Here is a 56,551-nt window from a genome sequence, read left to right as displayed (position 1 = left end):
CGGCGGCCATCCAGCCACCGAACGCGACCCACGTGGCGACCGGCAGGCTGTACATCATGTAGGCGCAGGCGATGAAGCCGAGGATCGGCGTGACCGGGAACAGCGCCACCTTGAAGGTGCGCGGCATGTCGGGCTTGGTGCGGCGCAGGATGACGACGGCGACGTTGACCAGGGCGAAGGCGAAGAGGGTGCCGATGCTGGTCGCGTTGGCGAGCTCACCCAGGGGGATGAACGCCGCCAGGGCGCCGCAGAAGAGGGAGACGATCAGCACGTTGGCGCGGGGGGCGCCGCTCTTCTCGTCGACCTTGGCGAAGACCTTGGGCACGAGGCCGTCGCGGGACATCGCGAAGAGGATGCGGGTCTGGCCGTAGAGGACGGCGAAGACGACGGAGGCGATGGCGACGACGGCGCCGGCGGCGAGGACGACGCCCCAGACGCTGTGGCCCGTGACGTCGGTCATGATCTGGGCGAGCGCAGCCTCGGTGCCCTCGAAGTCCTGCCACGGCATGGCGCCGACGGCGACGAAGGCGACGAGGACGTAGAGGACGGTGACGATGCCGAGCGACAGCATGATCGCGCGGGGCAGGTCCTTCTTCGGGTTCTTGGCTTCCTCACCGGCGGTGGAGGCGGCGTCGAAGCCGATGTACGAGAAGAACAGCGTGGAGGCGGCGGCGCTGATGCCGGTGACGCCGAGCGGGGCCAGCGGGGCGTAGTTGCCGGACTTGATGCCCATGACGCCGATGCCGATGAAGAGCACCAGGGTGACGATCTTCACGACGACCATGATCGTGTTGATGCGGGCGCTCTCCTTGGCACCGCGCATCAGGAAGACCATGGCGAGCAGGACGACGACCAGCGACGGCAGGTTGATGAAGCCGCCGTCGCCCAGCGGGGCGGCGGAGAGCTTCTCCGGGAGGGTGATGCCTATGGTCCCGTCGAGGAGCTCGTTGAGGTACTGGCCCCAGCCGACGGCGACCGCGGAGACCGAGACGGCGTACTCCAGGACCAGGCACCAGCCGCAGACCCAGGCGATGAACTCGCCCATGGTGACGTACGAGTACGAGTAAGAGGAGCCGGAGACCGGCACCGATCCGGCCAGCTCCGCGTAGGAGAGGGCCGAGAAGAGCGCGGTCAGGCCCGCGATGATGAAGGAGATCGTCACGGCCGGGCCGGCCTTGGGGGCCGCCTCGCCGAGGACGACGAAGATGCCGGTGCCCAGGGTGGCTCCGATGCTGATCATGGTCAGCTGCCACATGGTGAGCGAGCGGCGCAGCGTGCCGCCCTCGCCCTGGCCTCCCTCGGCGACCATCTGCTCGACCGGCTTGCGGCGCAGCAGCGGGTTCACAGGCTTGCGGGGCTCGGAGGCGAGCGGTGGCGCCTGGCCGGTTTCGAGCACGAGGGGACTCCTTAGACACTGCGGATGGGGACTGAGGCATCGACCGCAGCGGTCCGGAGCAGGACACAGACAAGAGCCTGGGCATGGGGAGGACCGCCGAGCAGGCGGTCCACGCCACTCCACGTACAGCGAGTGAGCCTACGAGCTGATTGATACCGCCCGTAATGCACCATCCTTGCACATTGCCGCACGATCGTTGCGCGGATCTGTCCCGGATGGTCCTTTGTTGCGCACGGATGATCGATCGGTGCGCCCGGCATCCTCATCCCCCTTTATTGACACCTCGTCAGATCTGCCGCAGCATGCCGCCCTGGCCGGCCCGATCTCACGGTTGCGCTCCGCGGCGGTGAACCGGGCCCGTCCGGGGTACGGGTGAACGCGGTGGCACCGAGGGGCGCGGACCCCCTCCGGATCCGAGACCCACCGACGACCGGAGGCGCGCAGTGAACGCCGAGAGCACCGCCACGCACTGGCTGGACCCGGGGCCGTTCCTGCGCGGAGTCGCCTGGCTGGACAAGGGGCGTCCCGTACGGGCCGACCCGGCGGACAGCATGCGGCTGCCCTGGGACACCGGCGAGCGGGCCACTCTGCCGATAGGGGTGCGTCTGGAGTTCACGGCGCAGGCGGCCCGTGCGGTGGAGATCCGCTACCGGGCGACCGTGCCCGGCCCCACCGACGCGCTGCGCGACCTCGCGCACGGCTTCGCCCTGTGGGACCGCCACGGGGTGGTCCGGGAGGTGTGGACCGAACCGGCCGTGGAGGCCGTCGTACGCATCGAACTCCCGGGCGGGCCAGGCCCGTTCACCCTGCACCCGCCCGAGGGGCAGTCCCCGCTGATCCTCGGCCTGCGCGGGATCGGCGGCTCCGTGGCCCCGGCGCCGCCCGCACCGCGCTGGGTGGTGCACGGCGACTCGATCACCGAGGGCTGGTGGTCCACCCGGCCCGCCCACGGCTGGCCCGCCGTCGCCGGCCGGGCGCTCGGGTGGGACACCGTCAACCTCGGGTACGCGGGTGCCGCGCGCGGGGAGCTCGCCACCGCCGAGCAGATCGCCGGTCTCCCCGCCGACGCCCTCACCCTCGCCTTCGGCACCAACTGCTGGTCCCGCGTGCCGTTTTCGGCGCCACTGCTGTACGAGACCACCCGCGCGTTCCTCGACCTGGTCCGCCAGGGGCACCCCCGGACGCCGCTGCTGCTGGTCTCCCCCGTGCTGCGGCCCGACGCCGAACGCACCCCGAACCGGCTCGGCGCCACCCTGGGCGCCCTGCGCGATGCGATGGAGCGGGCCACCCGCGACCGGATCACCGCCGGGGACGACCGCCTGGCCCTGCTGCAGGGCCGTGACCTGCTCGGTCCTGAGCACCTGGCGGACGGGCTGCACCCCAACGACACCGGACACCAGGTCCTCGGCCTCGCTGTGGTCACGGCTCTGCGGCGGGCCGGGTTCGATGCCGGGTGAGTGAAACAGCCCACAGGAATCCGCTTGAACAGATCGACCCCGACAGGGCGTGTCCTTCGCAGAGTTGCCGACGCACCGGAAACGGGCGGCGGACACGGAGACACCACACGTGGGAGAGATCAAGATGGGCATCAAGCGCGGAACCACCCTGGCGGCCGTGGCAGTTGTCGTCGCCCTGACGGCGACGGCCTGCGGCGGGGACGACACCAAGGCCGGCGCCGCGAAGCCGGCCGGCGCCGCATCCCAGGCTCCCGCTTCCGGAGCCGGCGACTACGGCTCCGACTACGGCGCGGGATCCGCCGCAGGTGCGGGGACCGCCTCCGAATCGGGCGCCAAGGCCGCGGGCCAGCTGGCGATCGCCCAGAACGAGCAGCTCGGCCCGGTCCTCGCCGACAGCGCCGGCTTCACCCTCTACCGCTTCGACAAGGACACCGCCAAGCCGCCGAAGTCCAACTGCGAAGGGGACTGCGCGAAGACCTGGCCGGTGGTCGCGGCCGGCGACGCCACCGCCGCCGCGGGCATGGACCCGGCGCTGCTCGGCGAGGTCGTCCGCGCGGACGGCAGCAAGCAGCTGACGGTGGCCGGCTGGCCCGTGTACCGCTACAGCAAGGACACCAAGGCGGGTGAGACCAACGGGCAGGGCGTCGGCGGGACCTGGTTCGCCTTCGCCCCCGACGGCAAGAAGGCCGCGAAGGCCGCCGCCGCCCCCGCCGCCCCCGCCGGTGCGGGCCAGGCCTCGGGCGCACTGACCGTGGCCAAGGACCCCAAGCTCGGCGACCACATCGTCGACGGCAACGGGATGACGGTCTACCGCTTCAAGAAGGACACCGCCTGGCCGATGGCCTCCAACTGCACGGGCGACTGCGTGGCCAAGTGGCCGGTGGTGGCCCCGGTGGACAAGGCGAACGCCAAGGGCATCGTGGAGAAGGGCTACTCCGTCCTGGACCGCCCCGACGGCATGAAGCAGCAGGCGATCGACTGCTGGCCCGTCTACACCTTCACGGGTGACAAGAAGCCCGGTGACATCAACGGCCAGGGCGTCGGCGGCACCTGGTACGCGGTCTCCCCCGACGGCAAGCTGATCACCACGTCCTGATCCGCTCCTCCTCCCCCCCACTCCCGAACCGCGCGGCCCCCTGCCCCCTCCCCCCGGCAGGCGGGCCGCGCACCGTTCCGCCCTGGCGCACTCGTCCATAGACTCCACCGCATGCTGCGCGTACTGGCCGTCGACGACGAGAAACCACTCCTCGAGGAACTGCTCTACCTGCTGCGCTCCGACCCCCGGGTGCTGAGCGCCGAGGGCGCCTCGGACGCCACCGAGGCCCTGCGGCGGATCACCCGGGCCCTGGAGACCGGCCCGGACGGGCCCGACGGCATCGACGTGGTCTTCCTCGACATCCACATGGCGGGGCTGACCGGCCTCGACATCGCCCGGCTGCTGGCCGGGTTCGCCCAGCCGCCGCTGATCGTGTTCGTCACCGCCCACGAGGGGTTCGCCGTACAGGCCTTCGACCTCAAGGCCGTGGACTACGTACTCAAGCCCGTCCGCCCGGAGCGGCTCGCCGAGGCCGTCCGGCGGGCCTGCGCCCAGCTCGGCCGGGCCGCCGCGCTGCTGCCCGAGCCAACGGAACCGGCCGGTCCGGTCGTGCCCGTCCAGCGCCGCCCCACCCCCGAGGTCACCGTCGCCGACCGCACCGCGGACCAGATCGCCGTCGAACTGGGCGGCGTCACCCGGTTCGTGGCGATCGCCGACATCGCGTACGTCGAAGCCCAGGGCGACTACGCCCGGCTGCACACCGACGAGGGCAGCCACCTGGTCCGCATCCCCCTCTCCACGCTGGAGGAGCGCTGGGCGGCCCGCGGGTTCGTCCGCATCCACCGCCGCCACCTGGTGGCGCTGGGCCGGATCGACGAGCTCCGGCTCGACGCCGGCACCACCAGCGTCCGCGTCGGATCGGCCGAGCTCCAGGTCAGCCGCCGCCACGCCCGGCAGCTGCGGGACCTGCTCATGCGCCAGGCGACCGGATAGCCGCGCGACCGGACAGCCGCACGGCCACGCGGCCAGGCGGCCAGGCGGCCGTCCGGCGGGCGCGCCGACCGTCCGGCGTGCCGGGGCGCCGTTCGTCGCACCGCAAGGGACGTACGGCGCCCCGCTGCCGCCGTCGGTCGCAGGGCGGGCTCCGGCGCCCGCGGCCGGCCCCGCCCGCACCTATCGTGGAGCCGCCGGTCCGGAAGGAACAGGCCGGAACGAGCGGGGGGTGCGGATGGCCGAGATCCAGGCGCTGCTCGACGCGCTGGCCGTACTGCCCAGGACCCCGCCCGCCGGCCCCGCCGAGGCCGAGGTGCTGATCGCCCGGCTGCGCAGCGCCGCCGCGCGCTGGGCCGACGTACTGTACGAGGCCAACGAGGGGGTCCGGCAGCAGCTGCCGCCCCGTGCGGAGGCGGCCCTGACCCTCGCGTTCCGGCGCGCCGAGGATTCGTACGTGGAACTGGAGATCGCCCTGCGGGACTGCGCGGAGCACCGCGACCCCGCCCGCTGACGCCGACGCCCCTTTTCGGCCGGTGGGAACGGGCGGGATCGGCCGGGATCACGCCTGTTGCCCGGTCGGCGGGCGTGCGTAGACTCCGGTACCCCCTTGCATCCCCGCGGCGAAGGACCGGCCGGTGAACCAGACGTACGCGCTGACCGCGGTCACCGTCGTCGTCCTGGTCACGGTGCTGGTCGGCGCGCTGGGCCTGCGGATATCGCGGACCACCTCCGACTTCTACGTCGCCTCGCGGACGGTGGGGCCCCGGCTCAACGCGGCCGCGATCAGCGGGGAGTACCTCTCCGCGGCCTCCTTCCTGGGAGTGGCCGGGCTGGTGCTGCTCCAGGGGCCCGAGATGCTCTGGTACCCGGTCGGCTACACCGCCGGATACCTGGTGCTGCTCGCGCTGGTGGCGGCCCCGCTGCGGCGCTCTGGGGCGTACACGCTGCCCGACTTCGCCGAGGCCCGGCTGGAGTCGCAGGCGGTGCGCCGCGTCGCGGTGCTGTTCGTGGTCGGGGTGGGCTGGCTGTACCTGCTGCCGCAGCTGCAGGGCGCCGGGCTGACCCTGGAGATCCTGACCGGCGCCCCGCACTGGGTGGGCGGGGTGGTCGTCGCGTTCGTGGTGACCGCGGCCGTCGCGGCCGGCGGGATGCGGAGCATCACCTTCGTGCAGGCCTTCCAGTACTGGCTCAAGCTCACCGCGCTGCTGGTGCCCGCCTTCTTCCTGCTCGCCGCCTGGGCCGGGGACGGCGCGCCCCGGGCCTCGTTCGACGCCCCGGCGGTCTTCCGCGAGCACACCGCCGTCACGCTCGCCGAGGACGTCCGGCTGTCCCTGGACGCGCCGCTGACGCTGAAGGTCACCGGGCAGGTGGACGGGCGGACGTACGCGGCGGCCCCGCTGACGCTGCAACCCGGGGAGCACTCCGTACGGGCCCGCGCGCGGCTCGAGTTCGCCCCGGACACCCGGGTCCCGCAGACCCGGGCGACGTCCGGGCCGGACGCCTCCCGCTGGTCCCAGCCGCTGGACGGGGACCGGCCGGCACTCGGCCTGTACGCGACGTACGGGCTGGTGCTGGCCACCTTCCTCGGCACCATGGGCCTGCCCCACGTCGCCGTGCGCTTCTACACGAGCCCCAACGGCCGCGACGCGCGGCGCACCACGCTCGTGGTGCTCGGGCTGCTCGGCTGCTTCTACCTGCTGCCGCCGGTGTACGGGGTGCTCGGCCGCACGTACGCGCCGGAGCTCGCCCTCACCGGGGACGCGGACGCGGCGGTGCTGGTGCTGCCGGAGCGGATGCTGGGCGGGGTGCTCGGCGACCTGCTGGGGGCGCTGCTGGCCGGGGGCGCGTTCGCGGCGTTCCTGTCGACGGCTTCGGGGCTGACCATGGCGGTGGCCGGGGTGCTGCACCAGGACGTGCTGCCGGCCCGCGGGGTGCGGACGTTCCGGTTCGCGGTGCTGGTGGCGATGCTCGTACCGCTGGCCGGGAGCGTGGCGCTGACCGACGTGCCGGTGGCGGACGCGGTGGGGCTGGCCTTCGCGGTGTCGGCCTCGTCGTTCTGTCCGCTGCTGGTGCTGGGCATCTGGTGGCGCGGGCTGACCCCGCCTGGTGCGGTGGCGGGGCTGGTCACGGGCGGTGGGGCGGCGCTGGGCGCGGTGCTGGCGACGCGGGCGGGGCTGCCCCCGGCGGGCTGGGTGCACACGCTGCTGGCGTGGCCGGCGGCGTGGTCGGTACCGCTGGGGTTCCTGACGATGGTGCTCGTGTCGCTGGTCACCCGGTCGCGGGTACCGGCGGGAACGGCGGCGACCCTGGCCCGGCTGCACCTGCCGGAAAGCGTGACCGGGGCCGGTGCCGGATCCGGCACCCGCGTGGGCGGTGCTCCGTGACCGGAGCGGTGCTCGCGGTTCTGGCGGCAGCGGGTGCGGCCCTGCTGCTCGGCCTGGGCTGGGCCGCCGGCCGGTGGCACGCCCGGCGCGGCGAACGGGCGACCGGCCTGGACCTCGGGACCCCGGTGGAGCGGGCCACCTTCCACACCCTGCACACCGCCTCGCTCGCCGCTCCCCCGCTGCGCGCGGGGCTCACCGAGGACGCCGCCCGCAAGGCCGCCAGACGGCTGCGCTCCCTGCTGGGCACCGAGGCCCTGTGCCTCACGGACCGGGATGCGGTCCTGGCCTGGGACGGCCCGGGCGCCGACCACCACCAGCGGCGGGCGATGGCCCGGGTCACCGTGATGCTGAACTCGGGGCGCAGCCAGAGCGTACGGACCGAGTGCACCCGCCCCGACTGCCCGCTCAAGTGGGCGGTGGTCGCCCCGCTCACCGGCGAGGACGGGATGCTGGGCGCGCTCGTCGCGTACGGTTCGCGCGAGTCGGCGGTGCTGGTGCGGGCCGCGACGGAGGTCGCCCGCTGGGTCTCCGTCCAGCTGGAGCTGTCCGAGCTGGACCGCTCGCGGACGCGACTGATGGAGGCGGAGATCAAGGCGCTGCGGGCGCAGATCTCCCCGCACTTCATCTTCAACTCCCTCGCCGCGATAGCCTCGTTCGTGCGCACCGATCCGGAGCGGGCCCGGGACCTGCTGCTGGAGTTCGCCGACTTCACGCGCTACTCCTTCCGGCGGCACGGCGAGTTCACCACCCTCGCCGAGGAGCTGCGCTCCATCGAGCAGTACCTGGCCCTGGCCGGGGCCCGGTTCGGGGACCGGCTGAAGGTGACCCTCCAGGTGGCGCCCGAGGTGCTGCCGGTGGCGCTGCCGTTCCTGTGCCTGCAGCCGCTGGTGGAGAACGCCGTCAAGCACGGGCTGGAGGACACCACCGGGGAGTGCCTGATCACGATCGCCGCCCGGGACGCGGGTGCGGAGGCCGTGATCACCATCGAGGACAACGGGGTCGGGATGGATCCGGCCCTGCTGCGCCGGATCCTGGCCGGGGAGCGCAGTGGCTCCTCGTCGGGCATCGGGCTGACGAACGTGGACGAGCGGATCCGGCAGGTGTACGGGGACGCGTACGGCCCGGTGATCGAGACGGGGGTCGGCGCGGGCATGAAGATCACCCTCCGGGTCCCCAAGTACCGTGCGGGCGTGCACAGTTCACCGCCGGGTGAGCAGCTCCCCCGCTACTGATCGCCCCGCCGGCATGCCATCCTGGCGGAGGCGCGGACCGGCCGGCGGGGATACCCCGCCGGCAGCCGGGAGACGTCTGGGGAGGACGCCGACGTGCGGGTCGGGCGTGAACGACTGCGGGAAGAGTTACGGGACTGGGTGCGCGGCGGTGCGCGCGGCAGCGGGGGGCACCTGATCGTGGAGGGCGAGCCCGGCGCGGGCCGGACCGCCCTGGTGCGCGAGGCGCTGGCCGAGGCGGCCGCGCTGGGCAGCCGGGTGCGCTACGGGGCCGCCGACGCCTTCACGGCGGAGCTGCCGCTGCGGGCCGCTCTGGACTGCCTGCATCCCGAGGGCCCCGGCCGGGCGGCCGTGGTCGCGCTGCTCCGCGAGGCCCGGGAGGCGGCGCAGCCCGGCGGGGCGTGGCTTGCGGCCATGGACCTGCTGGTGTCCGGGGTCGAGGAGTGGTGCGCGCGGGGCCCGCTGCTGCTGGTGCTGGACGACCTGCACTGGGCGGACCCGGCCAGCCTGCTGCTGTGGCAGCGCCTGGCCCGGGCGGTGGACCGGCTGCCGCTGCTGCTGGCGGCGACCCGAAGACCGCTGCCCCGGCGGCCCGAGGTGGAGCAGCTGTGCGCCGAGATGGGCGCGGGCCCACGCGGGCGGGCCGTCCGGCTGGAGCCGCTGACCGGGGCGGAGTCGGCCGAGCTGCTCCGCGCCGTGCTGGGGGCGGCGCCCGGGCCGCGGTTGCGGGAGGCCGCCGGGCAGGCGGGCGGCAATCCCCGGCTGCTGCGGGACCTGATCGCGCAGTGGTCCCGGTCCATCGAGATCACCGGCGGGTCCCGGGCCGACGGCAGCGGCGACGGCGGGATCGACACCGCGGAGGCCCACGCCGTCGCCGTCGCGGAACTGACCCTGACCGAGGCGGAGTTGCCTGATCCGCCCGCCTCCCTCCCGCGGGGCATCGGCTACCTCTCCCGCCCCGCGTACACCACCCTGCGGCATGCGGCGCTGCTCGGCCCGGCCTTCACCCCGCGCGAACTGGCCCTCGTACAGGCCAGACCTGCGCGCGAGGTACTGGCCGAGCTGGAGGAGCCGCTCCTCGCCGGGCTGCTGGAGGACACCGGCGAGCGACTGCGCTTCCGCCAGCCCGCGCTGCGCCGGGCCCTGTACGCGGAGCTCCCCCGGGCCGCCCGGTCCGCCCTGCACCAGGACGCGGCCCGGGCCCTGGCCGAGGCGGGGCACGATCCGGAGCGGACCGCCGAACAGCTGCTGGCCGGCGGGGCGTTGGACCGCTGGGCGGTGCACTGGCTGGCCGACTCGGCGCAGTCCCTGATCGCGGCGGCGCCCGGAGCGGCCGCCGAACTGCTGGAGCGGGCCGTCGCGCAGGCCGACTGCGGGGACCGGGACGCCCTGGAGGGGAGCCTCGCGGACGCCGCCCTGATGCTGCGCCGCCCCGAATCGGTGGAGCTCCTGGCCACCCTGCACGGGCGGGCCACGGACCCCGGACACCGGGCGGCCCTGGCCTTCAAGCTGGTGTCGGCGCTGATGATCCAGGGGGACATGGCCCGTTCGCTGGCCGTCACCGAGGACGCGCTGGCGGAGCAGGTCGCCTCCCCCACGCTCCGGCTGCGGCTGGAGGCCTGCCGGGTGCTGGCCCTGGCCGATCTGCACTGCCCGGCGCAGGCCCACACGCTGGCCGTGCCGGTGGTGGCGGAGGCGGCCCGGCTGGGCGATCCGCTGTGCGGGGCGGAGGCCCACCACGCGATGGCCTTCGCCCTGTTCCACCTGGGCCGCGGCCGGGAGTCGCTGCGGCACGTCGCCGAGGGGATCGCCTGCGCCCGGCGCAGCCCGGAGGCCAACGACATGCGGCTGCTGCTGCTCGCCAACCAGGCGGAGGCGCACCTGCGGTTCGACGAGCCGGAGACCGTCGCGGCGGCGCTGCGGGAGGCCCGGGAGCTGGCGCTCGCCACCCGCTCGGCGGGACGGCTGGTGGTCACCGAGGCGCGGCTCGCGGAGTTCCACTACCGGCTCGGGGACTGGGACGCGGCGCTCGCCGGGGTGGCCCGCGCGGACGGGCTGCCGGTCTCGGACGGCTGGCTGCCGGTGGTGGTGCACGGGCTGCGGGCCCTCGTACTCGGCCACCGGGACGAGCGCGAGGCGGCGCAGGCCGAGCTCGCGCTGCTCGCGCCGGACGCGTTCGCGGCCCCGGCGGCCCGCCGCTACAGCGGGCACGTGCTCCTGGCCCGGGCCCTGCTGGCGGAGCGGGCGGGCCGCCCGGCGGACGCGGTGCGCGAGCTGCTGCCGGCGCTGGCGGACAGCCCGGACGAGGCGGGGGCGTACGAGCGCCCCTGGGTGCTGTCGGAGATCGTCCGCGTGGCCCTGGACAGCGGGGACACCGCGACGGCCCGGGCGGCGGTGGCGGCCTGCGGGCGGGCGGCGGCGGCGCTGGCGGAGTACCCGGGCCCGGCGCTGGCGCTGCTGCGCTGCCGGGGGCTGTTCGCGCAGGACCCGCAGCTGCTGGCGCAGGCTCTGGAGCGGGCGGAGCGCGCCGGCTGGCCGCTGGTGCTGGGCCATGCGTGGGAGGACCTCGCGGTGGCCCGGGCCTGGCACGGCGACCTGGCGGCGGCCCGGTCGGCACTGACGCGCGCGGCGGCCGCGTACGAGGACCTGGGCGCCCGGTGGGACACCGCCCGGGCCGACGCCCGGCTGCGGAGCCTGGGTGTCCGGCGCGGCAGCCGCTCGGCGCGGCGGCGGCCGTCCAACGGGTGGGAGGCGCTGACACCCGCGGAACTGAAGGTGGCCCTGCTCGTCGCACAGGGCCGGTCGAACCCGGAGATCGCGGGCGCCCTCTTCCTGTCCACGCGGACGGTCCAGACGCACGTGTCGCACATCCTGGCGAAGCTGCAGGTCCGCTCACGGGCGGGGGTGGCCGCTCAGGCGGCGGCGCGGCGCACGGGCCCGGAGCCGGTACGGGGGCCGGGACCGTAGCCGGGCATGGCCTCCCGGAGGGCGCGCAGGGCGTAGTAGGTACGCGACTTGACGGTCCCGGCGGGAACCCCGAGCGCCTCGGCGGCCTCGCACACCGACTGCCCGCGGAAGTAGATCTGCACGAGCACCGCGCGGTGCTCGGGGCTGAGTGATCTCAGCGCGTCGCGGACGTCGAGGACGGCGACGGCCTGCTCGGTGCGGTCGTCGGCTACCGGCATGTGGGTGTCCAGGGCGTCCGGCCCGACCTCGGCGGGCCGGACCTGGCGGGCCCGCCGGGCGTCGATGGCGAGGCGCCGGCCGACGGTGTAGAGCCAGGGCCGCATGGACGCGTGGTCGCTCTCCAGCGCCTCGGGGTGCTTCCAGGCGCGGAAGAGGGTCTCCTGGAGGAGGTCCTCGGCGCGGTGCCGGTCGCCGAAGGTGAGACCGAGGAGGAAGCCGTAGAGGGCTTTGCCGTGCTCGCTGTGCAGTCGCGCGAGGGCGTGCGCGTCGGTGCGGCGGCGGAGGGTACTGGCCACGGGGTGCCCCTTCCAGGTCGGATGACCTGAGCGTGACGGACCCGGCGCCCGGAGTTATCCGCCGCTTGGCGTATCCGCCCGCCACCTGCGCCGACCGGTCGAACGGCACGCCGAACGGTCCCCCGGGGTCCCTGCGCCCCGAACGCCGGTGGCCCCGGACCCGTCCGCGAGGACGGGCCCGGGGCCACCGGAAAAGCGGAACTAGCTCCAGCTGGCGTGCAGCGGCTTGCCCTCGGCGTAGCCCGCCGCCGACTGGACGCCGACCACGGCCTTCTCCTCGAACTCGGCGAGGGAGCCCGCACCGGCGTAGGTGCAGGAGGAGCGCACACCCGCGATGATCGAGTCGATCAGGTCCTCGACGCCCGGGCGGGCCGGGTCCAGGAACATCCGCGAGGTGGAGATGCCCTCCTCGAACAGGCCCTTGCGCGCCCGGTCGTACGCCGACTCCTCCGACGTGCGGTTCTGCACGGCACGCGCCGACGCCATGCCGAACGACTCCTTGTAGAGCCGGCCGTCGGCGCTCTGCTGCAGGTCGCCCGGGGACTCGTACGTCCCGGCGAACCAGGAGCCGATCATCACGTTCGCGGCGCCGGCGGCCAGCGCCATCGCCACGTCGCGCGGGTGGCGGACTCCGCCGTCGGCCCACACGTGCTTGCCGTACTTCTTCGCCTCCGCCGCGCACTCCAGCACCGCGGAGAACTGCGGGCGGCCCACGCCGGTCATCATGCGGGTGGTGCACATGGCGCCGGGGCCCACACCGACCTTGATGATGTCGGCGCCGGCGTCGATGAGGTCCTTGACGCCCTCGGCGGCCACGATGTTGCCGGCCACGATCGGGACCTGCGGGTCCAGCGCGCGCACGGCCTTGATCGCGTTGATCATCGACTCCTGGTGGCCGTGGGCCGTGTCGATGACGAGCGTGTCCACGCCCGCGTCGAGCAGCTGCTTGGCCTTCTGCACGAAGTCGCCGTTGATGCCGACGGCCGCCGCGATGCGCAGCTTTCCGTTGGCGTCGGTCGCCGGGGTGTACAGGGTCGCGCGCAGCGCGCCCTTGCGGGTCAGCAGGCCGACCAGCTTGCCGTCCTCGTCGACGGCCGGGGCCAGCTTGCGGTGGCCGGCGTCGAGCTTGTTGAACGCCTCGCGGGGGTCGATGTCGGCGTCGATGAGCAGGAGCTCCTTCGACATGACCTCGGAGAGCTGGGTGAAGCGGTCCACGCCGGTCAGGTCGTGGTCGGTGACGACACCGACCGGTCGGCCGTCGGCGTCGACGACGACACCGGCGCCGTGGGCCCGCTTGGGCAGCAGGGACAGCGCGTCGGCGACGGTCTGGGTGGGCGCCAGCGTGATCGGGGTGTCGAGCACGAGGTGGCGGGTCTTCACCCAGGAGATGACGTCGGTGACGACCTCGATCGGGATGTCCTGCGGGATGACCACGATGCCGCCGCGGCGGGCGACCGTCTCGGCCATGCGGCGGCCCGCGATGGCGGTCATGTTCGCGACCACGAGCGGAATGGTGGTGCCGGTGCCGTCGGGCGAGGAGAGGTCCACGCCCTGGCGGGAACCGACCGCGGAGCGGCTCGGCACCATGAATACGTCGTCGTACGTCAGGTCGTACGGCGGCTTCTGGTCATTGAGGAAACGCACGTGCTGAACATCCCAGTCGATCGAAGGATCCGTCTACGGCCTCGACAGGCAGGGCAGCCGAGGAAACGCACGTACTTCATTCTCCCATGGCCCGGCATCAATGCCGCCCGGGCTGATCGTCCAGGACATACCGGGCCCCGTGGTCGTTTCCTACGGGACCTTGGTCCCGGAGGCGAGCCGGGTGCGCCCGTGCACCGGGCCCCGGCGCCGGGCCAGGGGGGCGACGGACCCCCCGTACCGGACCGCCGTGAACTCGGCGGCGATGGACAGGGCCGTCTCCTCGGGGGTGGCTCCGCCCAGGTCCAGCCCGATGGGCGAGCGCAGCCGGGCGAGCGCGGCCTGCGGCACCCCCTCCTCGCGCAGCCGCTGCTCGCGTTCGGCGTGGGTGCGCCGCGAGCCCATGGCCCCCACGTAGCCCAGCGGCAGCCGCAGGGCGAGGGCCAGCAGGGGTACGTCGAACTTGGCGTCGTGGGTCAGGACGCAGACCGCCGTACGGGAGTCCAGCCGGCCCGCCTCCCATTCCGCAGCCAGGTGCCGGTGCGGCCAGTCCACGACCACCTCGTCGGCGCCGGGGAAGCGGGCCGGCGTCGCGAAGACGGGCCGGGCGTCGCAGACGGTGACCCGGTGCCCCAGGAAGGCCCCGATCCGGGCCAGGGCGGCGGCGAAGTCGATGGCCCCGTAGACGATCAGCCGGGGCGGTTCGGCGGCGGATTCGACCAGCAGGGTGAGGGGCTGCCCGCACAGCCCGCCCGCCGTGCCGAGCTCGGCGGTCCCGGTGCGCCCGGCCAGCAGCAGGTCCCGTACGTACCCGGCGGCGGCCCGGTCCAGGGCCGGCTCCCCGCCCAGGCAGCCCTCGTAGGATCCGTCGGGGTGGACGGCGAGGGCCCGGCCGAGCTGCGGCTGCGGGCCGGAGACCACCCGGGCGAGCGCGGCCCGGGCCCCTGCTGCGGCGGCCTCGAGCACGGAGCCGAGGACGGGCCGCACCAGGTCGTGCCCGCGCACCGGGGTGACGAGCACGTCCAGGACTCCCCCGCAGGTCAGGCCGACGGCGAAGGCGTCGTCGTCGCTGTACCCGAAGCGGTGCACGCCGCCTTCGCCGGAGGCGATCGCGTCGAGGCACAGCTCGTGCACGGCGGATTCCACGCAGCCCCCGGAAAGGGAGCCGAGCGCGGTGCCGCCGGCGTCGACGGCCAGCGAGGCGCCCGGGCCGCGCGGCGCGCTCCCGCTGACGGCGACCACGGTGGCCAGGGCGAATTCGCGGTGCGCGGTGCACCACGCGCGGAGTTCCTCGGCGATGTCGAGCATCAGCGGATGTACTCGCGTCTCGCGCTCTGGCCGGGGATCAGCGGCCGCGGCGGCAGCACCGGCGGCGGGCCGGTGCGCGCCACGGGGCTGCTTGTCCCGGTGCGGGACACGGGACCGGGCGTCCCGCCGAGCGGGGGCCGTGCATGCCCCCCGGGGAAGCCGTCGGGGATCCTGCCGCGTGCACCGAGCAGCATCGACGCGTGGGCGACACTCGCGAGCGTGGCGTGGTGGTGCCAGCCACGGAAGGAGCGGCCCTCGAAATCACGGATGCCTACGGGTTCGCAGGTCTCGGTGAAATCGAGGGATACCCGGTCGGTGAGTTTGGCGAGGAGGAAGAGCTGGGCCAGCGGCCTGTCTCCGATGTTGGTGATCCAGAACTCGGAGGGCAGCAGGGCGGCTTCGGTCCAGGCGCCGACGAGCAGGAGCGGGGTGGGCGACAGCGGTGCGGACCGGTCCTCGCCGGGGGTCGCGAGGATGGCGGCCGAGGTCAGCAGGGTCACTGCTCCTTCGCCGCGGCCGTGCCGGGTCCATTCGACGACGCGCCGCTGGGAGCGCAGGGAGTCGATGAGTTCGCGGGCGGGGGCGGTGTGCGGCCCCGGTTTGTGCCGGCCGGCGCCACCGAACGAGACGGGCAGCGAGCCGTCGACCTTGAAGACGAAAGGGATGTCCTGCAGGGCGAAGGACTCGATGCTCTGCGGGATGTCGGTGTTGGCGACCTCCATCACCACGGGCCGGCGCTGGAGTTGCCAGCTGGCGGCCATCCGCTGGACGGCGTGTACGGCGTCCTGGGCGGGGGTGAGCGAGCGTGCGGTGTCGGGGATGCCGGCCCGCCGGCGGCGCAGCAGCTCGCTCGTCCAGGGCCCGGGGAGGGTGAGGGTCCATTCGACGGGGAAGCTGGCCTCGCTGGAGGCGAGCCAGATGCCGCTGGCCTGCTGGCAGTTGGCGGTACGGCCGAGCTGGGGGACGAACTGGCGGCCCACGCCCACCGAGCGGTCGCCGGCCTTCTCTATGACCATGGGCTGGACCACCCAGGCCAGCGGGCGCTGGGCGGTGCGTTCGAGGTACTGGGCGAGGGAGCGGCGTACGGGGGTCCAGTCCCAGGGTGACTTGCTGATGAACTGCTGGAGGCTCTGCTCGACGGAACTGGCGCCTGTTCCGGCGATGTTACGGATTGTTTTCTTCCCACTGGTCCGTACCAGCCCGTTGAGATAAACGCGGGCCCAGTTTCGCTGGTCCCGCCGGGGTAACGACTCGAAGAAAAGAGAGATCAGGACGTCGATCAATTCGGAGATTTCCTTCGTGGAATCCTCCGGAAGGACTACGCGAGCCATCTGGGCCTCCCCCGCGACCACTAGATCCAATACCCTACTTGACCGTGCAGAACGGCCGTAGGCCACGGCGGCTACTTCCTGAGGTCGCTGGCAGATTCGAGCCGCTCTTCCTCTACCACGAGGGGGATGGGGATCTGGTTCGCCGCATAGTAGAGCGCGATCAGGAAGTGTGCGACGAGAGTGAGCGGTGCGGAGAAGAAGGACAGGAGAACCGTCAGGGGGTAGGCCACGGCGCCGAGGCCGAAGCGGACGCGGGTGGCCCGGGCACCGTCCCTGTCCACCCGTTCGTGGAACAAGTGGCCGACGCGGGTGACGTACCACCAGAAGGCCAGGAACGCCAGCGCGTAGACGACGGTGACCGAACTGTAGAGGATCGCGGCGGCGTTGGCGGAGCCGCCTTCCTCGACGAGGTGCTCGGCGAGCACGGTGGTGGTGTACGGAATCACCGACACCACCATCAGCACCATGAGATTCAGGAACAACAGCGGCCTGTCCACCCGCTTGAGGTGACTGAAGATGGTGTGGTGGTTCACCCACATCACGCCGATGATGAGGAAACTCACCACGTATGCGGCGTAGTGCGGCCACTGTTCCCACACGCCGTGCCAGAAGTCAGATCCCGTTTCTTCCGGAACTTTCAGTTCCAGAACGAGAATCGTGATGACGATGGCGAATACCCCGTCACTGAATGCCTCGACACGTCCGGTTTCGCGTTCCATGACCTCCCCTTTGCCATTTCACCAGCGAGGCCCTCGCCGCGGTCTCCGGCGGGGCCTGCACGTACGGGGAGAGCGCTGCCTTCGCTCTCCCCGCACACGCTACCCAGATATCGGTGGTCAGCCGCCGAAACCAGCGGTCTGGCGCCAGATCCGGCCATCGCGGACCACAAGTGTCCCGAACGCGTGCTCCGGTTCACCGTTCAGATTCATGATCGCGCGGTAGAAGATCGTGTCCTCGGTCTCGATGTACTCCTGGAGTTCCACCAGCGTGGGCTTCACCGTCAGGTAGCCCGTGAACGTCTCGCGCACGGCCTCGATCCCGACCGAGACTCCCTCGAAGCGCAGCAGGACGGCGTCGTCGGTGTAGTTCTTCATCACCGCCTCGATGTCCAGGGCGGCCAGGGCCTCCATCTGGCGGACGAACACCGGGTGCAGCTTGGAGATGTCGTACTTGGCCATGTCGACTCCATTCATTCAACTGGTGGTGGAGCGGGTGGAGGTGGGTTGATCAGGTGTTTCGGCGCAGGCGGCGGCCGTGGTGAGCGGCAGCCGTACGACCATCCGGGTCTCGCCGGGACGCGAGCGGGCGGTGATCGACCCGTGGTGGCGCTGGGTCACGATGCGGTAGCTGAGGTGCAGTCCGAGGCCCGTGCCCTTCCCCACGTCCTTGGTCGTGTAGAAGGGTTCGAAGATCCGCGGCAGCGAGTCATCGGGGATTCCCCGCCCGGTGTCGGCGACCTCCACGACGAGGCAGACGCCTTCGGCGCGGACCCGCAGGGTGAGCGTTCCGGCGCCCTCCATGGCCTCGGCCGCGTTGTCGACCAGGTTGGTCCACACCTGGTTCAACTCGCTCGGGTAGCCCGTCAGTTCGGGCAGGCCCGGCTCGTACTCACGCACGATGGTGATGCCGGCGAGCTTGGCACGCAGCACGACCAGCGTGTTCTCGATCCCGTCGGCCACCGCGAAACGCTGCTCGGGCGCCCGGTCGAGATTGGCGTAATCCCGGGTGGCGGCGACCAGTTGGGAGATCCTGGGACCGGCGGCGCGCAGTTCCGCGGCGAGCGAGCGGATCTCCAGCAGGGCCGCCAGGTGGTCCAGGGCCGCGGGCAGGGCCGTCTCCCCGACCCCTTCCAGCCGCTCCAGCAGCCAGCCCAGCTCCAGCCCGAGGTCCGAGATCCCCGAGCCGAGCAGTCCGGGCCGTTCGGTGCCCGCCTCCTCGGCCCAGTCGGCGATCTCCTCCTCGGCGTCTGCCTGGGCGAACGGATCGGTCGTGACCGGCGGCGGCAGCTTGTCGAGCTCCTCGGAGAGCCGGTCGAAGACCGAGCGCTCCGCGCCCGTCGCGGCGGCGCCCCAGGCCTGGGCGGTCCGGGTGAGCCCCTCCAGGGCCGGTGCCAGCTCCTGGGCGGCCCGGGCCACGGCGGCCGCCGGGTTGTTCAGCTCGTGCGCGAGGCCTGCGGCCAGGGTGCCGAGCGCCTCGACGGTGGCCCGCTTGCGGGCCTGCACCTCGGAGGACTTGATCCGCCAGGCCAGCACCGGGATCAGGACGGCCGCCACGCCGTGGCAGCGGGTCAGCATCTCGAAGAACACCGGCTTCGGGTACGCGACGACGGTGGTCGCCGGCCCGCTCGCGGAGGCGGTGGCCACGTACGCGCCGTCCGTCAGCAGCGGCAGCTCGCCGGTGAAGCGGTGCGCGGCGGAGGGCTTTCCGTCGTGCTCCTCGGCGGCGGCGCTCCCCTCCTCGGTGGAGTGCCGGGTGAGCACCTCCTCCCGACCGTCGACGACCTTGGTGACGACCAGCCCGCCCTCGAGCAGGACGTGGAAACCGGTGGCCTCCTCGCCGTCGCGGAAGAGGACCTCCCCGTCGGCGAGCACCCGGGGCTCGGAGACGGAGGCCAGCCAGTCCAGCTGCTCCTCGGTGAGCCCGGCGAAGATCTCCAGGGCGAGCAGGGCCGACCGCAGCTCGGCGGTGCTCATGTCGGCAGCCTTCATGTGGTGCTCCCTTCGGCCCGGGTGCGGGCGGCGAGCCGCAGCGTGACGAACAGGGCCAGCGCGCACACCCCGGCGACGGCGGCCATGAATCCGACCGAGGTGCGGTGCAGTCCGTGGATGTTGGTGAGCATTCCGGCGAGCACGGCCGGCACGCTCATCGCGAGGTACGCGAAAACGTAGACGGCGGCGGTCAGTTCGCCGCGGTGCGCCGGCTCGGCCAGCGCGCTCAGCGCCCGGAACGAGCCGAGGAACGCCGCGCCCCAGCCGCTGCCGAGCACGGCCGTGGCCACGAGGAACACGGGGGCCGAGCCGAGGCCCAGTGCGAGCAGCACGAGGCCGAGCCCGGCCAACAGCCCGCACAGGCCCAGGACGGCGGTGCGCAGGGCCTCGGTACGGCCCAGCAGCAGCTGCGCCGCGGTGGCGGCGCCCGCGAGCAGGGCCACGGTGGCCCCGCCGACGAGGTAGTTGCTGCTCTGCAGCAGGGACAGGGCCAGGTGCGGCCCGAGGGAGAGGTAGAAGCCGCCGACCGACCAGACGGCGACGATGGTCAGGACGAGGATCGCGAACCGGCCCCGTACGGCGGCCGGGACGTGGATCCGGCGTGCGCTGATCCGCATCCGGCCCCCGGAGCGGGTGCCGGGAGCGCTCTCACGCATCCGGACCACCCCCACCAGCGTGACCGCGAAAGCGGCGACCAGCAGCAGGTAGCTGAGCACGGTCGGGGCGGGTGCGTACTGGACGAGCAGCCCGGCCCCGATCCCGCCGAGCCCGATCCCCACCGTCGGCCCCGCGCTGTTGACCTGGGCGCCGAGCGCCGGCCTCGAGCGCGGGGTGAGTTCGAGCAGGGCCGCGCCCATCGCCCCGGTGGCCAGGCCCACCGCGAGGCCCTGCACGGCGCGGGCGGCCAGCAGCAGCCCGAGCCCCCGGGCCCCGGCGAACATCCCCATGGAGACCATCGCCAGGACCAGGCCGACGCCCAGCACGGGGCGCCGGCCCAGGGTGTCCGAGAGGGACCCGAACAGCAGGAGCCCGGCCAGCACGGTGACCGCGTACAGCGCGAAGACCACCGTGATCATGCCGGAGGACAGCCCCCATCTCTCCTGGTAGAGCACGTAGAGGGCGGAGGGTACGGACGAGGAGAGCATCAGCAGGACGAGGACGGCCCCGACCACCCAGAAGCCGGAGCCTCTGGGTGCCGCGGCCGCCGCCTGGGCGGCCGGACCCGCCGGTACCCCCGTGGTCGTCCTGGACAATTCGGCCACTGCGTCAACTCCCCGTGGTGGGCGGTCAGGCGAGGGCCTGGTCTGCCCTCTGCAGCGCGCGGGCGGTGAGCACCCCCGCGAGGTGGCCGAGGTACTCGGCCGAGGTGCCGCGCCCGGGGACGAACAGCTCCCTGGGCTCGGCGCGGAAGGCCGCGAGCACGGCCTCCGTCGTGTACGGGCCCCCGCGCAGCCGGTCCTCGACCCCGCGCAGCCGCAGCGGGCGGGCGGTGGCCCCGGTGACCGCGATGCGCGGCCCGTCGGGGGTGATCCGTACGGCGGTGGCGCAGACCGGGTAGCGCGTGGCCCGGTCGGCGGTCTTCTCGAAGGCGGCGGCCCGACCGGCGGCGGGCACCAGCAGTGCGGTGACCACGGACCCGGCGGGCACCCCGGAGGCGGTGAACTCCTCGGCGGCCACGGTCGACCGCCCGCCGGGTCCGGCCAGCTCGACCCGTGCGTCGGCGGCGATGGCCGCGACCGGCAGGTCGGTGGCGCGCCCGCCGGCGGCGAGGTTCCCGCCGGCGGTGCCGAGATTGCGGACCTGGGGGTCGCCGTTGGCCCGGGCGGCGGCCGCCACCTCCGGGGCCTCGGCGAGGAGGGCCGGATGGGCGGCGAGCTGGGCGAGGGTGGTGAGCGCGCCGATCCGGATGCCGTCGGCGGTCCGCTCGATCCCGCGGAGCTCCTCGAGGTGGCGTACGTCGACGAGGAGCCGGGCGGTGTCCTCCCCGGTGCGCAGCCCGGGCAGCAGGCTCTGGCCGCCGGCCAGCACCCGGGCGCCCCGGGTGCCGGACAGCAGGGTCAGAGCTTCGGCGAGGCCGACGGGCCGTACGTAGTCGAACTCGGTGAGGATCACTCGGCTTCTCCTCGCAGGCGGCGCCAGACCTTCTCGGGGGTGAGCGGCATGTCGATGTGCTGCACGCCCAGGTCGGACAGGGCGTCGACGACCGCGTTGACGACGGCCGCGGCGGGCGGCACGGTAGCGATCTCGCCGGCGCCCTTGGCGCCCAGCGGGTTGTGCGGGCTGGGCGTGGTGGTCTTGTCGAGGGTGAAGAACGGCACGTCGGCGGCGCGCGGCAGGGCGTACGTGGTCAGGTCGGAGCTGACGAGCAGGCCCTGTTCGTCGTAGACGGCGGCCTCCATCAGCGCCTGGCCGAGGCCGTGCGTGATGCTGCCCTCGATCTGCCCGAGGACGATCTTCGGATTGCCGATGTTGCCGGCGTCGTCGACGGCGGTGTACGCCACCACCTCGGTCTCGCCGGTGAGTTCGTCGACCTCCACGACCGCGACGTGCGTGCCGAAGGGGTAGTTGAAGTCCGGCGGGTCGAAGTGGGTGGTCTCGTCGATGGCGGGCTCGATCTCGTGGGGCAGCCCCCAGCCGTACCACATGGCCATCGCCATCTCGGAGAACGTCTTGGCGTTCTCCTCGTTGCCGTCCTCGTAGACCTTGCCGCCCGCGTAGACGACCTTCTCCTCGGGAACGCCCAGGAACACGGCCCCGGCCTTGACCAGCTTGGCCTTGACCTTCCGGGCGGTGAGGGCGATGGCGGGCGCGGCCATGCTGTAGGAGCGCGAGCCGTACGTGCCCTGCCCGTACGGGGCCTTGAGCGTGTCGCCCTCGTACACCTGGACCAGGGCCGGGTCGATCTCGAGCTCGTCGGCGGCGACCTGCGCGAAGACCGTGTGGTGGCTCTGGCCGGTGGAGGCGGAGCCGACGGTGACGGTGACCTCGCCGGTCGGGTGGACGCGGATGTTCGCGCTCTCCCAGGTGCCGCCGAGCATGCCCTCCTTGGACATCCGGGTCGAGGGGCCGACCCCGCAGATGGCCACGTAGGTGGCGATGCCGACGCCGAGCCGCTTGCCGCGGCTGCGGGCCTCGGCCTTGCGGGCAGGCATGTCGGCGTAGCCCGACAGCTCCATCGCCTTGTCGAAGTTCAGCTGGTAGTCCCCGGAGTCGTACGTCCAGCCGAGGCCGTTGTCGTACGGGAACTTCTCCTTCGGCACCAGGTTCTTGCGCCGGACGGCCGCCGGGTCCATGCCGATCTCGGAGGCGTACCGGTCGACGAGGCGCTCCATCAGGAAGGCGGCCTCGGCGCGCCCGCTGCCGCGCTGGGCGCCGAGCGAGACGGTGTTGGTGAACGCGGCGTACACCTCGCAGAAGGAGGCCTGGATGTCGTACATGCCGCTGATGGAGCGTCCCATCAGGGCGGTGGCGACACCGGGGCCGATGGTGGAGGGGTACGCACCCAGGTTGGCGTAGCTGGTGGCGCGCAGGCCGGTGATGCGGCCGTCGCGGGTGCCGGCGAGCACCACGTGCTGGCGGTGGTCGCGGCCCTGGACGGTGGAGTTCATCAGGCCGGTGCGGGTGTCCACCCATTTCACGGGCCGGCCGAGCGCCTTGGAGAGCAGCAGGACCAGCGCCATGTCGGGGTAGAGGTAGCCCTTGGTGCCGAAGCTGCCGCCGACGGTCGGGGCGATCACCCGGAGCTTGTTGAAGGGGATGCCGAGGACCAGGGCGGAGAGCAGGAAGCGGTGGTTGTGCGGGCCCTGCGTGGAGGCGTAGAGCGTGTACTCGTCGGTGGCGGCGTTGTAGTCGCCGACCGCGCCGCGGGGCTCGATGGGGCTGTTGATGGTGCGCTGGTTCACCAGGTCGAGCTCGACGGTGACCTCGGCCTCGGCGATGGCCGCGTCGGTGCGGTCCTTGTCGCCGCAGGTCCAGTACGCGTTCAGGTTGCCCGGTACGGCCTCGTGCAGCTGGGGCGCGCCCTCGGCGAGCGCCTCGTCGGCCCGGGTGACCACGGGCAGCGGCTCGTACTCGACGGCGATGGCGGCGAGCGCCGCGGCGGCCTGGCGCGGGGTCTCGGCGACGACCACGGCGATCGGGTCGCCGACGTGCCGGACGGTGTCGCCGGTCAGGACCGGGCGGGCGCCGGGAAGTCCGTAGGGGTGGGGCGGGAAGTGGCTCTCGACCCCGCCGGGGATCCAGATGCAGGGCAGCGGCATGACGCCGGTGAATTCGGCCGCCGTGGCCACCTTCAGCACGCCGGGCAGCTGCTCGGCTGCCTTGGTCTCGATGGAGAGGATCTTCGCGTGGGCCACCGGGCTGCCGAGGATCGCCATGTGGGCGGTGCCCGGGAGGTCGATGTCGGCCACGTACGTGGCCTCGCCGCGCAGCAGCTGCGGATCCTCGCGGCTGTCCAGCGGCTGTCCGAGCAGGCCCGATCCCTGGAGGGGAACGTCCCCCGTCACTGCGGTCATCTCCCTCACACCTCCTTGCCGGAAGCGGAGGCCGACGCGGACGCGGCGGACCCGGCGGACGCGGAGACGGCGGCGCCCTCGCCGATCTCCTCGGGGAGCTCGGCCCGGGCTGCGGAGCAGGCGCGTTGCACGCCCCGTACGACGCTGTGGTAGCCGGTGCAGCGGCACAGGTTGCCGGTGAGCCACTCGCGGATCTCGGGCTCGGTGGGCGCCTCGCGGTCGGCGGTGTTCTCGACGAGCTCGCCGAGCGCCATCACCATGCCGGGGGTGCAGAACCCGCACTGGGTGCCGTGCTCCTGGCGCAGGGCCTCCTGGAGGCCGGTGAGTTCGCCGCCGCGCTCGGTCACGCCCTCGATGGTGGTCACCCGGGAGCCGGCTGCCGACGCGGTGAGGAGCAGACAGCTCTTGACGGACCGGCCGTCGAGCTGGACGACGCAGGTACCGCACTGGCCGGTGTCGCAGCCGACCTTGGTGCCGGTCAGCCCGAGGCCGTCACGGAGCCGTTCCACCAGCAGTTCGTTCGGCTGCGCCGAGAACTGCTCGGGTCTTCCGTTCACGTTCAGTGAGATATCCATGCCAGCGCCTGCGCTTCCGTGAGCGGCCGGTTGAAAAGGGGCCCGCCGGGCTGCTGGAGAATTCCTCCGGAGTGCAGCGAGCCGGTGTCGACGGGGGCGAATCCCAGATCCGTGATGATTCCCGCGACGATTTCCTTTGCCTTCTCGTCGTCGCCCGCCGTGAAATGGGCCAGGCGTTCGCCCCCCGCGGTGCCGGCGACGGCGAGAGTCTCGAAATGCATGGTGTTCAGGGATTTCACGACGCGGGCGCCGGGATACCACTCGGCGACCAGTTCGCTGGAACTGCGGTCGCCCAGATCCGCGGGTGCGCCCGCGCCGCCGAACGCGTTCGTGGCGTCGACCAGCACCTTGTCCTGGACGGCCGCGGGCGCAAGGAGCCCGCGGATGCTCGCGTACGGCACCATCAGCACCAGCAGTTCGGCCTGGTCGGCGACCTCGGCGGGGTGCGCCGCCGAGGCCGCCGGACCCAGTTCGGCCAGTAACGGGCCGATGGACCGGGGGCCGCGGGAGTTGGCCAATAAGACCTCGTGCCCGGCCGCCACCAGGATCCGCGCGAGGGTGGAACCGATCCGCCCGGTGCCGATGATGCCTGTGCGCATTGCCGCTCCTACTCGGTCGCTCGGTCGTTCAGTCGGTCGGTCTGTTTCGGCCGGTCTGTCGCTCGGTCTGTCGTCAGTCCATGCCGATCCAGACCGACTTGGTCTGGGTGTAGCTCTCGAGGGACTCCGGTCCGCACTCGCGCCCGTATCCGGAGGCCTTGTAGCCGCCGTACGGCACGGAGGGGTCGTACTGGTTGTAGCAATTCACCCAGACCGTGCCGGCCTTGATCTGCGAGGCCACCCGGTGGGCGCGCCGCAGGTCCTTGGTGTGGACGCCGGCGGCGAGCCCGTACGCGCTGTCGTTGGCGATCCGGATCGCGTCGTCCTCGGTGTCGAAGGGGATGATCGACAGGACCGGCCCGAAGATCTCCTCCTGGGCGATGCGCATGCCGTTGTCGACGCCGGTGAAGATCGTCGGCAGGAAGTACAGGCCCTGGCTGGAGGCCCCCTCCGGGGTCCAGCCGGTGCCGCCGGTGCGCAGCAGGGCGCCTTCCTTCTCGCCGACCTCGATGTACGAGCTGACCTTCTCGAACTGGCCGCGGTGGGCCAGCGGCCCGAACAGGGTCTCCGGGTCGCGCGGGTCGCCGGGCTTGAGGGCGGCCGCGCGCCGGACCAGGCGCTCGACCAGCTCGTCGTGGATGGGACGCTGGAGCAGCAGCCGGGAGCCGGCGGTGCAGATCTCGCCCTTGTTGTAGTAGATGCCGAAGAAGGCGAGTTCCTCGGCGGCGTCCAGGTCGGCGTCGGCGAAGACGATGTTGGCGGACTTGCCGCCGAGCTCCATCGTCACCTTCTTCAGGGTGCCCGCCGCCTTGCGGATGATCGTCTGGCCGACCGAGGTGGAGCCGGTGAAGGCGATCTTGTCGATGTCGGGGTGGCCGGTGAGGGTCTCACCCAGTTCCACGCCCGGACCGGTGATGACGTTCAGCACGCCGTCCGGGATCTCCGCCTCCTGGAAGAGCTCGGCGATCTTCAGTGCGGTGAGCGGGGTGGCCGGGGAGGGCTTGTGGACGACCGTGTTGCCCGCCGCCAGCGCCGGTGCGATCTTCGTCATCGACAGCAGCAGCGGGAAGTTGAACGGGGTGATCGCGCAGACCACGCCCAGCGGCTCGCGCAGGGTGTACGCGAGCTGCCCGCCGGCCGGGGCCCGCGAGGAGCCGTCGACGCGGGTCACGGCGCCGGCGTAGTAGTGCATGAGCTGGGCGGCCATCGGGGCGTCGACCGTGCTGGAGAAGGCGAACGGCTTGCCCATGTCCACCGTCTCCAGCAGGGCGATCTCCTCCAGGTCGCGCTCGATGAGCTCACCGACCCGGTTCAGCCGCAGCGCGCGTTCCTGGGCGGACAGTCTGCTCCAGGGACCCTCCTCGTACGCCTGGCGGGCGGCCGCCACGGCGGCGTCCGCGTCGGCGGCGGTGGCCTGGGCCACCGGTACGATCTCCTGTCCGTCCACGGGGCTGATGTCCGGCTCGGTACGGCCGTCCTGGGCCGAAACCCATGTGCCGCCGATGAACAGCTTCCCGGGGTTGGCCAAGGGCTGGTCGCTGAGCGCGCGCTTGGTCATGGCTGCCTTCCGGTGTCGGATGCGGGGGCTGTGCTAGCCCTTCGCGAGCTGTGTCAGGAACGTCTCTGCGAGGGCTTTGGAGGAGTACGGGTTCTGGCCGGTGGTGAGCTTGCGGTCCACGACCACGTGCGAGTCCCAGATCGCCTCGGCCTTCTCGTAACGCGCGCCGAGCCGGGTGAGCTCGGCCTCGAGGATCAGCGGGAGCCGGCCGGCCATGTTGGTGACCATCTCCTCGCTGTGCGAGAAGGCCGTCATCCGGTAGCCCTCGAACGGCCAGTGGCCTTCGCCGTCGCGCAGGGAGAGCAGGGAGGTGTGGCCGTGGCAGACGGTGGCGAGCGGCTTGTCCGCGGCGATGGCCCACCGCAGGATCTGGGCGAGCTCGTCGGACTTGGGCAGGTCCCCGATCGCGCCGTGGCCGCCGCTGACATAGATGCCGTCGTAGTCGGCGATGTCCTTCTCGGTGAGGGATTCCACCGCGAGGGGGTTCTTGAGCTGGGGGGTGTTCTCGATGACTCTGACGTACTCGGCGGCGTTGGCCGCGTCCTCGTCCGGCGAGCCCTGGGGGCGGACCCACTGGAGGAACTGGGGGTCGATGCTGGTCTGGTCGACCGTCGGGGCCTGGCCCCCGATCGTCGCCACGTCCACGGTGTGGCCTGCGGCCTTGAAGAGGGTGAAGGGAACGACGAATTCCTCGGCCCAGAATCCCGAGGGGTGCTGTTCCCCGTCCAACAGATGGAGCGTTGCCTTGGCCGTCATGACGACGAGAATCTTCATGACTTCTCTCCTTGTTCTGGAATCGCTGCCGATTCAACACGCCCCCCGCAGGGGGCGTAAGGGGGGGAGCGTCAGGCGCGCGATACTTCGTGAGGTGCGTCCAACGCGGAGATGATGGTGCGGAATTCACCGACCAGGGGGTGGTCGGGGTGGGCTTCGGCGAATATGCGTTCACCGCACAGGGCGGCCATTTCCGGCACATACGGAAGGATTCCGGCCAGGGGGGCGCCGTACACCTCCTCGCAACGTCGGCGGACCGTTTCTCCGTCAATGCCTTCGGGGGCCATGCTCATGACCAGGGTCCGCCGGCAGGGCAGCCGCCCGGCCAGGGCGATGGTCTCCTCGACTCCGGAGAGGTCGATCCGGTCGGCCCGGGCCATGATCATCAGTACGTCGGCGCTCGCCATGGCGGTCACCGACTCGTTGTTGAGCCCGGCGTGGGTGTCGAGCAGCAGCACGTCGAGCGCGTAGTGGTCGGCCAGCCGGTCGAAGCCCTCCGGCAGCAGCCCCACGTCGTAGCCGCTCGTCATGAGGTCGCGCAGCGCCGCCGTCCCGGTCCGGGCCGGCACGACGTACAGCCCGGGCACGCCGGTCTGCTGGGCCGTGGCCTCGATCTCGCAGCGCCCGAGCAGGTAGTCGGCCAGGGAGGGGCCCGGGCCGAGCCGGAAGAGCAGGTCCAGGGTGGGCGACTGGATGTCCGTGTCGACCACCCCCACCCGGCGTCCCTCGCCCGCGATGAGCAGGGCCAGGTTCGCCAGTACCGAGGACTTCCCGGTGCCGCCGCGGTGCGAGTGCACCACGATGGTCCGGGTCATCAGGCCACCGCCGTACGGGCCGCCGCGGGCCGGTCCCCGTGCGGCCCCCGCGCCGCACGTGGCCGGTGCAGGGCCAGCATGGTGACATCGTCGTGCTGTTCGGCCGTGCCCGTGTGCTCCCGTACGGCGGTGTCCATCCGGTCGACCACCTCCCTGCCGCTCACCGGGGGGCCGGCGAGCAGCTCCAGCATCCGCTCGTCACCGAGGAAGCTGCCGGACGGACAGCGGGCCTCGGGCACTCCGTCCGTGAACACGAACAGGGTGTCGCCGGGGTTCAGCTGGGCGTAGCCGAGGGTGAACACGCAGTCCGGCAGCACCCCGACGGCCGGCCCGGTGACCTCCAGGGCGAGCGGGTCACCGCCTTCGGCGCGCAGCAGCAGCGGCGCGTTGTGGCCCCCGTTGATGTACACGAGGCTGCCGGTCAGCGGGTCGAGCACGCCGAAGAACAGGGTGGCGAAATAGCCCTGTCTCAGGTGGTTGCGGGTCAGGTAGCCGTTGGTGGCGGTGACCGCGTTGAGCAGCGGTGTCGCGCCGACCACCGGGACCCGCCGGCTGCCGCCGGCCCGTCCGGCGGCCACCAGGTGCTGCAGTCCGCTGTTCTCCGCGGTGTGCCGCAGCAGCGAGCGGATGAGCGCCATGAACAGCGCGGCGCCGACGCCCTTGTCGCAGACGTCGGCGACGACGAAGGCGAGGCGGCGGCCGCGGGAGATCTCGAAGACGTCGTAGAAGTCCCCGGCGACCTGCCGGGCGGGCCGGAACCGGACGTCGATCTCCCAGCCTTCGGGGACCGGCAGCGATTCCGGCAGGAAGCCGGCCTGGATCTCCCGGCCGATCTCCAACTCCTTCTCGTATCCCATGAGTTCGGCGCGGGCATCGGCTTCGCGCAGAGTGCGCCCGAGTCCGGCGCGCTCCGAGCAGCTGTGCAGCCGGGCCCCGACGAGGGCGGGCAGGAAGGGCGGTACCAGGTAGTCGTGGCCGAGCCGGACGTGCTCCTCCAGGGCGGCGAACTCCGTCACCGTCCAGACGACCACGATGGGGGCCCCGCCCCAGCGGCGCAGCCGCCGTACGGCGAGGCGTACCGACTCGCCGTCGGCCTCGGCCGGGGCGAGCAACACCTCGGCGGAGGGCAGCTCCTCCAGCGTGCCGGTGTGCAGCTCCGCCAGGGTGCGGGTGACGAGTTCCGCGTCCATCGACCGGAGCGCGTCGAGCAGCTCGGGCGGAGGCGGCGGGTACTCGTCGAGGATGATCACGGTCGTGGAGGGCATGGGTCCGTCCCCTCAGCCTTCACAGTCAGCGTGCTGATGTTGCGGCCGTCCCTGCGTTCGTAGCTGAATTCGTCCACGCTGGTCAGCGCCAGGTGGATGCCGAGTCCGCCGACCCGCCGCCGCTCGGGGGGAGTCCCGGGGGCGGGGGGCAGGCAGCCCTCGACGGGGTCGAAGGCCGGTGCGGAGTCCGTGATGGAGATCTGCACCCGGCCGGGACCGGAGCGGCCACGGACGGTGATCCGCCCGTCGCCGCCCCGGTATCCGTGCATCACGATGTTCGTGGCCAGCTCGTCCACGGCCAGCCGGATCCGGTACGCGGCGCCCTTGTCCAACGCCGCCCGGCCGGCCAGCCGCAGGACGAACGAGGCGATGTCGCCCAGTGCCCCCACGGTGGCGGGCACCTCCAGTTCGGCGGGCGTCCTCGCCAGTTCGACCATGTCACTCATGCGATTCACTCATCGGAGAGCACGATGCTGCGGTCCAGCCCGGCCGTCCGGATGGTCCGGGACACGGGCTCGATCGCGCCGACCACCTTGATGGTCACGTGGTCCGCCACCTTCTGCTGGGCGAAGACCAGGGACCGCAGTCCGGCGCTGGCCATGTAGCCGACACCGGCCATCCTGATCTCGACCGTGCCGGTGCCGTGCCCGGCGGCCTTCTCGATGGTCTGGTGGAACTCCGGCGCGGTCTTGGCGTCCAGCTCGCCCGCCAGCTCGATCACGGTGGTGTCGCCCTCGATGCTCAGGGACACGGAAAGCGGCATGTGAGGTCTCCTTCGGCCGTACGGTGGGAGCGTTGGGTCAGGGCAGGTGCGGCTAGAGCTCGGGATCGGGCGTGCGGCCGACCAGGATCACGACCGAGCGCGGACCGATCAGGTACTTCCCGGCGTTCTCCAGCTCGGGCTCGCCGCCCGGGGTGCGGATGTCGTGCGGAGCCTCGGCCCCGGTGTCCGCGAACAGGTGCCAGCTGCGCCCGTGCGGCAGCGCGGGCAGCTCCAGGTCGTGCGGCTCCCAGTGCGAGTTCATGGCCACGTACACCACGTCGTCGTCCCCGGTGCCGCAGCGGGCCACCGCCAGCAGCCGGCTCTCCGCCGACCAGTCGGGCTGCCAGGCCCGCTCGCCGTGCCAGCTGATGTCCGGCAGTCCGAGGCTCTCGCGGACCTGGCCGGTGGGGTGGGAGGTGGAGCGCAGTTCGCGGTGGTGCCCGCGGAAGGCGATCATCTCCCGGGTGAACCGGAGCAGTTCGGCGTTGTCGTCGACCTGGCTCCAGTCGAACCAGGACAGCTCGTTGTCCTGGCAGTACGTGTTGTTGTTGCCCTGCTGGGTGCGCGCGACCTCGTCGCCGGCCAGCAGCATCGGGATGCCCTGGCTGGTGAAGAGGATGGCCAGGGCGTTCTTCATCTGCCGCAGCCGCAGCCGGTTGACCTCGGGGTCGTCCGTCGGTCCTTCGGCCCCGCAGTTCCAGCTGTTGTTGTCGTTGGCCCCGTCGTTGTTGCCCTCGCCGTTCGCCTCGTTGTGCTTGTCGTTGTACGAGACGAGGTCGGCCAGGGTGAAACCGTCGTGGGCCGTGAGGAAGTTGACCGAGGCGGAGGTGCCGCGGCTCGAGTACAGGTCGGGCGAGCCGGCGATCCGGGTGGCGAGCTCCCCGGTCACCCCGGGGTCGCCCTTGAGGAAGCTGCGCACGGTGTCGCGGTACTTCCCGTTCCACTCCGCCCAGCGGCCGTACGCCGGGAAGTTGCCGACCTCGTAGAGCCCGCCGGCGTCCCAGGCCTCGGCGATGAGCTTGGTGTGCCGCAGGACCGGGTCGTACGCGAGCAGCTCCAGCAGCGGCGGGTTGGGCAGCGGAGTGCCGTCCAGGGCCCGGCCGAGGATGGCCGCGAGGTCGAAGCGGAAGCCGTCGATGTGGTAGTCGGCGACCCAGTGGCGCAGGCAGTCGAGCACGAAGTTGCGCACGACGGGGTGGTTGCAGTTGACCGTGTTGCCCGTGCCGCTGAAGTTGAAGTAGTACCCCTCGGGCGTGAGCATGTAGTACGTGGCGTTGTCGAGCCCCTTGAAGGAGATCGTCGGGCCCTGCTCGTTGCCCTCGGCGGTGTGGTTGAAGACGACGTCGAGGATGACCTCGATGCCGGCCGCGTGCAGGTCCTTGATCAGGGTGCGGAACTCGTCGCCCTGCATCCCGTAGCGTCCGGTGGCCGCGTAGCCGGCCTTGGGCGCGAAGAACGAGACGGTGTTGTAGCCCCAGTAGTCGAAGAGGTGCTCGCCCGTTTCCGGGTTGGAGCGCATGTTGTCGCTCTCGTCGAACTCGAACACCGGGAGCAGCTCGATGCAGTTGATCCCGAGCTCCTTCAGGTACGGGATCTTCTCCCGCAGCCCCGCGAAGGTGCCGGGGGCGGTGACCTGCGAGGACGGGTGCCGGGTGAAGCCGCGCACGTGGGTCTCGTACACGACGAGGTCCTCGGCGGGGAGCCGCAGCGGCGTGTCGTCGCCCCAGTCGAAGTCCTGGAGGCAGACGCGCGAACGGTACTGGTAGCCGCGGCTGCGGTCCGGCTCCACGCCCCACACGTCGCGGCCGGCGATCAGCCGGGCGTACGGGTCGGAGAGGACCTGCCGGGCGTCGAAGCGGTGGCCGGTGACCGGGTCGTACGGGCCGTCGGCCCGGTACCCGTACTCGATGTTCTCGTGGTCGAGGCCGAAGACCGTCATGGCGAAGACGCTGCCGGTGCGGAACTCCTCGGGGAATTCCAGCTCGGCCATCGGCTCGGGCTCTCCGCGCTTGAAGATGACCAGGGTCATGGAGGTCGCCTGGTCGGAGAAGACGGAGAAACTGACCCCGCCGGGGACCACGTTGGCCCCGAAGGGGAACGGCTTGCCCGCGCGGACGCGGTACCCGCCCACCTCGTGGGTCGGGTACGCGTCGACGCGCAGGACCTGCTCGGACTGGGCCTCGCTCATCGTGCGACCACGTCTTGCATGGGAGCGGCTTTCAGTGCCGTCTTGGACTTGGACTCCGCGGCCGCCGCCTCACCGCTCTCGAAGAAGTCGAGGAAGCCGGTGGCCGACATGACGAACCGGACTTCCTCGCTCACCCCGTACAGGGTGACCGCGACCCCGGCGTGCTGGGCCTCGCGGTAGACGACGAGCAGGGTGCGCAGGCCCGCGCTGGACACGTACGTGACGGCCGTGAGGTCGATGCGCAGCGGCCGGCCCTCGCGGACCAGCGGCAGCAGGGCCTGCAGCAGCTGTCCGGAGGTCTCACTGTTGATCTCGCCGGTGGCGACGAGGACGGTACCGCCCTTGTTGCGGCGTTCCTTGACGTTCAGAGACATGGCTTTGCTTCCCCTCTTGTCGGGGCGCCCCCCGTTGAGCGCTATGAAGTCACCGGGCGCAGCCGGACCTTGACCTTGACCCGCCCCTGGACGTCGGGCAGCCGGACGGTGAGACCGTCGGCGTCGAAGTCCCGGTACGGCTTCTCGTCGATCTCGACGGACGCGATCTGTACCGAGCCCGCGGGCAGCAGGTCGGGCGAGACGCGCAGCACGCGGTCGGGCAGGTTGGTCGGGTCGGGCTTGAAGTGGAAGTCCATTTCCCGCCCGTTGATGAGCAGGTTGTTGTAGACGGCGGACAGGTAGCAGAGCTCCGCCGAGTGGTACATGGACATCGAGTGGCTGCCCTTGAGCCGCTCCGTGCCGAGCAGGTACGGCGTACCGCTGGCGAGCACGTTGAAGTAGACGGCTCCCTCGTCGTGGTCGAGGAAGAACGTGTTGTAGAAGGCCTCCGCCTGCCGGGCCTCGCGCAGGAAGGCGTCGCCGCCGACCGTGCCGTTCAGGATGAGGTAGGCGAGGATCGCCTGCTCCTGCTGCCACCAGGCCTTGCGGTCGTGCCAGGCGAAACGATACGCCTCCTGGTCCCCGTCCTTCACACGCTCCACGACGTCGTACCAGCCGCCGCGCTGGACGTCGCTGCCGACCGCCGGCATGATCTCGCCGATCTTCTTGGCGAGCTCCTCGTACGCCGGCTTGGCCTTCAGCGAGTTCATCCGCATCAGGTTCCAGGCGATCTTCAGGTTGTGCCCGACGACCGCGCGGTTCTGCTGCCAGCTGTGCGCGGTGTCGTGCGACCAGTCGCGGAAGAAGCGCTCCTGGACGAACGGGCTGTTCTTGTAGTCCGGGAACTTGTCCGCGATGGTGTCGAAGGTGTACTCGAGGAAGTCGGCGTACTTCTGCTCGCCGGTCGCCAGGTACAGGTTGATCAGGTACGCGGGCGCGTGGTCGCCGACCGAGTTCCAGTTCTTGCGCTCGGCGTTCTCGCCGAGGGACTCGTGGTCCGCGCTGAACAGGATCGGGTCGATGTGCGAGTAGTAGCCGCCCTGCTCGCGGTCCAGGAAGAACTTGTCGAACAGCCGGATGGTGGCGTCCGCGTCGTTCTTGATCCGGATGTCACCGGTGACGCGGTACGTCTGGATCGGGCCCGCCAGCGCGTAGATCTGCTCGTACATCGGGATCGCGTCGTAGTCGTCGGAGAACTCCGAGGTGAACAGCTTGCGCTCGCTGTCCCCGTCGACGCTGATGCCGTGGTACCAGAAGACCACGTCCTCCTCGCTGTCCACGACCCGCATGTGCTTGCGCAGGTACTCGGTGCCGCGCTCGGCGACCTCGAGGTACTCGTCCTTGCCGGTCAGCAGGTAGGCCGAGGCCATGCCGTAGACGAGGCGGGAGATCGTGTCGGTCTCCTGGACGTGACTGGCGGTCTTGTCGCCGCCGAGCCGGATCTCGGTGCGGTACTCGGTGAAGTCCACCGGGCCCTCGCCGAACTGCGCCCGCTTGTAGAAGTCGGCCAGCGACTCGATCTGCTTGACCCACCAGCTGGCCTCCTCGAACCGGTAGTCCTCGGCGCCGCGGCCCAGGAACACCAGGCGCTTCGCCTCGAAGCGGCCCCCGTGCTCCGGGTAGTGGACGCCGTAGACGAAGAGGAACCGGCCCGGCGAGAGCATCTCGTCGATGTGCCCGGAGGCGTCGATGTACGGCTCGTCCAGGTTGCGGACCAGCTCGGCACTCGGGTCCCCCGCGAGGGAGACGTCGAACTCGCGGCCGTCCGAGGTCTTCAGCCGCAGCACGCGGGACTCGGAGTCGAAGCGGCCGACGTAGCCCGCGATGGTGTCGGAGAAGGAGAAGCTCACGGCGTCCGCCATGTCATGCACCGTCCTTGTCGTGTGAGCGGTCGTCCTCGAATCCCTGACTGACCTCGACGATCACCCCGTCGGGATCGCGGACCCACACGGTCCGCCAGCCGCAGATGAAGTCGTCGAAGTCCAGCGGGCCCAGGGTCACTTCGGCCGCGTCGCCCAGCTCCGCCAGGAACGCGTCCACGCTGTCGGTCTGAAAGGCCAGGTGGCGCATCCGGCCCGGGGCCTGCGGCCCGTCGTCGTGCGCCTGGCGGGCCGGTTCGGTGCCGGCCGCGAAGAGCTCCAGGTACGCGTCACCGCGGCGCAGGAACACGATCTGCGCCTCCCCGAGATCGACCACCCTGGCCCGGGTGAAGCCGAAGTACCGGGTGTAGAACTCCTCGGTGGTCTTCTGGTCCGTGCAGTTCAGGCCCACGTGCGACCAGACCATGCCGGCCATCAGGCGGCCCCCCGGCCCCGCCCCGCCGCGATCAGCTCGATGATCCGGCGGGCGAAGAGGTGGTGGTGGGCGCCGGTGCGGCCGGTGACCAGGTCACCGTCGACCACCACGTCCTCGTCGACGTACTCGCCGCCCATGTTGCGGACGTCGCCGATGAGGTTGTTGTGGCAGACCACCTTGCGGCCGCGCACCTTGCCCGGGATCGAGGAGGCCAGCCACATGCCGTGACAGATGATCCCCTTGAGGACCGTCGGCTCCTCGAAGGCCCGGCGCAGCAGCTCGGTCGCCGGCGCGAGGACGTCGACGTCCTCGGTGTAGCGCAGCCGGTCGGCCACCATGCCCGAGGGCACGATGATCGCCGCGTACCGGCGCAGGTCCTCGTCGCTGAGCCCCTCCAGGGACTTGTCGGCGGTGAACGGCGCCCGGTACTCGTGCCCGGAGAAGGTGATGGAGTCGTTGCCCCACAGCCGGGTCAGGAAGTCGACCTCGGCGCCCTCCTCGGCGAACCGGTGCTGGTAGTAGAAGATCTCCGGCTCGTAGAAGTCGCTCTCGACCAGGACCGCGATCCGGGTCCCGCTCAGCGCACCCTCGCGCAGTACGACGTCAGGCACGGGACACCCCCCTCAGGAAGTCCGCCGCGCGCTCGGCGATCATCGCGATGGCGGTGTGGCAGTTGCCCGACGGGACCGCGGGCATCACGCTGGCGTCGACGACGCGCAGGTTGCGTACGCCGTGCACGCGCAGCTCGGGGTCGACGACCGAGAGGTCGTCGATGCCCATGCGGCAGGAGCCGGCCTGGTGGTGGTAGCTCTCGGACTTCTGCTTCGCGAAGGTCCGCAGGTCCTCGTCGGTGCCGTAGCCGGGACCGGGCTGGAGCTCCTGCTTGTACCAGGGCGAGAAGGCCGAGGTCGCGAAGATCTCGCGGGCCAGCTTGATGCCCTGCACCATCCGCTCGAGGTCCCACCGGTCGCCCAGGTAGTTCGGGTTGATCAGCGGGTGGGCCAGCGGATCGGCGCTCGCGAGCCTGATCCAGCCGCGCGAGACGGGCCGTACGACACCGGGCAGGATGCTCACCGTGTTCGGGTGGTCCTTGCCGACGATCACGTCGAACGGCACGTGGACGAAGGCGATCTGCAGGTCGGGCGCGGGCAGACCGGGCTGGGACGAGAGGAACAGAGCGCTCTCCGACAGGTTCTGTGCCGGCGGCGGGAGTTCCTGGGTGACCTCGGCCATCAGCCCGGTCAGGACGTGGTTGTGGAAGTTCTCGCCGACCCCGGGCAGGGCCGCGACCGTCTCGATGCCGTGCTCGCCCAACTGCTCGGGGTTCCCGATGCCGGAGAGCAGCAGAAGCTTCGGGGACTCGATCGCCCCGGCGGCCACGATCACCTCGCGGCGGGCCCGTACGGAGTGCAGTCCGGGCTCTGCGGTGGCGCTGTGGCCGTCGCGCACGGTACGGCCGGGGAATTCGGCGGGCGGTGCGAGCTGCACGTACTCGACGCCCGTGCAGGTGTCGCCGTCGAAGAGCAGCCGGGTGCTCTGGGCGCTGGTGCGCAGGGTCAGGTTGGGCCGTTCCAGCACCGGCTCCAGATAGGCGGCGAGGGTGCCCTGGCGGCGCCCGTCGGCCACGTCGATGTGGTGCCAGCCGGTGCCGAAGAGGCCGCGACGGGGCCCGTCGGTGTTGAAGTCGGCGATCTCCTGGTGGCCGAGTTCGACGGCCGCGTCGATGAAGGCGCGGGAGACCGGGTTGGGGCCGTGCTGCCCGGCGTTGGTGATGCGCTGCGGGCCGCGGGTGCCGGTGGTGGGCGCGGTGGCGTCCTCCTGGCCCTCCAGGAGGGCGAAGTACGGCAGGACGTCCTCGTAGCCCCAGCCGGCGGCGCCCTGGTAGGCCCAGTTGTCGAAGTCCGAGGCGTGGCCCCGGATGTGCATCATGATGTACAGGTTGCTGCTGCCGCCGGGGGCCTTGCCGCGCGGTTCGTACGTACGGCGGCCGTCGAGTCCGGGCTGCGGGACGCTGGTGTAGCCCCAGTCGACGGGCCCGCCGAGCAGCTTGTACCAGGAGGACGGGTCGTCCACCTCGGGCGGGATGCGGTTGCCGCCCGCCTCCAGGACCAGGACGGAGACGTCCGGGTCCTCGGAGAGCCGGTTCGCGAGGACGCTGCCCGCGGTGCCGGATCCCACGATGACGTAGTCGTACTCTTCTCTGTCGGCGATCGCCACGAGTCGGCCTCCCTCAGCCCTGGCTCAGCACCTGGAAGGGGACGGTGTCGTGGTAGTTCGCCATGTAGGCGATCTTTCCGTCCACGATCCGGAAGAAGTTCATGACCTCGGCCTCGATCGCCTCGCCGGAGGCGCTGACGGCGCTGAGGTGGGAGACGGCCGCGGCCTTCTCCCCGTCGACGAGGAAGTGCACGGGCTTGTTCCGGAAGACGCGGTACATCGTCCCCATGCCCTTCATCATCGAGCGCAGGACCTCCAGGCCCTCGATGTGTCCGGCGAGCTGCTCGTCCATGACCTGGTCGTCGGCGAACAGGTCGCACCAGCGGTCCCAGTCCCCGGCGTTGGCGTACTCGTAGTACTTCTCAAGGATCTGTCGTGCGTCCACAGCGCTCATCGCGCTCCTCCCCCTATCGGTCCCGGCGGGTTCCGTCGGGCGCGAACGGCGCCCAGAACTGGCTGAATGCGGTCGCCGAGTCCCCGAAGAGCCCGTCACGGCCCTCGACGATCCGGCCGTCCCGCCACCGCATGAAGTGGAAGACCGGGTAGTCCATCCGCTCGTACGGCGAGCTGCTCCCCTGGTGCGCGCCGTCGCGCAGGGCGACGTTGCGGCAGACGTCGGCGCTGCAGTCCTCGCCGACGAGGACGGACTGGATGTCCATGCGGAAGGTGCCGCCCGTGAGCTTGTGGGTCTGCCCCATCAGCTCCAGGAAGGCGTCCAGGCTCTCGTACCAGCCGGCCAGCGGGTGGTTGCCCGGCACCAGCCAGCGCAGGTCCTCGGAGTAGTACTCGAGGATGCGGGCGCGGTCGCCGGAGCCGAGGGCGGCGTACGCCGCTTCGACCCGCTCCCGTGTCACTTCGGTCATCGTCGCTTCTCCTTCGCCGGCGCCCGTGCTCAGAGCGAGCCGGAACCGGGCATCGGGGCCAGGTCGTTGACGGTGTACTGCTTGATGAGCGGTCCGTCGGGACCGGCCACGACCGTCCAGGTCTGGTCGGCGTCGAAGCCGAGCCACTGACTGCGGGCCGCCGGCGGGTCCCAGATCTTGGCCTGCCAGTTGACGAGGACCCGGACGATCGCCCGGTCGCCCTCGATGACGGGCTCCACCTTGGTGACGGTGTGGACCTCGTCGAAGAAGCGGTTCGTGACCGCCGCGTACCAGCGGCCGAAGCCCTGGTGTCCGAGGAAGGTGTCCTCGGGGACCTTGAACTCCAGGTCCTCGGTGATGAGCGGGAGCACCCGGTCCAGCGGAAGGTGCTGGTCCAGGGCCACGTACCAGTTCTCCGCGAAGGTGCGGATCGCTTCCTCGGTCAGCCGCTCGGCGGGCATGCGGTCTCCTCCTGTCCGTGGTGGTGTGCTGTGCGGTGGGTCTGGTCGCAGCGGTGCGTCAGATCTGTACGTCGACGAGGAACGGACCGGGGTGGTCGAGCATCCGGGCCACGGCGGCGACCGCCTCGTCCGGCTTCTCCACCCGCATCCCCTCGGCGCCGAGCGCCCGCGCCAGAGCGGCGAAGTCGATCTCGGGGTGGGAGAGGTCGAAGGAGCCCGGGAAGCCGTGCTCCGGGATGTCCCGCTCCCGCCAGTACTGGGCGATGTTGTCGTCGAGCAGCCGGTACTTGCGGTTGTTGCAGACCACGAACTTGGCGTCGATGCCGTGCCGGACCGCGGTCCACAGCGCCTGGTACGTGTACATCGACCCGCCGTCGCCCGCGAACCCGACGACGAGGCGGTCCGGACGGGCCAGCTTGGCGCCGACCGCCCCCGGGAAGCCCACGCCGAGCGAACCGCCCCGGGTGAGGTGGTAGTCGCCGGGCCGCTCCGGCGGCAGGTACCGGGTGACCAGCGGCGAGGTGGTCAGCGCCTCGTCGAAGACGATCAGGTCCCCGCCGGTCCGCTCGGCCAGGGTCCGCAGGAAGACGGCCATCGGCGTGCCGTCCTGCTCGGCCTCCCCCGACCGGGCGGACAGCGCCCGCTCACGGGTGCGGGCGTCGAGCCGGGCGGCCGCGGCCGCCCGCCGCTGCGGGGTCAGCAGGCGTTCCAGTACGCCGGCCAGCGCGCGCAGCGCCTGCCGGGGATCGGCGGCCAGGCCGAGGTCGACCGGGTGGTTCTTGGCGATCTCGTACGCGTTCAGGTCGATGTGGACGACCTTCGCGCCGGCCCGGAAGGGGCTCTCCAGCTCGGGGAACACCTCCGGGAAGACGTAGGTGCCGACGATCAGCACCCCGTCCGCGTCGGCGACGAGCTCCTTGCTGTGCGGGCCGAACATGTGGCCCGTCTGGCCGCGGCGCAGCGGGTGCGAGGCCGCGATGTTCACCTCGGACGAGTCCACCTCGTAGACGTCGGCGCCCAGCAGCTCGGCGACGGCGACCAGTTCGCGCTGGGCCCCGGAGAGCGACACCCCGTCACCGACGAGGACCACGGGCCGCTCCGCGGAGGCGAGCAGCTCGGCCGCCCGGCCCACCGAGGCCGGCGAGGGCGCCACGTCCGTGAGGGGCACCGCGGCGGGCAGGACGGGCTCGGAGTTCAGCTCGTCCAGCACGTCCATCGGCAGCGCCACGAACACCGGGCCGCGCGGCGGGGTCAGGGCGATCTTGACCGCCCGGCGGATGGTGCGCAGTACGGAGTGCCGGTCGGTGACCCGCGTCGCGTACTTCGTCACCGGCTTCGCCATGGCCACCAGGTCGGACGCCATCTGCGCGTCCATCGCGTCGTAGCGGACCCCGGCGTCGCCGGCGACCACGACGAGCGGGGTGTGGCCGCGCAGCGACTGGTAGAGCATCCCGATGCCGTTGCCCAGCCCCACTCCGGAGTGCAGCTGGAGCAGGGCCGCGCCGCCGGTGGCCCGGGCGTAGCCGTCGGCGATGCCGGCGGCCACGGTCTCCTGGAGGGCGAGGACGTAACGGAAGTCCTCCGCCGCGTCCACCGCGTCGAGGAATCCCTGTTCCACCGTCCCCGGATTTCCGAACATCACATTCAGGCCGTCGGCCTTGAACTGCTCGATCAGCCTTTCCCGTCCGGGAGTGGCTTCCATGAATTCCCCCTCATTCTCACGGTTTCCGGATCACGGGTTTTCCGGATCATGGATTTCCGGTGGCGGGTTTCCGGATCACCACCCGTAGCGGGTGAGGCCTTCCTCCAGGACTTCCACGATCTTCTGCCCCGTGAGATACGAGTCGGGGGTGGAACGGCCGGTCACGAACGGGAAGTCGACAATCACCGAGAGCGGGTGGCCGAAGTTCCCGTGGTACGCCCCGCGCGGGCCGGTCGCGTCGCGCAGGATGTACTCCAGCGGGTACGGCGGCGGGCCCATGTTGAAGTCGGTACCGAGGAATCCGGTTCCGTCCTTGTAGTCGTACTCCTTGCAGTGGCCGGTGACGTGCTTGCCCCAGATGATGCTCTTGCGGTCGCCCCAGTCCCGGGCGAAGGCCAGGCAGGCCACGCCGTAGCACTCGGCCGCCACGACCTTGCCGGCCTTCTTGAAGGCCAGGATCAGGGCGTGCACGCGCTCGTTGTTGGCGAGGTCGACGATGGGCCCGCTGCCGCCGACGATGAGGACCGCGTCGTAGCCGGCGATGTCGGCCTCGAGCTTGTCCAGATCGCGGTGGTACTGCTCGAGCTTGCGCAGATAGCCCTCGTCGCTCGTGTACGGGCGCTCGGGGACCCACGCCTCGATGTCGAGCGGCGAGTCCAGCCGGCTCGACTGCTCGAACTCCCGGCCCAGCCGGGCGTTCTCCTCGGTGGTGACCGACCGTCCCAGTGGAGGATCGATGAAGTTCGCGTCGAGGCTCGGCGGAAGAGCGTGGGCACGCTTTCCGGTCGGCGTGGCGAATACGACTTCGTAGCCCCGCTCATCGAACTTCGATACGGGGCCTATCAGTTCTTCGGCCCAGTAACCGTGTTCGGAGACAATGACCAGAATCTTTCTGCTCACGGATTCCTCCAGGCGCCGCCTGTTGTCGTTGGCGTGACCCACACTGCTTGTGCCCGGAGCCTGCGTCAAAGCGCCCGTATGCGACTTCGTGAGGTAGGAAGGCAGGTCGCACGGGCACCTCACGTAGTCGCTGCCGGAGGTCATGAAGTAGCCCCGGGACTTCCTGACTTCGGCCGAATCAGTGAACCATTACCGGGGCACCGCCCTATGGTCTGGACGCTCCGTGAATCACGGGTGCGCGAAGGACCGAGGAGAGGGACGGGGACGATGACGACGGACCTGTTGTGCACACACATCGATCAGATACGTCCGGTGAAGCCAGGCACCGAGGGCTGCGAGGAGTGCCTCGCCCTCGGCGACACCTGGGTGCACCTGAGGATGTGCCTCAGCTGCGGGCACGTCGGATGCTGCGACTCCTCAAAGAACCGCCACGCCACCAAGCACTACCGCAGCAGCGAGCACCCCATCGCCGCGTCGCACGAGCCCGGTGAGACCTGGGCCTGGTGCTACGCCGACAAGCTGATGCTGGACGCGGCATGAGTGCGGCCCCGGAGAGCGCCACGGCCCACCCCGCCACCGCGGCCGCCGGGGCCGCGGCGGAGCGCGCGGAGAGCAGGAAGCCCGTCATCCTGGCCGTGGACGACGATCCGCAGGTACTGCGGGCCGTGCGCCGTGACCTGCGCAGCGCCTACGGCGACCGCTACCGGGTGCTCGGCGCCTCCTCCGCCGCCGACGCCCTCAAGATCCTGGACTCCCTCGACGAGCGCGGCCACGACCCGGCGCTGTTCCTCGTGGACCAGCGGATGCCCGACGTGACCGGCGTCGAGTTCCTCCTCGAGGCCGTCAGCCGCTTCCCCGACGCCCGCCGGGTCCTGCTCACGGCGTACGCGGAGACCGACGCGGCGATCACCGCCATCAACCGGGTCCGGCTGGACTACTACCTGCTCAAGCCGTGGGACCCGCCGCACGAACGGCTCTTCCCGGTCCTGGACGACCTGCTCTCCGACTGGCTGGCCACCTACCGCCCCGCGTACGACGGCATCATCGTCGCCGGCCACCTCGTCTCCCCCGGCACCCACGCCGTCCGGGACTTCTTCACCCGCAACGGCCAGCCGTTCCGCTTCCTCAACGTCGAGCGGGACCCGGAGGCCCTGACCCTGATCGCGGCCCAGCCCGACGCGGCGCTCCCCCTCGTCCGCTTCCCGGACGGGACGGTGCTCTCCGCGCCGTCCGACACCGCGCTCGCCCAGCGGCTGGGGCTGGCCACCACCGCCTCCCGCCCGCACTACGAGTGCGTCATCGTCGGCGCGGGCCCCGCGGGCCTGGCGGCCGGCGTGTACGCGGCTTCGGAGGGCCTCTCGACGCTGATGCTGGACTCCCGCGCCCCGGGCGGCCAGGCCGGCACCTCCAGCCTGATCGAGAACTACCTCGGCTTCCCCTCGGGCCTCTCCGGTGGCGACCTGACCCGAAGGGCCACCATCCAGGCCTCCCGCTTCGGCGCCGAGATCCTGCACCCGGTGGAGGTGGTCTCGCTGACCCGGGACGACCCGGCGAAGATCCTGGTCCTGGCCGACGGCACGGAGATCAGCGCCGAGACGGTGCTGCTGGCCACCGGGGTCTCGTACAACCGCCTGGAGGCCCCCGGCGCGGACCGCTTCGAGGGCGCCGGGCTCTACTACGGCGCGGCCACCACCGAGAGCTCGGCGTGCATCTCGCAGCACGTGTTCATCGTGGGCGGGGCGAACTCGGCCGGCCAGGCGGCGGTGCACTTCGCCAAGTACGCCGCCAAGGTGACCATCCTGGTCCGGGCGGAGTCCCTGGACGCGAGCATGTCCCGCTATCTGATCGACGAGATCGACCGCACCCCGAACATCGAGGTCAAGGTCCGTACGACGGTGGTCCGGCTGGACGGCGACGAGCACCTGGAGAAGCTGACCCTCCACGACTCGACGACGGGCGAGGACACGGAGGTCCCGGCCCGCTTCATGTTCACCTTCATCGGCGCCCGCCCGCACACCGACTGGCTGTCGGGCGTGGTCGAACGCGACGAGTACGGCTTCGTGCTCACCGGGTCCGACCTGATCGCGAACGGCGGCGAACTCCCGGCGGAGTGGAGCCTGGAGCGCGCCCCTTACCCGCTGGAGACCAGCGTCCCGGGCGTCTTCGCGGCCGGCGACGTCCGGGCCCACTCGGTCAAGCGCGTGGCGTCGGGCGTGGGCGAGGGCGCGATGGCGGTCTCGCTGATCCACCGCTACCGGTCGATGGGCTGAGGGCGCTGGGCTGAGAGCGAACGCGAATCGCTTGCGATCAAGCGGCTGCCGGATGCAACGTTGATTACATGATTACATCCGAGCAGAGCGAGCAGCTTCGCAAGTGGTTCGCGGACCGCCTTCCGGTGGACGTGTACGAGTCCCTGGTCGACGTGGCGGTCGACCGCGAGGAGATCACGGTCGTCGGAGCCATCCCGGCGACCGAGTCGGTCAAGGAGTTCCGCGAGCGCACCCGCGAGCAGCGCATCGAGGTCGCACGGGAGGCGGAGGAGCTCTACCGCCGCAAGGTCGCCTGGGCCGTCCAGTCCGGCGACGACCGCGTCCTGTTCACGCACCTGGCGGTCCCGGTGATGACGCGCCTGCGCCAGCCGGAGCGCCAGGTCCTCGACACCCTGGTCGCGGGCGGCGTCGCCCGCAGCCGGGCCGACGCCCTCGCCTGGTGCGTCCGCCTCGTCGGCCGCAACACGGACGAGTGGCTGACCGAACTGCGCGACTCGCTGGCGAAGGTCCAGCAGGTCCGCGCGGCCGGCCCCGACGTCCCGGACTCCCAGAAGTCTGAGTCGGAATGACGAAAGTCCTCCCCACCCGGGCATGATCACGCAAGTCTGACAGCGAGCCGGCCGGCAACCGGCATCAGGCACCCGATCACAGGGAGAGGCACGTCCCATGACCACCACCGTCGAATACATCCGCTACCGGATCGCATTGGACGACCAGCAGGCCTTCGAGGACTCGTACCGCCAGGCCGCTGAGGCCCTGGCCGCGTCACCCGAGTGCATCGACTACGAGCTGGCCCGCTGCGAGGAGGAGAACGACCGGGAGCACTACATCCTCCGCATCCGCTGGACGTCGGTCGACGCCCACCTCAACGGATTCCGCAAGGGCGAGCACTTCCCGGCGTTCTTCAGCGCGATCCGCCCGTACGTGAAGGCCATCGAGGAGATGCAGCACTACCGCGTCACCGACGTGGCCGGCCCCGGAAAGGCCGCACCCCAGTCATGAGCACCACACCCGGCACCACTCCCACCATCTACGAGTGGATGGGCGGAGCGGAGGCGATGAACCGCCTCACGGACGCCTTCTACGCGCACGCCCTGCAGGACGAGATCCTGGCCCCCGTCTTCGCGGGCATGGACTCCGAGCACCCCCAGCACGTCGCCGTCTGGCTGTCGGAGGTCTTCGGCGGCCCGGCGCAGTACACGGCCCACCACGGCGGCCACCAGCACATGGCCACCAAGCACCTGGGCCGCGGCATCACCGAGAAGCAGCGCCGCCGCTGGGTGGACCTGCTGATGGACACGGCCGACGAGGTCGGCCTGCCGACGGACCCCGAGTTCCGAGCGGTGTTCGCGTACTACATCGAGTGGGGCACCCGCATGGCCCTGATCTACTCGGGCCTCAACCCCCCACCGGTGGACGCGGCGAAGATCCCGGTCTGGTCCTGGGGCCAGACACCCCCGTGGATCCCGAAGGGTTAGTGCCCCGTGGGGGCGGAGGCCGAGCCTCCGCCCCCACCGTCGTATCCGGTCCTCACCCGGCGGGCGGCGGCTCGGCCAGAAGCACGGCCAACGCCCCGTCCTCCGCGTCGCGCCAGTACTCCACCGCCCCCTCGAGAACCTCCTGCAGCGTCTCCCAGTCCCCCGGCCGCGCCCCCGCGTACGAGGACCACGACGTCACCACCACCAGCCGCCCCGGCACCTGCGGCAGCCACGACAAGTCGATCAGCGCATCGGCCAACGCATCCCAGTTCCCGCCGAACCACGCCGGCACGGCCAACGCCGCTCCCCACCGCCGCATCAGCTCGGCCTTGCTGCGTACGCCGGCCAGGTCCACCCGGAGGGTCGTCCAGCCCGCCTTCTCGGCGGCGGCCACCGCCGGGGCGGGCGGCTGCGGGTCCAGGGTCATCGCAGAACCGCCTTGAACGTGTCGTAGTGGTCGTCCGTGTAGAAGAACTCCCCGCCCTCACCGGTCACGATCCGCCGGGCCCCGCGGTCGCGCTCGCCCGGTGTCTTCACCGTGAACTCGTGGTAGTAGCCGCGCTTCTGCTTCGGCAGGACCTTCTCGAAGTTCCCGAAGACGGTCCCGTCCTGCCGGTACGGATAGGGGCCGCCCTTGTCGATGAGCACGAGCACGTCCCGCGCCTGCGAAGGCAGCGCATCGGCCCGTACGGTGGCCATCCCCTTGGCCCACACGGGCGCAGCGGCATCAGCCCCCGAACTCACCCCGGCCGCGGCGGACGGCGCGGCCTTCTCCCCACCGCACCCCGCCACGCCGACCAGCGCGACGCAAAGGAACACCGCCCCCACGACGCAACGCAGCAACGACCGGGGCACGTCCCTGAAGATCATGCACCGATCGTGCCAAATATCCGATTCGCTCGCGAATCGCGTGGTAACGGTCTCCGCGACGGCGGCACCCTCAGAGTGCGGCCATCTTGGTGTAAGGGCTCAGAATTCTCTTCTGGACCGACCCGAAGTCGACCAGGACAGCGATCCCCTCCTCGATACCGACGACACGGCCGAGGCCGTGCTCATCGTGAGAGACCCGGTCGCCGACGCTGAACTGCCGGAGCGGCGGTTCCACGGGGGCCTTGAACGGGCTGGACGGCAAATGGCGGCGAGGTACTGCTGACTTTGTCATTGGGACCAGTATGCGCCCCACAGGCCGCCGCACGGGCCGCTGTACGGATCTCAATTCCGGCACCATCCGCCTCACGGCGTCCCACGACGCCCGCCGCAGGACCCGCCGGCCCGGATCAGTCGTCCGGGTCGGCCCGCTCCAGCGCCGGCCGCAGCCCCGGGGCCGACTCGGTGAGCAGGTAGTCCGCGACCGCCGTGTCCGTGACCAGGCTGGTCACCAGGCCGGACCGGAGCACCGCCCCGATCGCGGAGGCCTTGCGCAGCCCGCCCGCGATCGCCACGACCTCGGGGATCCGGCGCAGCCGGTCCGCCTCGACGGTGATGCAGCGCTCGCCCAGGTCCCGTCCGACGCGCCGACCCTCGGAGTCGAACAGGTGGGCGGACATTTCGGCGGCGACACCCAGCGAGGCGTAGTGCGCCCGCTCCTCGTCCGTGAGCATGTCGTGGACGGTCGAGATGCCCGGCTCCCAGGACCCGATCGAGACCGCCGCGACGGTCACCTTGTCGAAGTACTCGAAGGCCCGGGCGATCCCCGTCTGGTTCCGCAGCGCGGCCGCGGTCGCCGGGTCGGGGAGCAGCATCGGCGCGTAGATCGGGTGCGCGTCGCCGCCCGAGACCTGGGCGGCGCGCCGTACGGCCTCCACGGACCCTCGCTCGGCCGTACCGGCGTCGTACACGCCCGTCAGCTGCACCACGGTGCACTGCGGGAGCCGGTGCAGGGAGGCGGCCATGTGGATGGTCGACCGCCCCCAGGCCAGGCCCAGTACGTCGCCCTCGTTGACCAGCTCGCCGAGCAGGTCGGCGGCGACCGCGCCCAGGTTCTCCGGATCCGGCGCGTCCTCGGTCGCATCGGCCGGGGACTCGACCACCACGGCGTGCCGGAGCCCGTACCGGGCACGCAACGCGTCGGACCGCTCCGCATCGAGCTCGGCCGGCACCCGGATCTCGATCCGTACGAGGTCGCGCTCCAGGGCGGTCTCCAGGACCCGGGCCACCTTGAAGCGGCTCACGCCGAACTCCTCGGCGATCTGGATCTTGGACTTGCCCTCCAGGTAGAAGCGGCGCGCCATGGCCGCCGCCTGCACCAGCTCCGCGGGTCCCATCCGCAGGGCTGACCGTCCCGCCGACATTGCAGACACCGCGTTCTCCTCACTGCTGTTCACACTCTCGACTCGCCGTTCATCCTGTCAGATCCGGCGGCCGTTGATCAGCCTGGACAGCTTCCGTTCACCGAGCTGTTCACCAACCCTTGTCTCAGTGGTCGCAGGCCCAGGGCGCCGCGGCGATCGCGACGTTCGCCTGCTCCCGCAGGGTACGCACGGCGGCGGCGGGGTCGACCGCCCCGTAGACCGCGCTCCCCGCGACGAACACGTCGGCGCCGGCCTCGGCACACCGCTCGATCGTCGAGGCCGAAACCCCGCCGTCGACCTGGAGCCACAGCTCCAGGCCGTGCTTGGCGATCAGCTCCCGGGTACGGCGGATCTTGGGGAGCATGATGTCGAGAAAGGGCTGGCCGCCGAAGCCCGGCTCGACCGTCATGATCAGCAGCATGTCGAGCTCGGGGAGGATGTCCTCGTACTGCTCGATCGGCGTGGCGGGCTTGAGCGCCATCGACGCCCTCGCCCCCTTGGCCCGGATCTCCCGGGCGAGCCTCACGGGCGCGGCGGCGGCCTCGGCGTGGAAGGTGACCGACCCGGCTCCGGCCTCGACGTACTGCGGGGCCCAGCGGTCCGGGTCCTCGATCATCAGGTGCAGGTCCAGCGGGATGTCCGTGGCGCGGCTCAGGGACTCCACGACGGGCATACCGAGGGTGAGGTTGGGGACGAAGTGGTTGTCCATGACGTCGACATGCAGCCAGTCGGCCCCTTCCACGGCCTTCACCTCGTCGGCGAGGCGCGCGAAGTCGGCGGACAGGATGCTGGGATAAATCTGAGCGGCCATGCCCCAAGCCTGCCATGCCTCCGCGCAGTTCCGGCCACGACCCCGGAACTCGAGACGGACGTAGCGACGCTTAACAAATTCCGGAGAACAATTAACTTGTCCTTAGAGATCGTCTTCCGGCACGGTTCTCCGCATGACACCCGCCACCGAGACCGAGACCGGGCCCGGGACCGCCGACCCCTCGCCCTGGCGCACGAAGGACTTCCGCACCCTCTTCTCCGCCACCACACTCAGCCAGCTCGGCACCAACACCGGCCACGTCGCCGTCCCGCTGCTCGCCCTCACCGCCCTCGACGCCACCGCCGGCCAGGTCGGCACCCTCGCCGCGCTGTCCACCACCGCGTTCCTCCTCATCGGGCTGCCGGCCGGAGCCTGGGTGGACCGCCTGCGCACCCGCCGGGTCCTGATCGCCGCGGACCTCGCCCGCTCGGCACTGTTCGCCTCCCTCCCCGTCGCCTGGTGGCTGGACCTGCTCACGCTCACGCAGCTGTACGCGGTCGTGCTGCTCGGCGGCTGCGCCACCGTCTTCTCGGAGGTCGGCGCACAGAGCGTGCTGCCCCGGCTGATCGGCCGCGCGGGGCTGGTCCGGGCCAACGCGGCCGTCGTCACCCTGATGGCCGCCGCCAACATCGCCGGCCGCGGGGCGGGCGGAGCCCTGGTCGCCGCCCTCTCGGCACCCCTCGCGCTGGCTTTCGCCTCGGCCGCGTACCTCGCCTCCGCGCTCCGCCTGACCCGCATAGACCCCGCCCCGGCCCCGCAGACCTGCGACCGGACACCGCTGCGGGCCCAGATCCGGGAGGGGCTGCTGCACGTACTGGGCCACCCCGAGCTGCGGGCCCTGGCACTCAACGCCGCCCTGAGCAACCTGGGCGGCGCGATCATCAACACCATGCTGCCGGTGCTGTTCGTACGGGAGCTCGGGCTGTCCCCGGCCACCCTCGGCCTCTTCTGGGCCACGGGCGGCGTGGGGCTGCTCCTGGGGGCCCGGCTGGCCCGGCCGTTCGCGGCCCGCGTGGGCTACGGCCGCGCACTGGTCCTGAGCCTGACCCCGGCGACCCTGCTGGTACCACTGCTGGACCGTGGGGTCTGGCTCTGGGTGGCGGGCGCGGGGTGGCTGCTGGCCATGATGAAGATCGGCTCGAACAACGTCCTGGGCGTCAGCCTCCGCCAGCACCTGACCCCGCACGCCCTGCTGGGCCGCATGAACGCCACGTTCCGCTTCATGCTGACCGGCGCCCTGGCCCTGGGCGCAGCCCTGTCGGGCCTCCTGACGGACCTCACGACCCTCCACACCACCCTCTGGACGGGAGCCACGATCATGGCCCTGGCCTGGCTCCCCCTGTCCCTGTCGCCGATCAGGGGGCGGGTGGAAGGGGTGTGAGGGGGGCGCGGGGCGCGGGGCGGGGGCGTGGGGGGCCGGGGGCGCGGGACGGGCGGGAGACGGCCGGCCGGGGGCGGGGCCGGGCTGGCGCCGCCCCGTCGGGGGCGGACACGCCGGGCAGGGAACAACGGACGGGAGCCACACACGCGGCGCCGACCCAGACATCGGGGGCGGGGCTTTGGCGGGGTCTGTGTGAGCGGCGTCGGTGAGGCCGGTCGGGAGGTCGGGGCGGGTCTGCGTGTTCGGGGTCGAGACAGTGGATCGGGGGCCGGGGCGAGGTCCGTGTGCTCGGCGTCAGGACAGTGGATCGGGGGCCAGGGGCGAAGTCCGCGCCCCCGGCATCAGGACAGCGGATCGGAGGCCAGGGGCGAAGTCCGCGCCCCCGGCATCAAGACAGCGGATCGGAGGCCAGGGGGCGGGGTTCGCGAACTCGGCGTCGGTGTGTGTCCGGGGGCGTCCCGTCAGTCCACTGTCCTTCCGTGTCGTGCCGGCCCGTCAAGGGCGCTCCTTCGTCGCGTCGCTTCGCGATGGCCTTCGGCCACCCTTGACCGACCGACCCGCCCCGGAATGCCATAAGACTGCCGGGAAGCCCCCGAAGGAATGGCCGGGAGTTCATGTTCCGATGAGGGCCCATCAGAGATGCCGAGCAGGGGCCCCTGTCCATCCGGAGTCAGTCCCCAGGACCACGGAGGTGGACCAGGATGGGGCCCGGGGGAGGCCACAGTCCCCTGAAGGGCCCACAGACACCCGTCCCGGACCCGGGCAGGGTCAACCTGCACCAGACAGCGGCCAGATGACCACGCCGGCAGGCATCGGCCCGCAGGCGCCCCCAGATCGCTACGCGCTCCTCATCTCTCGGCGTCCGACGGCCGTCTGGGGCTGGACATAGGCCGCCCAGACGCCTCCGTGGCCGGGTTTTCGGGCGTCTGCGAGCCGTTCGGGGCGAAAAGCGGGCCAGACGGAGTCTGATGGCGGATTTCTCAACCTCTCACTCCGACAAGCGCCCCTTCACGTCTCAACCGGTCGCCAAAACGGGACAAACGACCCGCAGGCGCTTCCCGGGCCGGCCTGTGCCGGTCGTGGGCGGCCTATGTCCAGCCCCGGACGGCCGTCGGACGCCGTGCAGAGAGGGGCGCGTAGCGATTTGGGGCGTCCACGGCCCGACCGGCACCGCAGCGTCATCTCTTCGCTGTCTGGTGCAGGTTGACCCTGCCCGGGTGCGGAAAGTGCTTCCTATGGGCCCTTCAGAGGACCTTGGCCTCCCCGCAGGCCCGGCACCGGCCTGGATCGGTGGTCCTGGTGGCCTGGGTGCGGATGGACAGGGGCCGCCGGTCAGGATCTCTGATCGGGGCTGGTCGGAATCCGAACCCCCCGGCCATCCTTCGGGGGCGTCCCGGCAGTCTGTTGGCATTCCGGGGCGGGTCGGTCGGTCAAGGGTGGCCGAAGGCCATCGCGAAGCGACGCGACGACGAAGGAGGAGCGCCCTTGAGGGACCGGCACGACACGGAAGGACAGTGGACTGCCGGGACGCCCCCGTACCCACACCGACACCGAGTCGGCAGACCCCGCCCCCTGGCCCCCGATCCACTGTCCTGATGCCGAGGGCGCGAACCCCGCCCCTGGCCCCCGATCCACTGTGTCCCGACCCCGAGCGCACAGACCCCGCCCCCAGCATCCCGGCAGACGTCACCGACCCCGCTCACACAGACCCCGCCCCCCGGCCTCCCGATCCACCCTCCCGACGCCGAGCACACCGACCCCGCCCGAGGTTCCCGACCGACCTCACCGACGCCGAGCACACCGACCCCGACGTCAACCGGTTCTGCGGCGCCCTGCTGGGCGGCGACCTCCTCGCCCCCGAACGGCTCGCCCAGATGCGCACCACCGTCCCCGCCGGGTACCTCGGCCGCGGCGCCCCTACGGGCTGGGCCTGGTCAGCAGGCCGCTGTCCTGCGACGGCGTGCACTGGGGCCACGGCGGCGACATACCGGGGTACGAGACCCGTGGGGGCGCCACTGAAGGCGGCCGCGCCGTCTCCGTCGCCGTGACCGTCATGCGAAGGACGAGGCGGCCGCCCACCGGGTGGAGGCCGTGGTGGACAAGGCCTTCTGCCGCTGACCGGGGCAGCGCCCCGGCCCGCACCGTTAGCCCGTACGCCTAACCCGTACGCCGGATCAGTGCCAGGTACATCGCGTCCGTGCCGTGCAGGTGCGGCCACAGCTGGACGTCCGGGCCGTCGCCCAGGGCCGGGACGCCCGCCATGTACGGCCTGGCGTCGATCAGTTCGGCCATGACCGGCGAGGCGCCCGCGCCGCGGCCGCGCAGGACGTCGTCCACCACGACCCGGGTCTCGGCCAGGTGCGGGGAGCACGTCGCGTAGCCCACCACGCCGCCCACCCGGACGGCGGACAGCGCCTCCCGCAGCAGCGCGCGCTGCAGCGGGGCGAACCCCTCCAGGTCCTCGGGGCGGCGCCGCCACCGCGCCTCCGGGCGACGGCGCAGCGCGCCCAGGCCGGAGCACGGGACGTCCATCAGGACCCGGTCGAAGGAGCCCGGCCGCCACGGCGGCCGGGTGCCGTCCGCCGCGATGACCTGGTACGGGCCGGGGTTGCCGGCCAGGGCGCGCTCCACGAGCCTGGCCCGGTGCGGCTGCTTCTCGGAGGCGAGCAGGAACGCCCCGCGCTGCGCCGCCAGGGCCGCCAGCAGGGCCGCCTTGCCGCCGGGGCCCGCGCAGCCGTCCAGCCAGCGCTCGTCGCTGCCTTCGACCGGCGCGGCCGCGAGGGCCATCGCCACCAGCTGGCTGCCCTCGTCCTGGACACCGGCGCGTCCTTCGCGGACCGCCTCCAGTGCTCCGGGCTCGCCGCCCTCGGCCATCCGGACGGCGTACGGCGACCAGCGCCCCGGCAGGGCCGAATCCTCGCCGACCGCCTCCACCAGCTCGTCCGTCGTGGACCGCCCGGGCCGCGCCACCAGCGTGACCTCGGGCCGTTCGTTGTCGGCTTCGAGCAGGTCCTCGATGCCGGCCCGGCCGCCGCCGAGGGCGTCCCACAGGGCGCTGACGACCCACCTCGGGTGCGAGTGGTACACCGCGAGGTGCTCCTCGGCGTCTTCCTCGTACGGCGGGGCCACCCGCTCGAGCCAGCCGTCCAGGTCGTGCGCGGCGATCTTGCGGAGCACGGCGTTCACGAACTTGGCGCGCCCGTCACCGAGCACCACCCGGGCCAGCTCCACGCTCGCCGACACCGCAGCGTGCGTGGGGATCCGGGTCCCCAGCAGCTGGTGGGCACCGAGCGAGAGCACGTCGAGCACCGGCGGGTCCACCTCCCGCAGCGGCCGGTCGATGCAGGCCTTGATGACCGCGTCGTACGTGCCCTGCCGGCGCAGCGTCCCGTACACCAGCTCGGTGGCCAGCGCCGCGTCCCGCGCCTCGAAGCCCTCCGTCTGGCGGGCCTTGCGCAGCAGCGGGGGCAGGACGAGGTTGGCGTACGCGTCGCGCTCGTCCACCGCCCGCAGCGCCTCGAAGGCCAGCAGCCGGACGGGGTCCTTCTTGGGGCGGCGGTACGGCTTGGCCTGCCGCTGGCCTGCGGCGCTGCGCGGGGGACGGGACTGATCGCTCACGTGAAAGGTGCTCCGGGTTTACGGGGTGTACGAGATGCAGCAGAAATCTTCGGGTACGGATCAGCCTACGTCCGTGCCGCCGACACGCTCACCGGGAGCGATCCGCACGCCGCGCGCCCAGTCGGCGCCGCGCATCGGCTTCTTGCCCTGGGGCTGCACCCAGAGCAGCTCGACGGCGTGCGAGCCGGTGCCGACGTACACGTTGTTCTTGGCCGGGGCGAGCTCGCCGGGCGCCAGGTCCGTGCGGTCGGCGACCAGGCCGACGGAGATCAGCTTGAGCCGCTCCCCGCGGAAGACGGTCCACGCGCCGGGCGCGGGCGTGCAGCCGCGCACCACGCGGTCGGCGCGCATCGCCGGGGCCTTCCAGTCGATCCGGGCGTCCTCGACGGTGATCTTGGGGGCGAGCGAGATCCCGTCGGCGGGCTGCCCGACGGCGCGCAGGGTGCCGTCCTCGATGCCGTCCATCGTGGCGGCCAGCAGCCCGGCGCCTGCGAAGGCGAGGCGGGTCAGCAGGTCTCCGCTGGTGTCGGTGGGCCGGATCTCCTCGGTCAGGTGCCCGTAGACGGGGCCGGAGTCCAAGCCCTCCTCGATGAGGAAGGTGGAGGCGCCGGTGACCTGGTCCCCCGCCATGATCGAGTGCTGTACGGGCGCGGCTCCGCGCCAGGCGGGCAGCAGCGAGAAGTGCAGGTTGACCCAGCCGTGGCGGGGGATCTCGATGGCGCTCTTGGGGATCAGCGCGCCGTACGCGACGACCGGGCAGCAGTCCGGGTCGATCTCGCGCAGCCGGGCCTGGAATTCCGGGTCCCGGGGCCGGACCGGCTTGAGGACCTCGATGCCGGCCTCCTCGGCGCGCTCGGCGACCGGGCTGGCGATGAGCCGGCGGCCGCGGCCGGCCGGTGCGTCGGGCCGGGTGACGACGGCGGCGACCTCGTGGCGCCCGGAGGCGATCAGGGCGTCCAGGGCGGGCACGGCGACCTCGGGGGTGCCTGCGAAGACGAGCTTCACTGGGGTCCTACCTCGCTATCTCGGCTGTCAGCAGCGCACCAGTCTATGTTCCCGGTGCCGTTGGGGGTGCCCGGCCCGATCGGCGGGTGCCCCCGGGGCCCGTTCAGGGGTCCCGGACGCCTCGTCAGGGGGCGTGGGCACACACGCGCGCCTCTCGCATATGCCGACACGCCCCTGGTGCGTGACTTCCGTGCCGTATGACGCGTTGGTCAAGAGAGATTGACCGAAACCGGGCCGCGATGAGAACGGTGTCTGCGGCCCGATCCGCTCTTCAGCACCGGTTCGAGAGGCTTCTTCATGGCCGACCACGCCACCCACGACGCCCAAGCACGGGCCAGCCTGCATCTCCTGGTGCGGGACATCGAGCGGGTTCGCCGGCAGGTGGATGCTCTGCGTACGCTCACCGCCCAGCTCGGCAACGTGTACCGCCCGCGCCGCTCCGGGCCCTCGACGGGCTTCGTCGTCTATGGCCGGGCCCCCGCGCCCACCGTCCGTCTCGCGCAGGAGCTGCGGGACAGCGTCGAGACGCTGGTGACCGCAGCGGTGGACTTCGACCGCTCGCTCGGCTTCTCGTGGGACGCGGTGGGTTCCGCGCTCGGCGTCACCAAGCAGGCCGTGCACCGGCGGTACGGGGCCCGGCGGGCCCAGGCCGCGGAGTCCGCGGAGCCGCCGGCCGAGGGCACGACCACCCGGACCCTGGGGCCGCTGCCCACGGTCCCGGCGGCCCGCTCGGTCCCGCCGCAGCCGGTGCGCGAGGAGTCCCAGCCCGCGGCCGCGGCCCGCTCCGGTGCCTTCCCGGGGCCCCGCAACGGCTGACCCGGCACGGCCGGACCGCCACGGCTGAACCTCGCCGGCCGCCGGGACGCCGACCTCCGACGGCCGGCCGGCCTGACGCCGTACCCGCATCCCGCCCCCGGCGGGGACGACCCCCACGGTCGTCCCCGCCGGGGGCGTTCGGCTGCGGCCCGGCACCCCCTAGCCGATGTCCGGCGGGTCGATCCGGACCCGGACCGCCTCCGACGCCGGGACTCCGCGCGCCAGCCGGGCCGCCTGCGCCGACTTCAGGGCGGCCGCCAGCGCCGCCCCGCTGCCGGGCGGGACGCGGACCAGGGCCCGGTCCCCGGGCGACGGCTCCCCGCGCCGGCCCGGCACCGGGACCGGGCCCAGCACCTCCGCGTCCGGCGGCAGCCCGGCTCCGGCCAGGAAGGCCTCCACCGCCTCGCCGCGCCCGGCGACGGCCGCCATCCGGGACACCGGCGGGAAGCCCAGCTGGGCCCGCTCCGCGAGCTCCCGTACGGCATGGCCCACCGGATCCCACCGCACGAGGGCCTGGACCGGCCGCAGCGTCGGCTCGGCGACCACCACCACCTGCCCCTCCCCCCGGACCAGCGAGGCGGCCGCGATCCACCGGCGCAGCGCGTCCTCCCCGGCCCGTAGGTCGGGCCGGGTCAGCATCGCCCAGCCGTCCAGCAGCAGGGCCGCCGCGTACCCGGCGCCCGCCGCGACGGGCTCGGCGCCGGGCGTGCACACCACCAGCGCGGGCCGGTCGGGCACCTCGTCCAGGACGTGGTCGCGGCCGGACGTGCGCACGGGCACGGCCGGGAAGGCCCGCCCGAGCTCCTCGGCGGTCCGCCGGGAGCCGACCACCTGGGCGCGCAGCCGGAACGATCCGCACTCCTCGCAGTGCCAGGCGCTCTCCTGCCGGCCGCACCAGCCGCAGTGCAGGTCCCGCGCGTCCGGAGCCTCCAGCGGCCCGGCGCACACCTTGCAGCGGGCGGGGGTGCGGCAGCGCTCGCACGCCAGCCTCGGCGCATAGCCGCGCCGGGGCACCTGGACGAGCACGGGCCCGGACTTCAGCCCCTCCCGTACGGTCTCCCAGGCCAGGCTCGGCAGCCGGGCGGCGCGGGCCGCCTCGTCGCGGGCCAGCAGTTCGTCGCCCACGGTCCGGATCCGGGGCGCGCAGGCCCGTACCGTCTCCCGGTCGGCGACGAGCGGCCGCGCCCAGCCCGTCTCGACCAGCTGGGCGGCCTCCACGGTGCAGCTCGTGCTCCCGGCCAGGAACCCGCAGCCGTCGCCGACGGCCCGCAGCTCGAGCACTTCCCGTACGTGCGGGAAGGGCGCGTTGTCGTCGCTGTGGCTGGAGTCGCCGTCGTCCCAGACGGCGACCAGCCCGAGGTCCCGTACGGGCGCGAACATCGCGGCCCGGGTGCCGATGACGGCCCGTACCGAGCCGCGGTGCACGGCGAGCCACTGGCGGTAGCGCTTCTCGGGGCCCGATTCGGCGGTGAGCAGCGCGTGCCGCCCCTCGCCGAGCAGGGCGGTCAGCGCCGCGTCGACCCGGGCTGCGGTGCGCCCGTCGGGCAGGACGGCGAGGGCGCCGCGGCCGGAGGCGAGGGTGGCGGCCATGGCCCGGGCCAGCTCGTCGGCCCAGCCGGGGCCGGGCAGCGCGGTCCAGACGGCGCGCGGGGCGCCGCCGGTGGCGAGGGCCCGCAGGAAGGCGGGGCCGGAGCCGTACCGCGCCCAGCCGCCCGGTTCGGGCGCGGCGGGCGGGGGCAGCGGCTCGGGTGAGGGTTTGGCTTCGGCGCGCGCGTTGCGCGGGGGCAGGGCGAGCTGGAGTACGTCGGCCAGGCTGCCGGCGTACCGGTCGGCGACGGCCCGGGCCAGGGCCAGCATGCCCGGGGTGAGGACGACCTCGGGCGAGACGACGTGGGCGAGGGCGGCCAGTGCACCGTTGTAGTCGGATTCGGCGCGGCGCTCGACGATGAACCCGTCGATGAGGCCGCCGCCCTCACGGCGGCCGCCGTGCACCTGGTGGGAGCCGGCCCCGAAGCGGACCCGGACGCGGACTCCGGGCTGTGCCGCCTCGGAG

General features: G+C 72.1%; 52 protein-coding genes (2 of these 52 only partly in view). 14 read left to right on the top strand and 38 right to left on the bottom strand.

The window, feature by feature from the left end; translation table 11 throughout:
- On the bottom strand, positions 1-1,396 hold the 5' portion of the coding sequence (locus AB5J51_RS31850) for an amino acid transporter (RefSeq protein ID WP_369779191.1). It extends 77 nt beyond the left edge of the window; 1,396 of the gene's 1,473 nt are visible here — the first part of the coding sequence; the start codon lies at positions 1,394-1,396; the stop codon falls past the left edge of the window.
- 443 nt (positions 1,397-1,839) lie between these two features.
- Between AB5J51_RS31850 and AB5J51_RS31845 the strand changes: the two genes are divergently transcribed.
- The 7 genes from AB5J51_RS31845 (at position 1,840) to AB5J51_RS31815 (ending at position 11,462) form a co-directional block, all read left to right on the top strand.
- Positions 1,840-2,853, top strand: a complete 1,014-nt coding sequence (locus tag AB5J51_RS31845) for a GDSL-type esterase/lipase family protein (RefSeq protein WP_369779190.1) — start codon at positions 1,840-1,842, stop codon at positions 2,851-2,853.
- A gap of 124 nt (positions 2,854-2,977) precedes the next feature.
- Positions 2,978-3,949, top strand: coding sequence for an SCO0930 family lipoprotein (locus AB5J51_RS31840; protein ID WP_369780344.1), 972 nt, complete (start codon positions 2,978-2,980; stop codon positions 3,947-3,949).
- 111 nt (positions 3,950-4,060) lie between these two features.
- Positions 4,061-4,882, top strand: coding sequence for a LytR/AlgR family response regulator transcription factor (locus tag AB5J51_RS31835; RefSeq protein ID WP_369779189.1), 822 nt, complete (start codon positions 4,061-4,063; stop codon positions 4,880-4,882).
- A gap of 235 nt (positions 4,883-5,117) precedes the next feature.
- The gene (locus AB5J51_RS31830; RefSeq protein WP_053788959.1) at positions 5,118-5,393 is read left to right on the top strand and encodes a hypothetical protein; all 276 of its coding nucleotides are present in this window, start codon (positions 5,118-5,120) and stop codon (positions 5,391-5,393) included.
- A gap of 124 nt (positions 5,394-5,517) precedes the next feature.
- Complete coding sequence (locus tag AB5J51_RS31825) at positions 5,518-7,266, top strand: cation acetate symporter (protein WP_369779188.1); 1,749 nt, start codon at positions 5,518-5,520, stop codon at positions 7,264-7,266.
- Complete coding sequence (locus AB5J51_RS31820) at positions 7,263-8,498, top strand: sensor histidine kinase (RefSeq protein WP_053788957.1); 1,236 nt, start codon at positions 7,263-7,265, stop codon at positions 8,496-8,498. Before AB5J51_RS31825 ends, AB5J51_RS31820 begins: the two co-directional genes overlap by 4 nt.
- A gap of 93 nt (positions 8,499-8,591) precedes the next feature.
- Positions 8,592-11,462: an AAA family ATPase gene (locus AB5J51_RS31815; protein ID WP_369779187.1), complete on the top strand. Its 2,871-nt coding sequence runs from the start codon at positions 8,592-8,594 to the stop codon at positions 11,460-11,462.
- On the opposite strand, the gene AB5J51_RS31810 is transcribed toward AB5J51_RS31815, so the two are convergent.
- The 29 genes from AB5J51_RS31810 to AB5J51_RS31670 all read right to left on the bottom strand — a co-directional run bounded on the left by AB5J51_RS31810 (position 11,408) and on the right by AB5J51_RS31670 (position 40,828).
- Positions 11,408-11,977, bottom strand: coding sequence for a sigma-70 family RNA polymerase sigma factor (locus AB5J51_RS31810; RefSeq protein ID WP_369779186.1), 570 nt, complete (start codon positions 11,975-11,977; stop codon positions 11,408-11,410). The genes AB5J51_RS31815 and AB5J51_RS31810 overlap by 55 nt on opposite strands.
- 201 nt (positions 11,978-12,178) lie before the next feature.
- The gene (locus AB5J51_RS31805) at positions 12,179-13,621 is read right to left on the bottom strand and encodes a GuaB1 family IMP dehydrogenase-related protein (protein ID WP_369779185.1); all 1,443 of its coding nucleotides are present in this window, start codon (positions 13,619-13,621) and stop codon (positions 12,179-12,181) included.
- A gap of 150 nt (positions 13,622-13,771) precedes the next feature.
- Complete coding sequence (locus AB5J51_RS31800) at positions 13,772-14,926, bottom strand: XdhC family protein (RefSeq protein WP_369779184.1); 1,155 nt, start codon at positions 14,924-14,926, stop codon at positions 13,772-13,774.
- A complete protein-coding gene (locus AB5J51_RS31795; protein WP_369779183.1) occupies positions 14,926-16,257 on the bottom strand; it encodes an IS701 family transposase in 1,332 nt (443 codons plus the stop codon). Before AB5J51_RS31795 ends, AB5J51_RS31800 begins: the two co-directional genes overlap by 1 nt.
- A 71-nt stretch (positions 16,258-16,328) precedes the next feature.
- A complete protein-coding gene (locus tag AB5J51_RS31790; protein ID WP_053788952.1) occupies positions 16,329-16,976 on the bottom strand; it encodes a TMEM175 family protein in 648 nt (215 codons plus the stop codon).
- 117 nt (positions 16,977-17,093) lie between these two features.
- Positions 17,094-17,435 (bottom strand): nuclear transport factor 2 family protein, encoded by a 342-nt coding sequence (locus AB5J51_RS31785; RefSeq protein WP_030656331.1) that lies wholly within the window; start codon positions 17,433-17,435, stop codon positions 17,094-17,096.
- A gap of 15 nt (positions 17,436-17,450) precedes the next feature.
- Positions 17,451-18,965, bottom strand: a complete 1,515-nt coding sequence (locus tag AB5J51_RS31780) for an ATP-binding protein (protein ID WP_369779182.1) — start codon at positions 18,963-18,965, stop codon at positions 17,451-17,453.
- The gene (locus tag AB5J51_RS31775; protein ID WP_369779181.1) at positions 18,962-20,227 is read right to left on the bottom strand and encodes an MFS transporter; all 1,266 of its coding nucleotides are present in this window, start codon (positions 20,225-20,227) and stop codon (positions 18,962-18,964) included. The genes AB5J51_RS31780 and AB5J51_RS31775 overlap by 4 nt, the downstream gene beginning before the upstream one ends.
- Before the next feature lie 25 nt (positions 20,228-20,252).
- Positions 20,253-21,077 (bottom strand): xanthine dehydrogenase family protein subunit M, encoded by an 825-nt coding sequence (locus AB5J51_RS31770; protein WP_166663197.1) that lies wholly within the window; start codon positions 21,075-21,077, stop codon positions 20,253-20,255.
- Complete coding sequence (locus AB5J51_RS31765; protein ID WP_369779180.1) at positions 21,074-23,479, bottom strand: xanthine dehydrogenase family protein molybdopterin-binding subunit; 2,406 nt, start codon at positions 23,477-23,479, stop codon at positions 21,074-21,076. The genes AB5J51_RS31770 and AB5J51_RS31765 overlap by 4 nt, the downstream gene beginning before the upstream one ends.
- Before the next feature lie 5 nt (positions 23,480-23,484).
- On the bottom strand, positions 23,485-24,036 hold the full coding sequence (locus AB5J51_RS31760) for a (2Fe-2S)-binding protein (protein WP_240805299.1): 552 nt from the start codon (positions 24,034-24,036) through the stop codon (positions 23,485-23,487).
- A gap of 2 nt (positions 24,037-24,038) precedes the next feature.
- Positions 24,039-24,653, bottom strand: coding sequence for an NADPH-dependent F420 reductase (locus AB5J51_RS31755; protein ID WP_369779179.1), 615 nt, complete (start codon positions 24,651-24,653; stop codon positions 24,039-24,041).
- A gap of 73 nt (positions 24,654-24,726) precedes the next feature.
- Entirely contained in the window at positions 24,727-26,211 is a 1,485-nt protein-coding gene (locus tag AB5J51_RS31750) for an aldehyde dehydrogenase (RefSeq protein WP_053788945.1), read from the bottom strand.
- Positions 26,212-26,244: 33 nt separating this feature from the next.
- Positions 26,245-26,985 carry a type 1 glutamine amidotransferase domain-containing protein gene (locus tag AB5J51_RS31745; protein WP_053788944.1) on the bottom strand — a complete coding sequence of 247 codons (741 nt, stop codon included), beginning with the start codon at positions 26,983-26,985 and terminating at the stop codon, positions 26,245-26,247.
- A gap of 71 nt (positions 26,986-27,056) precedes the next feature.
- Positions 27,057-27,800 (bottom strand): MinD/ParA family protein, encoded by a 744-nt coding sequence (locus AB5J51_RS31740; protein WP_053788943.1) that lies wholly within the window; start codon positions 27,798-27,800, stop codon positions 27,057-27,059.
- Positions 27,800-29,065, bottom strand: a complete 1,266-nt coding sequence (locus AB5J51_RS31735; RefSeq protein ID WP_053788942.1) for a PP2C family protein-serine/threonine phosphatase — start codon at positions 29,063-29,065, stop codon at positions 27,800-27,802. The genes AB5J51_RS31740 and AB5J51_RS31735 overlap by 1 nt, the downstream gene beginning before the upstream one ends.
- The gene (locus AB5J51_RS31730) at positions 29,047-29,511 is read right to left on the bottom strand and encodes an anti-sigma regulatory factor (RefSeq protein WP_234382568.1); all 465 of its coding nucleotides are present in this window, start codon (positions 29,509-29,511) and stop codon (positions 29,047-29,049) included. The genes AB5J51_RS31735 and AB5J51_RS31730 overlap by 19 nt, the downstream gene beginning before the upstream one ends.
- 5 nt (positions 29,512-29,516) lie before the next feature.
- Complete coding sequence (locus AB5J51_RS31725; RefSeq protein ID WP_030298794.1) at positions 29,517-29,828, bottom strand: STAS domain-containing protein; 312 nt, start codon at positions 29,826-29,828, stop codon at positions 29,517-29,519.
- 52 nt (positions 29,829-29,880) lie between these two features.
- Positions 29,881-32,016: a glycogen debranching protein GlgX gene (glgX, locus tag AB5J51_RS31720; RefSeq protein WP_136224333.1), complete on the bottom strand. Its 2,136-nt coding sequence runs from the start codon at positions 32,014-32,016 to the stop codon at positions 29,881-29,883.
- Entirely contained in the window at positions 32,013-32,390 is a 378-nt protein-coding gene (locus AB5J51_RS31715) for an STAS domain-containing protein (protein ID WP_053788940.1), read from the bottom strand. The genes glgX and AB5J51_RS31715 overlap by 4 nt, the downstream gene beginning before the upstream one ends.
- A 41-nt stretch (positions 32,391-32,431) precedes the next feature.
- Entirely contained in the window at positions 32,432-34,252 is a 1,821-nt protein-coding gene (locus AB5J51_RS31710) for an AGE family epimerase/isomerase (protein WP_133898584.1), read from the bottom strand.
- Between the two features lies 1 nt (position 34,253).
- Entirely contained in the window at positions 34,254-34,685 is a 432-nt protein-coding gene (locus tag AB5J51_RS31705; protein WP_030298787.1) for a VOC family protein, read from the bottom strand.
- Positions 34,685-35,296: a DJ-1/PfpI family protein gene (locus AB5J51_RS31700; protein WP_030298786.1), complete on the bottom strand. Its 612-nt coding sequence runs from the start codon at positions 35,294-35,296 to the stop codon at positions 34,685-34,687. The genes AB5J51_RS31705 and AB5J51_RS31700 overlap by 1 nt, the downstream gene beginning before the upstream one ends.
- Entirely contained in the window at positions 35,289-36,902 is a 1,614-nt protein-coding gene (locus AB5J51_RS31695) for a GMC family oxidoreductase (RefSeq protein ID WP_369779178.1), read from the bottom strand. Before AB5J51_RS31695 ends, AB5J51_RS31700 begins: the two co-directional genes overlap by 8 nt.
- 13 nt (positions 36,903-36,915) lie before the next feature.
- Positions 36,916-37,296, bottom strand: coding sequence for a nuclear transport factor 2 family protein (locus tag AB5J51_RS31690; protein ID WP_078987672.1), 381 nt, complete (start codon positions 37,294-37,296; stop codon positions 36,916-36,918).
- Positions 37,297-37,309: 13 nt separating this feature from the next.
- Positions 37,310-37,765 carry a nuclear transport factor 2 family protein gene (locus tag AB5J51_RS31685; RefSeq protein WP_053788936.1) on the bottom strand — a complete coding sequence of 152 codons (456 nt, stop codon included), beginning with the start codon at positions 37,763-37,765 and terminating at the stop codon, positions 37,310-37,312.
- Positions 37,766-37,794: 29 nt separating this feature from the next.
- Positions 37,795-38,226: a nuclear transport factor 2 family protein gene (locus AB5J51_RS31680; RefSeq protein ID WP_053788935.1), complete on the bottom strand. Its 432-nt coding sequence runs from the start codon at positions 38,224-38,226 to the stop codon at positions 37,795-37,797.
- 58 nt (positions 38,227-38,284) lie between these two features.
- Positions 38,285-39,928, bottom strand: coding sequence for a thiamine pyrophosphate-binding protein (locus AB5J51_RS31675; RefSeq protein WP_369779177.1), 1,644 nt, complete (start codon positions 39,926-39,928; stop codon positions 38,285-38,287).
- 75 nt (positions 39,929-40,003) lie between these two features.
- The gene (locus AB5J51_RS31670; protein ID WP_053788933.1) at positions 40,004-40,828 is read right to left on the bottom strand and encodes a type 1 glutamine amidotransferase domain-containing protein; all 825 of its coding nucleotides are present in this window, start codon (positions 40,826-40,828) and stop codon (positions 40,004-40,006) included.
- Positions 40,829-41,095: 267 nt separating this feature from the next.
- On the opposite strand from AB5J51_RS31670, the gene AB5J51_RS31665 reads away from it, so the two are divergent.
- From AB5J51_RS31665 to AB5J51_RS31645, 5 genes are all read left to right on the top strand, one after another.
- On the top strand, positions 41,096-41,368 hold the full coding sequence (locus tag AB5J51_RS31665; protein ID WP_030298774.1) for a UBP-type zinc finger domain-containing protein: 273 nt from the start codon (positions 41,096-41,098) through the stop codon (positions 41,366-41,368).
- Positions 41,365-43,098, top strand: a complete 1,734-nt coding sequence (locus tag AB5J51_RS31660) for an FAD-dependent oxidoreductase (RefSeq protein ID WP_133898579.1) — start codon at positions 41,365-41,367, stop codon at positions 43,096-43,098. Before AB5J51_RS31665 ends, AB5J51_RS31660 begins: the two co-directional genes overlap by 4 nt.
- 68 nt (positions 43,099-43,166) lie before the next feature.
- A complete protein-coding gene (locus AB5J51_RS31655; protein ID WP_053788931.1) occupies positions 43,167-43,667 on the top strand; it encodes a hypothetical protein in 501 nt (166 codons plus the stop codon).
- A 97-nt stretch (positions 43,668-43,764) separates the two neighbouring features.
- Positions 43,765-44,100: a putative quinol monooxygenase gene (locus tag AB5J51_RS31650; protein ID WP_324616751.1), complete on the top strand. Its 336-nt coding sequence runs from the start codon at positions 43,765-43,767 to the stop codon at positions 44,098-44,100.
- Positions 44,097-44,576 (top strand): group II truncated hemoglobin, encoded by a 480-nt coding sequence (locus AB5J51_RS31645; protein WP_369779176.1) that lies wholly within the window; start codon positions 44,097-44,099, stop codon positions 44,574-44,576. Before AB5J51_RS31650 ends, AB5J51_RS31645 begins: the two co-directional genes overlap by 4 nt.
- Before the next feature lie 52 nt (positions 44,577-44,628).
- On the opposite strand, the gene AB5J51_RS31640 is transcribed toward AB5J51_RS31645, so the two are convergent.
- The 5 genes from AB5J51_RS31640 to rpe all read right to left on the bottom strand — a co-directional run bounded on the left by AB5J51_RS31640 (position 44,629) and on the right by rpe (position 47,678).
- The gene (locus AB5J51_RS31640; RefSeq protein WP_053788930.1) at positions 44,629-45,003 is read right to left on the bottom strand and encodes a barstar family protein; all 375 of its coding nucleotides are present in this window, start codon (positions 45,001-45,003) and stop codon (positions 44,629-44,631) included.
- Positions 45,000-45,446, bottom strand: coding sequence for a ribonuclease domain-containing protein (locus AB5J51_RS31635; protein WP_369779175.1), 447 nt, complete (start codon positions 45,444-45,446; stop codon positions 45,000-45,002). The genes AB5J51_RS31640 and AB5J51_RS31635 overlap by 4 nt, the downstream gene beginning before the upstream one ends.
- Positions 45,447-45,516: 70 nt before the next feature.
- On the bottom strand, positions 45,517-45,738 hold the full coding sequence (locus AB5J51_RS31630) for a CarD family transcriptional regulator (protein ID WP_053788968.1): 222 nt from the start codon (positions 45,736-45,738) through the stop codon (positions 45,517-45,519).
- Positions 45,739-45,853: 115 nt separating this feature from the next.
- Positions 45,854-46,900, bottom strand: coding sequence for a sugar-binding transcriptional regulator (locus tag AB5J51_RS31625; protein WP_199828124.1), 1,047 nt, complete (start codon positions 46,898-46,900; stop codon positions 45,854-45,856).
- Positions 46,901-46,991: 91 nt separating this feature from the next.
- Positions 46,992-47,678: a ribulose-phosphate 3-epimerase gene (rpe, locus tag AB5J51_RS31620; RefSeq protein WP_053788928.1), complete on the bottom strand. Its 687-nt coding sequence runs from the start codon at positions 47,676-47,678 to the stop codon at positions 46,992-46,994.
- Between the two features lie 133 nt (positions 47,679-47,811).
- Between rpe and AB5J51_RS31615 the strand changes: the two genes are divergently transcribed.
- Positions 47,812-49,059, top strand: a complete 1,248-nt coding sequence (locus tag AB5J51_RS31615) for an MFS transporter (RefSeq protein WP_369779174.1) — start codon at positions 47,812-47,814, stop codon at positions 49,057-49,059.
- A 2,157-nt stretch (positions 49,060-51,216) separates the two neighbouring features.
- On the opposite strand, the gene AB5J51_RS31610 is transcribed toward AB5J51_RS31615, so the two are convergent.
- Both AB5J51_RS31610 and fmt read right to left on the bottom strand, forming a co-directional pair.
- Positions 51,217-52,677, bottom strand: a complete 1,461-nt coding sequence (locus AB5J51_RS31610) for an RsmB/NOP family class I SAM-dependent RNA methyltransferase (RefSeq protein WP_053786083.1) — start codon at positions 52,675-52,677, stop codon at positions 51,217-51,219.
- A 60-nt stretch (positions 52,678-52,737) separates the two neighbouring features.
- Positions 52,738-53,682, bottom strand: coding sequence for a methionyl-tRNA formyltransferase (gene fmt / locus AB5J51_RS31605; protein WP_053786082.1), 945 nt, complete (start codon positions 53,680-53,682; stop codon positions 52,738-52,740).
- A gap of 297 nt (positions 53,683-53,979) precedes the next feature.
- Between fmt and AB5J51_RS31600 the strand changes: the two genes are divergently transcribed.
- Positions 53,980-54,498, top strand: a complete 519-nt coding sequence (locus AB5J51_RS31600) for a hypothetical protein (protein WP_136224326.1) — start codon at positions 53,980-53,982, stop codon at positions 54,496-54,498.
- Positions 54,499-54,657: 159 nt separating this feature from the next.
- Here the strand turns inward: AB5J51_RS31600 and AB5J51_RS31595 are convergent, their stop codons facing one another.
- Positions 54,658-56,551, bottom strand: partial view of a primosomal protein N' gene (locus AB5J51_RS31595; RefSeq protein ID WP_369779173.1) — the 3' portion only. The gene runs 227 nt beyond the window's last position; 1,894 of the gene's 2,121 nt are visible here — the last part of the coding sequence; the start codon falls outside the window, past its right edge — the gene reads right to left on this strand; its stop codon occupies positions 54,658-54,660.

This window comes from Streptomyces sp. R33 (assembly GCF_041200175.1).
Classification (GTDB): Bacteria; Actinomycetota; Actinomycetes; order Streptomycetales; family Streptomycetaceae; genus Streptomyces; species Streptomyces katrae_B.
This window is presented reverse-complemented; position numbering and strand designations above follow the sequence as displayed.

Excerpts from the sequence above, each read along its gene's own strand:
- AB5J51_RS31730 (WP_234382568.1), bottom strand. The coding sequence starts at position 29,511 with ATGAGTGACATGGTCGAACTGGCGAGGACGCCCGCCGAACTGGAGGTG.
- AB5J51_RS31710 (WP_133898584.1), bottom strand. The coding sequence starts at position 34,252 with ATGGCGGACGCCGTGAGCTTCTCCTTCTCCGACACCATCGCGGGCTAC.
- AB5J51_RS31640 (WP_053788930.1), bottom strand. The coding sequence starts at position 45,003 with ATGACCCTGGACCCGCAGCCGCCCGCCCCGGCGGTGGCCGCCGCCGAG.
- AB5J51_RS31660 (WP_133898579.1), top strand. The coding sequence starts at position 41,365 with ATGAGTGCGGCCCCGGAGAGCGCCACGGCCCACCCCGCCACCGCGGCC.
- AB5J51_RS31785 (WP_030656331.1), bottom strand. The coding sequence starts at position 17,435 with ATGGCCAAGTACGACATCTCCAAGCTGCACCCGGTGTTCGTCCGCCAG.
- AB5J51_RS31665 (WP_030298774.1), top strand. The coding sequence starts at position 41,096 with ATGACGACGGACCTGTTGTGCACACACATCGATCAGATACGTCCGGTG.
- AB5J51_RS31655 (WP_053788931.1), top strand. The coding sequence starts at position 43,167 with ATGATTACATCCGAGCAGAGCGAGCAGCTTCGCAAGTGGTTCGCGGAC.
- AB5J51_RS31745 (WP_053788944.1), bottom strand. The coding sequence starts at position 26,985 with ATGAAGATTCTCGTCGTCATGACGGCCAAGGCAACGCTCCATCTGTTG.
- AB5J51_RS31630 (WP_053788968.1), bottom strand. The coding sequence starts at position 45,738 with ATGACAAAGTCAGCAGTACCTCGCCGCCATTTGCCGTCCAGCCCGTTC.
- AB5J51_RS31765 (WP_369779180.1), bottom strand. The coding sequence starts at position 23,479 with ATGACCGCAGTGACGGGGGACGTTCCCCTCCAGGGATCGGGCCTGCTC.
- AB5J51_RS31675 (WP_369779177.1), bottom strand. The coding sequence starts at position 39,928 with ATGGAAGCCACTCCCGGACGGGAAAGGCTGATCGAGCAGTTCAAGGCC.
- AB5J51_RS31830 (WP_053788959.1), top strand. The coding sequence starts at position 5,118 with ATGGCCGAGATCCAGGCGCTGCTCGACGCGCTGGCCGTACTGCCCAGG.
- AB5J51_RS31705 (WP_030298787.1), bottom strand. The coding sequence starts at position 34,685 with ATGGCCGGCATGGTCTGGTCGCACGTGGGCCTGAACTGCACGGACCAG.
- AB5J51_RS31835 (WP_369779189.1), top strand. The coding sequence starts at position 4,061 with ATGCTGCGCGTACTGGCCGTCGACGACGAGAAACCACTCCTCGAGGAA.
- AB5J51_RS31690 (WP_078987672.1), bottom strand. The coding sequence starts at position 37,296 with ATGAGCGCTGTGGACGCACGACAGATCCTTGAGAAGTACTACGAGTAC.
- glgX (WP_136224333.1), bottom strand. The coding sequence starts at position 32,016 with ATGAGCGAGGCCCAGTCCGAGCAGGTCCTGCGCGTCGACGCGTACCCG.
- AB5J51_RS31800 (WP_369779184.1), bottom strand. The coding sequence starts at position 14,926 with ATGCTCGACATCGCCGAGGAACTCCGCGCGTGGTGCACCGCGCACCGC.
- AB5J51_RS31790 (WP_053788952.1), bottom strand. The coding sequence starts at position 16,976 with ATGGAACGCGAAACCGGACGTGTCGAGGCATTCAGTGACGGGGTATTC.
- AB5J51_RS31685 (WP_053788936.1), bottom strand. The coding sequence starts at position 37,765 with ATGACCGAAGTGACACGGGAGCGGGTCGAAGCGGCGTACGCCGCCCTC.
- AB5J51_RS31840 (WP_369780344.1), top strand. The coding sequence starts at position 2,978 with ATGGGCATCAAGCGCGGAACCACCCTGGCGGCCGTGGCAGTTGTCGTC.
- AB5J51_RS31755 (WP_369779179.1), bottom strand. The coding sequence starts at position 24,653 with ATGCGCACAGGCATCATCGGCACCGGGCGGATCGGTTCCACCCTCGCG.
- rpe (WP_053788928.1), bottom strand. The coding sequence starts at position 47,678 with ATGGCCGCTCAGATTTATCCCAGCATCCTGTCCGCCGACTTCGCGCGC.
- AB5J51_RS31680 (WP_053788935.1), bottom strand. The coding sequence starts at position 38,226 with ATGCCCGCCGAGCGGCTGACCGAGGAAGCGATCCGCACCTTCGCGGAG.
- AB5J51_RS31795 (WP_369779183.1), bottom strand. The coding sequence starts at position 16,257 with ATGGCTCGCGTAGTCCTTCCGGAGGATTCCACGAAGGAAATCTCCGAA.
- AB5J51_RS31740 (WP_053788943.1), bottom strand. The coding sequence starts at position 27,800 with ATGACCCGGACCATCGTGGTGCACTCGCACCGCGGCGGCACCGGGAAG.
- AB5J51_RS31600 (WP_136224326.1), top strand. The coding sequence starts at position 53,980 with ATGGCCGACCACGCCACCCACGACGCCCAAGCACGGGCCAGCCTGCAT.
- AB5J51_RS31780 (WP_369779182.1), bottom strand. The coding sequence starts at position 18,965 with ATGAAGGCTGCCGACATGAGCACCGCCGAGCTGCGGTCGGCCCTGCTC.
- AB5J51_RS31645 (WP_369779176.1), top strand. The coding sequence starts at position 44,097 with ATGAGCACCACACCCGGCACCACTCCCACCATCTACGAGTGGATGGGC.
- AB5J51_RS31715 (WP_053788940.1), bottom strand. The coding sequence starts at position 32,390 with ATGTCTCTGAACGTCAAGGAACGCCGCAACAAGGGCGGTACCGTCCTC.
- AB5J51_RS31650 (WP_324616751.1), top strand. The coding sequence starts at position 43,765 with ATGACCACCACCGTCGAATACATCCGCTACCGGATCGCATTGGACGAC.
- AB5J51_RS31635 (WP_369779175.1), bottom strand. The coding sequence starts at position 45,446 with ATGATCTTCAGGGACGTGCCCCGGTCGTTGCTGCGTTGCGTCGTGGGG.
- AB5J51_RS31735 (WP_053788942.1), bottom strand. The coding sequence starts at position 29,065 with ATGCCCTCCACGACCGTGATCATCCTCGACGAGTACCCGCCGCCTCCG.
- AB5J51_RS31615 (WP_369779174.1), top strand. The coding sequence starts at position 47,812 with ATGACACCCGCCACCGAGACCGAGACCGGGCCCGGGACCGCCGACCCC.
- AB5J51_RS31725 (WP_030298794.1), bottom strand. The coding sequence starts at position 29,828 with ATGCCGCTTTCCGTGTCCCTGAGCATCGAGGGCGACACCACCGTGATC.
- AB5J51_RS31750 (WP_053788945.1), bottom strand. The coding sequence starts at position 26,211 with ATGACCAAGCGCGCGCTCAGCGACCAGCCCTTGGCCAACCCCGGGAAG.